The organism is Microbispora rosea (assembly GCF_900156315.1).
In the GTDB taxonomy this organism is placed as follows: Bacteria; Actinomycetota; Actinomycetes; order Streptosporangiales; family Streptosporangiaceae; genus Microbispora; species Microbispora rosea.
In genome coordinates, this window is the sequence record NZ_FTNI01000022.1 from 1 (window position 1) to 56,153 (window position 56,153).

Annotated in this window: 52 protein-coding genes and 2 riboswitches (1 of these 54 running past the window's edge); of the genes, 17 read left to right on the top strand and 35 right to left on the bottom strand. The window is 71.2% G+C overall.

Features of this window, described 5'->3' with window-relative positions; genetic code table 11:
• The 4 genes from BXA11_RS27240 to BXA11_RS27255 all read right to left on the bottom strand — a co-directional run.
• Positions 1 to 452: Clp protease N-terminal domain-containing protein (locus BXA11_RS27240; protein WP_280175326.1), on the bottom strand; the 452-nt coding region annotated here is incomplete at its 3' end.
• Between the two features lie 477 nt (positions 453 to 929).
• On the bottom strand, positions 930 to 1,274 hold the full coding sequence (locus BXA11_RS27245; RefSeq protein ID WP_030507977.1) for a histone-like nucleoid-structuring protein Lsr2: 345 nt from the start codon (positions 1,272 to 1,274) through the stop codon (positions 930 to 932).
• A gap of 1,295 nt (positions 1,275 to 2,569) precedes the next feature.
• On the bottom strand, positions 2,570 to 3,970 hold the full coding sequence (locus BXA11_RS27250; RefSeq protein ID WP_143734542.1) for an RDD family protein: 1,401 nt from the start codon (positions 3,968 to 3,970) through the stop codon (positions 2,570 to 2,572).
• A gap of 146 nt (positions 3,971 to 4,116) precedes the next feature.
• Complete coding sequence (locus tag BXA11_RS27255; protein ID WP_051761700.1) at positions 4,117 to 4,668, bottom strand: amino-acid N-acetyltransferase; 552 nt, start codon at positions 4,666 to 4,668, stop codon at positions 4,117 to 4,119.
• A gap of 392 nt (positions 4,669 to 5,060) precedes the next feature.
• Positions 5,061 to 5,213: riboswitch (cyclic di-AMP (ydaO/yuaA leader) on the top strand.
• 150 nt (positions 5,214 to 5,363) lie between these two features.
• Here BXA11_RS27255 and BXA11_RS27260 point away from each other — a divergent pair.
• The gene (locus tag BXA11_RS27260) at positions 5,364 to 6,323 is read left to right on the top strand and encodes a C40 family peptidase (protein WP_036406520.1); all 960 of its coding nucleotides are present in this window, start codon (positions 5,364 to 5,366) and stop codon (positions 6,321 to 6,323) included.
• A gap of 50 nt (positions 6,324 to 6,373) precedes the next feature.
• On the opposite strand, the gene BXA11_RS27265 is transcribed toward BXA11_RS27260, so the two are convergent.
• A complete protein-coding gene (locus BXA11_RS27265; protein ID WP_239105147.1) occupies positions 6,374 to 6,622 on the bottom strand; it encodes a helix-turn-helix domain-containing protein in 249 nt (82 codons plus the stop codon).
• A 312-nt stretch (positions 6,623 to 6,934) separates the two neighbouring features.
• Here BXA11_RS27265 and BXA11_RS27270 point away from each other — a divergent pair, with 312 nt between their 5' ends.
• Positions 6,935 to 7,858, top strand: coding sequence for an NADP-dependent oxidoreductase (locus BXA11_RS27270; RefSeq protein WP_030507972.1), 924 nt, complete (start codon positions 6,935 to 6,937; stop codon positions 7,856 to 7,858).
• 81 nt (positions 7,859 to 7,939) lie between these two features.
• Here BXA11_RS27270 and lysS read toward each other — a convergent pair whose 3' ends face one another.
• From lysS to BXA11_RS27290, 4 genes are all read right to left on the bottom strand, one after another.
• Positions 7,940 to 9,625, bottom strand: coding sequence for a lysine--tRNA ligase (lysS, locus tag BXA11_RS27275; protein WP_076439095.1), 1,686 nt, complete (start codon positions 9,623 to 9,625; stop codon positions 7,940 to 7,942).
• Positions 9,626 to 9,684: 59 nt separating this feature from the next.
• A complete protein-coding gene (locus BXA11_RS27280) occupies positions 9,685 to 10,467 on the bottom strand; it encodes a type III pantothenate kinase (protein WP_030507970.1) in 783 nt (260 codons plus the stop codon).
• Between the two features lie 7 nt (positions 10,468 to 10,474).
• Positions 10,475 to 12,976 (bottom strand): L-aspartate oxidase, encoded by a 2,502-nt coding sequence (locus BXA11_RS27285; RefSeq protein ID WP_076439097.1) that lies wholly within the window; start codon positions 12,974 to 12,976, stop codon positions 10,475 to 10,477.
• Positions 12,977 to 13,043: 67 nt separating this feature from the next.
• Complete coding sequence (locus tag BXA11_RS27290) at positions 13,044 to 13,712, bottom strand: TetR/AcrR family transcriptional regulator (RefSeq protein WP_076439099.1); 669 nt, start codon at positions 13,710 to 13,712, stop codon at positions 13,044 to 13,046.
• A 62-nt stretch (positions 13,713 to 13,774) separates the two neighbouring features.
• Here BXA11_RS27290 and BXA11_RS27295 point away from each other — a divergent pair, with 62 nt between their 5' ends.
• Complete coding sequence (locus BXA11_RS27295; RefSeq protein ID WP_076439101.1) at positions 13,775 to 14,428, top strand: class I SAM-dependent methyltransferase; 654 nt, start codon at positions 13,775 to 13,777, stop codon at positions 14,426 to 14,428.
• 13 nt (positions 14,429 to 14,441) lie between these two features.
• On the opposite strand, the gene panC is transcribed toward BXA11_RS27295, so the two are convergent.
• Positions 14,442 to 15,296, bottom strand: a complete 855-nt coding sequence (panC, locus tag BXA11_RS27300) for a pantoate--beta-alanine ligase (RefSeq protein ID WP_030507966.1) — start codon at positions 15,294 to 15,296, stop codon at positions 14,442 to 14,444.
• Positions 15,287 to 16,177 carry a Rossmann-like and DUF2520 domain-containing protein gene (locus tag BXA11_RS27305; protein WP_076439103.1) on the bottom strand — a complete coding sequence of 297 codons (891 nt, stop codon included), beginning with the start codon at positions 16,175 to 16,177 and terminating at the stop codon, positions 15,287 to 15,289. The genes panC and BXA11_RS27305 overlap by 10 nt, the downstream gene beginning before the upstream one ends.
• Before the next feature lie 161 nt (positions 16,178 to 16,338).
• Between BXA11_RS27305 and BXA11_RS27310 the strand changes: the two genes are divergently transcribed.
• Entirely contained in the window at positions 16,339 to 17,307 is a 969-nt protein-coding gene (locus tag BXA11_RS27310) for an SAM-dependent methyltransferase (RefSeq protein WP_076439105.1), read from the top strand.
• Here the strand turns inward: BXA11_RS27310 and BXA11_RS27315 are convergent.
• The gene (locus BXA11_RS27315) at positions 17,297 to 18,496 is read right to left on the bottom strand and encodes a cytochrome P450 (protein ID WP_204053860.1); all 1,200 of its coding nucleotides are present in this window, start codon (positions 18,494 to 18,496) and stop codon (positions 17,297 to 17,299) included. The two genes, BXA11_RS27310 and BXA11_RS27315, sit on opposite strands and share 11 nt — an antisense overlap.
• 76 nt (positions 18,497 to 18,572) lie before the next feature.
• Here BXA11_RS27315 and BXA11_RS27320 point away from each other — a divergent pair, with 76 nt between their 5' ends.
• The 3 genes from BXA11_RS27320 (at position 18,573) to BXA11_RS27330 (ending at position 22,219) form a co-directional block, all read left to right on the top strand.
• A complete protein-coding gene (locus BXA11_RS27320) occupies positions 18,573 to 19,250 on the top strand; it encodes a pentapeptide repeat-containing protein (RefSeq protein WP_076439109.1) in 678 nt (225 codons plus the stop codon).
• A gap of 60 nt (positions 19,251 to 19,310) precedes the next feature.
• Positions 19,311 to 19,426: riboswitch (SAM riboswitch) on the top strand.
• 86 nt (positions 19,427 to 19,512) lie between these two features.
• Positions 19,513 to 20,772: an aminotransferase class V-fold PLP-dependent enzyme gene (locus tag BXA11_RS27325; RefSeq protein WP_076439304.1), complete on the top strand. Its 1,260-nt coding sequence runs from the start codon at positions 19,513 to 19,515 to the stop codon at positions 20,770 to 20,772.
• A gap of 241 nt (positions 20,773 to 21,013) precedes the next feature.
• Entirely contained in the window at positions 21,014 to 22,219 is a 1,206-nt protein-coding gene (locus tag BXA11_RS27330) for an NADH-quinone oxidoreductase subunit D (RefSeq protein WP_076439111.1), read from the top strand.
• 4 nt (positions 22,220 to 22,223) lie between these two features.
• On the opposite strand, the gene BXA11_RS27335 is transcribed toward BXA11_RS27330, so the two are convergent.
• The 11 genes from BXA11_RS27335 to dacB all read right to left on the bottom strand — a co-directional run bounded on the left by BXA11_RS27335 (position 22,224) and on the right by dacB (position 32,098).
• Positions 22,224 to 22,673 (bottom strand): DUF3180 domain-containing protein, encoded by a 450-nt coding sequence (locus BXA11_RS27335; protein ID WP_030507959.1) that lies wholly within the window; start codon positions 22,671 to 22,673, stop codon positions 22,224 to 22,226.
• Positions 22,674 to 22,691: 18 nt separating this feature from the next.
• Positions 22,692 to 23,192 carry a 2-amino-4-hydroxy-6-hydroxymethyldihydropteridine diphosphokinase gene (gene folK / locus BXA11_RS27340; RefSeq protein ID WP_030507958.1) on the bottom strand — a complete coding sequence of 167 codons (501 nt, stop codon included), beginning with the start codon at positions 23,190 to 23,192 and terminating at the stop codon, positions 22,692 to 22,694.
• Positions 23,189 to 23,572, bottom strand: coding sequence for a dihydroneopterin aldolase (gene folB, locus BXA11_RS27345; RefSeq protein WP_030507957.1), 384 nt, complete (start codon positions 23,570 to 23,572; stop codon positions 23,189 to 23,191). Before folB ends, folK begins: the two co-directional genes overlap by 4 nt.
• Positions 23,569 to 23,994 (bottom strand): nuclear transport factor 2 family protein, encoded by a 426-nt coding sequence (locus BXA11_RS27350; RefSeq protein WP_030507956.1) that lies wholly within the window; start codon positions 23,992 to 23,994, stop codon positions 23,569 to 23,571. Before BXA11_RS27350 ends, folB begins: the two co-directional genes overlap by 4 nt.
• Positions 23,995 to 24,016: 22 nt before the next feature.
• On the bottom strand, positions 24,017 to 24,889 hold the full coding sequence (gene folP, locus BXA11_RS27355) for a dihydropteroate synthase (RefSeq protein ID WP_076439113.1): 873 nt from the start codon (positions 24,887 to 24,889) through the stop codon (positions 24,017 to 24,019).
• Between the two features lie 74 nt (positions 24,890 to 24,963).
• Entirely contained in the window at positions 24,964 to 25,560 is a 597-nt protein-coding gene (gene folE, locus BXA11_RS27360) for a GTP cyclohydrolase I FolE (RefSeq protein WP_030507954.1), read from the bottom strand.
• Positions 25,561 to 25,562: 2 nt separating this feature from the next.
• Complete coding sequence (gene ftsH / locus BXA11_RS27365) at positions 25,563 to 27,569, bottom strand: ATP-dependent zinc metalloprotease FtsH (RefSeq protein WP_076439115.1); 2,007 nt, start codon at positions 27,567 to 27,569, stop codon at positions 25,563 to 25,565.
• Positions 27,570 to 27,836: 267 nt separating this feature from the next.
• Positions 27,837 to 28,394 (bottom strand): hypoxanthine phosphoribosyltransferase, encoded by a 558-nt coding sequence (gene hpt, locus BXA11_RS27370; protein ID WP_051761693.1) that lies wholly within the window; start codon positions 28,392 to 28,394, stop codon positions 27,837 to 27,839.
• 12 nt (positions 28,395 to 28,406) lie between these two features.
• Positions 28,407 to 29,417, bottom strand: a complete 1,011-nt coding sequence (tilS, locus tag BXA11_RS27375) for a tRNA lysidine(34) synthetase TilS (RefSeq protein ID WP_076439117.1) — start codon at positions 29,415 to 29,417, stop codon at positions 28,407 to 28,409.
• A 188-nt stretch (positions 29,418 to 29,605) separates the two neighbouring features.
• The gene (locus BXA11_RS27380) at positions 29,606 to 30,655 is read right to left on the bottom strand and encodes a zinc-dependent metalloprotease (protein WP_030507950.1); all 1,050 of its coding nucleotides are present in this window, start codon (positions 30,653 to 30,655) and stop codon (positions 29,606 to 29,608) included.
• A 57-nt stretch (positions 30,656 to 30,712) separates the two neighbouring features.
• Complete coding sequence (gene dacB / locus BXA11_RS27385) at positions 30,713 to 32,098, bottom strand: D-alanyl-D-alanine carboxypeptidase/D-alanyl-D-alanine endopeptidase (protein WP_204053861.1); 1,386 nt, start codon at positions 32,096 to 32,098, stop codon at positions 30,713 to 30,715.
• A gap of 86 nt (positions 32,099 to 32,184) precedes the next feature.
• Here dacB and BXA11_RS27390 point away from each other — a divergent pair, with 86 nt between their 5' ends.
• On the top strand, positions 32,185 to 32,688 hold the full coding sequence (locus tag BXA11_RS27390) for an inorganic diphosphatase (RefSeq protein ID WP_030507948.1): 504 nt from the start codon (positions 32,185 to 32,187) through the stop codon (positions 32,686 to 32,688).
• Between the two features lie 83 nt (positions 32,689 to 32,771).
• Here the strand turns inward: BXA11_RS27390 and BXA11_RS27395 are convergent, their stop codons facing one another.
• From BXA11_RS27395 to BXA11_RS27410, 4 genes are all read right to left on the bottom strand, one after another.
• Positions 32,772 to 33,938 carry a C40 family peptidase gene (locus tag BXA11_RS27395; RefSeq protein WP_083744622.1) on the bottom strand — a complete coding sequence of 389 codons (1,167 nt, stop codon included), beginning with the start codon at positions 33,936 to 33,938 and terminating at the stop codon, positions 32,772 to 32,774.
• Between the two features lie 103 nt (positions 33,939 to 34,041).
• A complete protein-coding gene (locus tag BXA11_RS27400; protein WP_076439119.1) occupies positions 34,042 to 36,078 on the bottom strand; it encodes an RNA polymerase sigma factor in 2,037 nt (678 codons plus the stop codon).
• 177 nt (positions 36,079 to 36,255) lie between these two features.
• On the bottom strand, positions 36,256 to 37,362 hold the full coding sequence (locus BXA11_RS27405) for a saccharopine dehydrogenase NADP-binding domain-containing protein (protein ID WP_076439121.1): 1,107 nt from the start codon (positions 37,360 to 37,362) through the stop codon (positions 36,256 to 36,258).
• Between the two features lie 47 nt (positions 37,363 to 37,409).
• Entirely contained in the window at positions 37,410 to 38,183 is a 774-nt protein-coding gene (locus BXA11_RS27410) for an FxLYD domain-containing protein (protein WP_076439127.1), read from the bottom strand.
• Between the two features lie 244 nt (positions 38,184 to 38,427).
• On the opposite strand from BXA11_RS27410, the gene BXA11_RS27415 reads away from it, so the two are divergent.
• The 3 genes from BXA11_RS27415 (at position 38,428) to BXA11_RS27425 (ending at position 41,301) form a co-directional block, all read left to right on the top strand.
• Positions 38,428 to 39,297: a helix-turn-helix transcriptional regulator gene (locus BXA11_RS27415; RefSeq protein WP_076439130.1), complete on the top strand. Its 870-nt coding sequence runs from the start codon at positions 38,428 to 38,430 to the stop codon at positions 39,295 to 39,297.
• A gap of 80 nt (positions 39,298 to 39,377) precedes the next feature.
• Entirely contained in the window at positions 39,378 to 40,388 is a 1,011-nt protein-coding gene (locus tag BXA11_RS27420; protein WP_076439133.1) for an alcohol dehydrogenase catalytic domain-containing protein, read from the top strand.
• A 16-nt stretch (positions 40,389 to 40,404) separates the two neighbouring features.
• Positions 40,405 to 41,301, top strand: coding sequence for an SDR family NAD(P)-dependent oxidoreductase (locus BXA11_RS27425; protein WP_076439134.1), 897 nt, complete (start codon positions 40,405 to 40,407; stop codon positions 41,299 to 41,301).
• A 19-nt stretch (positions 41,302 to 41,320) separates the two neighbouring features.
• Here the strand turns inward: BXA11_RS27425 and BXA11_RS27430 are convergent, their stop codons facing one another.
• A complete protein-coding gene (locus tag BXA11_RS27430) occupies positions 41,321 to 42,931 on the bottom strand; it encodes an ABC-F family ATP-binding cassette domain-containing protein (protein ID WP_030507940.1) in 1,611 nt (536 codons plus the stop codon).
• A gap of 188 nt (positions 42,932 to 43,119) precedes the next feature.
• Between BXA11_RS27430 and BXA11_RS27435 the strand changes: the two genes are divergently transcribed.
• From BXA11_RS27435 to BXA11_RS27450, 4 genes are all read left to right on the top strand, one after another.
• Positions 43,120 to 43,938, top strand: coding sequence for a Fic family protein (locus BXA11_RS27435; RefSeq protein ID WP_076439136.1), 819 nt, complete (start codon positions 43,120 to 43,122; stop codon positions 43,936 to 43,938).
• Positions 43,939 to 44,175: 237 nt separating this feature from the next.
• Positions 44,176 to 45,270 carry a phenylacetate--CoA ligase family protein gene (locus tag BXA11_RS27440; RefSeq protein ID WP_076439138.1) on the top strand — a complete coding sequence of 365 codons (1,095 nt, stop codon included), beginning with the start codon at positions 44,176 to 44,178 and terminating at the stop codon, positions 45,268 to 45,270.
• Positions 45,270 to 46,640 (top strand): aldehyde dehydrogenase family protein, encoded by a 1,371-nt coding sequence (locus tag BXA11_RS27445; protein ID WP_076439140.1) that lies wholly within the window; start codon positions 45,270 to 45,272, stop codon positions 46,638 to 46,640. The genes BXA11_RS27440 and BXA11_RS27445 overlap by 1 nt, the downstream gene beginning before the upstream one ends.
• A 32-nt stretch (positions 46,641 to 46,672) precedes the next feature.
• Complete coding sequence (locus BXA11_RS27450) at positions 46,673 to 47,788, top strand: alpha/beta hydrolase family protein (RefSeq protein WP_076439142.1); 1,116 nt, start codon at positions 46,673 to 46,675, stop codon at positions 47,786 to 47,788.
• Between the two features lie 44 nt (positions 47,789 to 47,832).
• On the opposite strand, the gene BXA11_RS27455 is transcribed toward BXA11_RS27450, so the two are convergent.
• A complete protein-coding gene (locus BXA11_RS27455) occupies positions 47,833 to 48,555 on the bottom strand; it encodes a GNAT family N-acetyltransferase (protein ID WP_204053863.1) in 723 nt (240 codons plus the stop codon).
• Between the two features lie 473 nt (positions 48,556 to 49,028).
• Here BXA11_RS27455 and BXA11_RS27460 point away from each other — a divergent pair, with 473 nt between their 5' ends.
• Both BXA11_RS27460 and BXA11_RS27465 read left to right on the top strand, forming a co-directional pair.
• Complete coding sequence (locus tag BXA11_RS27460; RefSeq protein WP_204053864.1) at positions 49,029 to 49,685, top strand: class I SAM-dependent methyltransferase; 657 nt, start codon at positions 49,029 to 49,031, stop codon at positions 49,683 to 49,685.
• A gap of 255 nt (positions 49,686 to 49,940) precedes the next feature.
• Positions 49,941 to 51,047, top strand: coding sequence for a hypothetical protein (locus tag BXA11_RS27465; RefSeq protein ID WP_076439148.1), 1,107 nt, complete (start codon positions 49,941 to 49,943; stop codon positions 51,045 to 51,047).
• 86 nt (positions 51,048 to 51,133) lie between these two features.
• On the opposite strand, the gene BXA11_RS27470 is transcribed toward BXA11_RS27465, so the two are convergent.
• The 6 genes from BXA11_RS27470 to BXA11_RS27495 all read right to left on the bottom strand — a co-directional run.
• Positions 51,134 to 51,769, bottom strand: coding sequence for a permease-like cell division protein FtsX (locus tag BXA11_RS27470; protein WP_076439150.1), 636 nt, complete (start codon positions 51,767 to 51,769; stop codon positions 51,134 to 51,136).
• Positions 51,766 to 52,293: a SigE family RNA polymerase sigma factor gene (locus tag BXA11_RS27475; RefSeq protein WP_076439152.1), complete on the bottom strand. Its 528-nt coding sequence runs from the start codon at positions 52,291 to 52,293 to the stop codon at positions 51,766 to 51,768. The genes BXA11_RS27470 and BXA11_RS27475 overlap by 4 nt, the downstream gene beginning before the upstream one ends.
• 114 nt (positions 52,294 to 52,407) lie before the next feature.
• Positions 52,408 to 52,791 carry a nuclear transport factor 2 family protein gene (locus tag BXA11_RS27480; protein ID WP_076439154.1) on the bottom strand — a complete coding sequence of 128 codons (384 nt, stop codon included), beginning with the start codon at positions 52,789 to 52,791 and terminating at the stop codon, positions 52,408 to 52,410.
• Between the two features lie 75 nt (positions 52,792 to 52,866).
• Positions 52,867 to 54,414, bottom strand: a complete 1,548-nt coding sequence (locus BXA11_RS27485) for a DUF11 domain-containing protein (protein WP_204053865.1) — start codon at positions 54,412 to 54,414, stop codon at positions 52,867 to 52,869.
• Positions 54,415 to 54,581: 167 nt separating this feature from the next.
• Positions 54,582 to 54,980 (bottom strand): hypothetical protein, encoded by a 399-nt coding sequence (locus BXA11_RS27490; RefSeq protein ID WP_143734544.1) that lies wholly within the window; start codon positions 54,978 to 54,980, stop codon positions 54,582 to 54,584.
• Positions 54,961 to 56,153: the 3' portion of an ATP-binding protein gene (locus tag BXA11_RS27495; protein ID WP_204053866.1), read on the bottom strand. 1,090 nt of this gene lie beyond the right edge of the window; 1,193 of the gene's 2,283 nt are visible here — the last part of the coding sequence; its start codon lies off the right edge, out of view — the gene reads right to left on this strand; it ends in the stop codon at positions 54,961 to 54,963. The genes BXA11_RS27490 and BXA11_RS27495 overlap by 20 nt, the downstream gene beginning before the upstream one ends.

A 56,153-nucleotide genomic window follows, 5' to 3' on the forward strand; every position in this document is an offset into this window, starting at 1 on the left:
GCCGGCTCCTTGCCCTGATACCCGTGCAGCAACTGAATGACCTGCTGACGCACCCTGTTCAGATCAGCGCCCAGCTTCACCAGCACCTGCGCCGCGACACCCTCACCCTCCCGGATCAACCCCAGAAGAATGTGCTCGGTGCCGATGTAGTTGTGCCCGAGCTGCAACGCCTCGCGCAGCGACAGCTCAAGAACCTTCTTGGCCCGCGGCGTGAAGGGTATGTGTCCCGACGGCGCCGACTGCCCCTGACCGATGATCTCCTCGACCTGCTGGCGCACCCCCTCGAGACTGATCCCAAGACTCTCCAGAGCCTTGGCCGCCACACCCTCACCCTCATGGATCAAACCAAGAAGAATGTGCTCAGTGCCGATGTAGTTGTGGTTGAGCATCCGAGCCTCTTCCTGGGCAAGGACGACAACCCGCCGCGCACGGTCGGTGAACCTCTCGAACATCTCGTCGCTCCTCACAGAGCGGTCAGGCGAGCACGGGAGATCCGGCCCGTCGTTCCGCATGGTAGCCCCGACCCAGCGACCCGCTCCTTGGCAGAAGGGTTCCCCAAGCGCAGGGCGTTCATGCTCTATCCAACCCCCTGCTGGGGGTGACATGTTCCCGATACGCCGCAAGCGAACGAGGTTTTAAGGGAGCGGAAACACAATCGCGCGGTTATGCGATCGTCAGGTCCTCCGACGACTGTCATAACCGCGCGATCAAGACTCGAGTTAGGGAGTGTCCCCGCAGATCTTGCCGTAGCCGGGATCGTCCAGGCGGATGCATCGCAAGGCGGAGGAGGAGCCAATAGCGCAGCTATTGGTGCCCGCTCCCGGCCCTCCGGAGATTCGGAGCTGTGCGGAATCCCCGCGAGTGGGGCGACAACGCCGCGAGGCGCCGTCCGGACGACCCCAGTAGGCAGAAGATCTGCGTGACACGACCTAGTGCGCGTCCTCGTACGCCTGGACGATCGAGGCGGCAATGCGACCGCGCTCACTCACGGGGTGTCCGTGAGCCTTCGCCCAGGCACGGATCTCCGCGCTCTTCTCGCGCGTCATCGCTCGCTGGCCCCCGCCGCCCGCACCACGACGGCGCCCACGGGCCTGCCCGCTGTCCGCGCGCCGCGCGCCGGTGACGAAAGGCGACAGAGCCTCGCGAAGCCGCTTCGCGTTGCCGTCGCTCAGGTCAATCTCATATGACGTGCCGTCAATCGCGAAGGTGACCGTCTCATTGGCCTCGCCGCCATCGAGATCGTCGATGAGAATCACCTGCGTGTGCTTGGCCATCCGGCAATCCTTTCGCAGCCCATAGTTTGATTCGTCAGCCAAACATATACCCGGTTTCCCCTGGCTGACAATTCACGATTGCGGATTCTCAGGAACCTCTGAGTCCGGTGACTTCTCGAGTGGCTCCCGTGCCGTGCGGAGGCCGGCCGCGTCGGAACGTACCAACTTTACGATGCCGTAGACGACCGCGCCGGCGACGACCACGGAAGGTATCAAGGCGGACAATACCTCTGTCATTCTGCCTCGCTCGTGCCGGGGGTGTCATTAGGTGCACCCGAGGGAATTCGAGGACGTGGCAAGGCTGCCGGCCTCTTGCCGGGCCGGGCGCCCTGATACGACCATAGCGCCGGGAGGGACCAGACGCGCCTTCCGGGGTGCCCCTGGAGGGCCGAGGTAATCCTCGTCTCTCCAGCGGCCTTACCGGATGCACTCGAAATCGTACCCAGAATGCCGACGTCGACGGTCACCGCTCCTGGGCCGTCCCGTCGTTTCGGCCGCTTGCGCGCTTCGCCGGCGACGGCGGGCGGCGGGGACGCACACCCCCGGGTTCCGCCCGGCCCACGCCGTAGCCGCAGGTGAGCGACGTGCCGATCGGGACGAACAGGCGCGGACGAACACGCGTGAAGCGGCAAACACCCCCTGCGGAAAAGGGCCGGACCGGGGGCGTACGGCCGTTGAAGAGCTCGGCTGAAACACGGAGCCGGCGTCACGACGGCCGGATCTTCACAAGGAGCCCGGCACCCTTCTCGTACGGCGCGCCAAGCCTTGCGGGATATACGCGCAACCAGATCGTCGCAGCCTGGAAGCCTCGTAAAAAGAGAGGACCGGCCGCTTCCATCAAGATCACGAACGGGAGGTCTGAAGATCGAAAAAAGGAGCGGAGGCACAATCACGCGGACGGCCGGGCCGGTCGTGGCATCGGAGTTTCCCACGACCAAACGATCCCCGCATTCCGCAGACGCCGCCTGCGGCCGGGTGGACGGGTGGGCATCGGAGAGTGCCATAAGGGCCTGTGCGGCTCCATACGGCCCCATAAGCGCCCCTGACGGTTCCTTAAGCCGCCCGTGGGAGGATATGACCCCGGGGGTGGCTGGGGCGAGTCTTAAGGATTGGCGCCGGGGGCGGTCTCGCGGTCATTGGGCACCTCTCGGGACGGTGAACCCAAGCATCGCATGCCCGGGAGGGGCCGCAAGGATTTTCGTCACAGCCGGGCGAGCGCACGGTGCGATCGAAGCCATAGCGAGCCATAGAAAAACGGGGCCGATGGTCCGTTCCATCGACCCCGTCCGTCGTCCTTACTTGACCTTGACCACCACAGTGTTGGCGACCTTGTCATGCAGCGCCTGATGCAGCGGCTTGTCCCACAACAGCCACAGCACGTTCAGAAGAGAGGCGAGGTTCGCGATGTAGGTGATAACGGGAATCCACTGCAGGAACTCGAAAGCGTAGAGCACGCCGGCGCGCTTGAGCGCCGCGTCCTGGGGAAGCCCTCCCGCGTCGAGAGTGCCGCCGACCTGAACGACCTTGATGCCCATGAGTTTCTTGCCGAGCGTCTGCCCCTGCGCCCGCAGCATGAGGAATTCGTAGACGACCATGACGAGGCCGCCCAGGATCGCCGTGAGCAGTGACGCGAGGAAGTAACCGCTTCCGGGGTTGTAAACCCCGCTCGTAATGTCGACGCTCGGGTTGGTGACGATGATCCCCGTGATCACGAGCGTGATGATCGCAAGCGGAATGCCGACGATCACGCCGTCGATGATGCGGGCGACGAGACGCTGCCACCACTCCGCCAGCGGAGCCGGAGCGCCGGGCGGGATCGGGCCCTCGGGCGCGTACGGCTGGCCGTAGCCGGGCTGACCGTAGCCCTGCTGACCGTACTGCTGCTGACCGTAGCCCTGCGGGGGGCTCGGCTGGGCGTACTGCTGCTGCCCGTACTGATCCTGGCCGTACTGCTGCTGGCCCTGCTGAGCTCCGTAGCCCTGCTGGGGGTACTGCTGCTGCCCGTAACCGGGCTGCTGGCCGTAGCCCTGCTGCTGACCGTAGCCCTGCTGGGGGTTCTGCTGGCCGTACTGCTGCTGCTGGGCCTGCTGCCCGTAGCCCTGCTGCTGACCGTAGTCCTGGGGACCGGTCTGCTGGCCGTAGCCGCCCTGGGACGGCTGGCCGTACTGCTGCTGCCCGGCCTGCTGGGCGCCGTAGCCCTGCTGGGGGTTCTGCTGGCCGTACTGCTGCTGGGCCTGCTGAGCGCCGTACCCCTGCTGCGGGCCGGTCTGGCCATACCCCTGCTGGGCGTAACCCGGCTGCGGGCCGGTCTGGCCGTAGCCCTGCTGCCCGTAGCCCTGCTGGCCGTACTGCTGCTGGGCCTGCTGAGCTCCGTAGCCCTGCTGCTGGGCGGCCTCCTGGCCGTAGCCCTGCTGCTGCGGGGTCTGCTGCGGGCCGGTCTGCCCGTAGCCCTGCTGACCGTACTGCTGCGGCTGGCCCTGCTGGGCGCCGTAGCCCTGCTGCTGGCCGTAGCCGCCCTGGGCGGGGTCGTAGCCGGGCGGCTGCTGCGGGCCCGTGTGCTGCCCGCGATAGCTGACCACCGTGACGTCGGGGTCGTATTCCTGGGATTGTCTGTCCGTGTTGTACCCGGGGTTCGATGGCGGCGGTGGCGTTCCGTCCGACTCGTCCTGGGGGTACGGCGGCTGTCCGGTGCTCACCGTGTCACCTCGTTTCGAAGACGCATGCGCCGCACGTAGTAGCACACGCTGATATTGCCAAAAGTAGCGACAGGTGTATCAACAGTCACCTTTGCAGCAGTCGACAAGCAGCGTCAAGATCGACGATCAATGCTCATCAATGGTGATCAATGGCGGTCGAGGTGCAGCAACATCCGGGTGTTCCCCAGCGTGTTCGGCTTGACGTGCTCCAGCTCGAGAAACTCGGCGACACCCTCGTCGTACGACGCGAGCAGTTCCGCGTAGACCTCCTGGGAGACCGGAGTGCCCTGGAGAGGCCGGAAGCCGTGCCTGGCGAAGAACTCCACCGCGAACGTGAGGCAGAAGACCCTCCGCACGCCGAGGTCCCTTGCGGTCTCGATGAGCGCGGCGACGATCCGATGGCCGACGCCGCCGCCGCGTGACGCGGGGTCCACCGCGACGGTCCTGATCTCGGCCAGGTCCTCCCACAGCACGTGCAGCGCGCCGCAGCCGACGATCTGCCCGTCCGCCTCGGCCACCCAGAACTCCTGGACGTCCTCGTACAGCGTGACCGTGCTCTTCTTGAGCAGGCGGGGCCCGACACCCGAGTACGCGTCGACGAGGCGCCTGATCGCCCGGACGTCCGGCGTCCTGGCCCGGCGCACCGTCACGGCCGTGGCACCCGACTCACTGGGCGTCTGCGCGGCGACCTGCTCCATGACCGGTCAGCCTAGCCGGAGCGCGGCCGATCCCCTGCGGTAGGCCACCGGGCGTGCCCCGGGATAACGGTCATTCCCAAACGCCCCACCCGACATCAGAAATGACTCTGCGTAGCCATCCGGATGCGGACGGATGTGCGGTCGCGCTCCGAGGGGGTTGTCCAGGTTCGTCCCAGTTTTTTCAGCAGCCCGAGCAGCACACCCGAACACTCGGATCGCTCTAAACCCAGGTGAACACGGACGTATCACTACCGAACCCGTGACCCGACCGTGATCGTTTGGTTGTCAAACGTAGACGGGTTTCGGAGTTCTGGTTGAGCAAGAACTCGCCGTGCACTATCGTCCAGCGACGATGCCGGTCATCGTGAGCGCTCACGGAGACCGGGCGCCGAATCTTCGAAGCACCGAGTGCGAAGGGGAGCCGGGGACCCAACTGCAGGATCAGGATCGGTTCGGTCTCAGATCGTCAAGGGGTGAATCCGCCAGGTAGGGCTACTCCGGCCCGAACCCGTCAGCTAACCCGGTAGGCGCTCAGCACTGCCCCGCCGTACGGCTCCGTCTCGACGACGGGCCCGCCGCGGGGCACACGTGGGAGAGGAGCTCGGTTGCGCATGCGTGGAGAGCGGCCGGCGGGCAGGCACGCCCGCGGCCGACGGTCCGGACCCGGCACGGCCGGTCCGGGTCCCATCCGCCGTTTGGCGTTCGTCGGCGTCGCGATCACCGCGATCACGTTCGGCGCCCCGGTGGTCCGCGCCACCGCCGACCCGAAGCCGAGCCTCAAGGAGCTCACGGCGCAGGTCGAGAGCCTCTACACCGAGATCGAGACGCTCAGCGAGCAGTACAACGGCGAGCGGGTACGCCTGAAGGCGGCCGAGCGGTCCGCCGACCTCGCCAAGAAGAACCTCGCCAAGAGCGAGGCCGAGCTCGAGGTCCGCCGGCAGAAGGCGAGCGCCCTCGCGCAGCACTCCTACATGACCAACGGGCTCGGCAACGCGCTCGTGCTCATCGACAGCGACGCCGACCCCCGCCGCTACCTGGACCAGGCCTCCACGACGTACGCGCTGGAGCTGCAGCAGAGCCAGGAGGTCGCCGAGGTCACCAAGGCCATGGACGCCGCCGCACGGGCCAGGGAGAGCGCCTCCGCCCGGCAGGCCGAGGTCAAGAAGCTCCTCAGCGGCCTCGACTCGCGGCGCGACAAGATCACGAAGCTGATCAAGAAGACCGAGAGCAACCTCTACCGGCAGGTCTCCCAGACGATCGGCCGCGAGACGCGCGCGAGGACGGCGTTCCCCATCATCGGTGACGGCAAGGCCGCCCAGGCGGCGCGATGGGCCCTCGGGCAGCAGCTCAAGCCGTACGTGTGGGGCGCCGAGGGGCCCGGCTCCTTCGACTGCTCCGGCCTGGTCATGGCGGCCTACCAGTCCGTCGGCATCAGCCTGCCCCACTACACCGGCGACCAGTGGACGGCGGGCACCCACATCCCCCGTGACCAGCTCCGCCCCGGCGACCTGGTGTTCTTCTACTCCGACCTGCACCACGTGGGCATCTACATCGGCAACGGCTACATGATCCACGCGCCGCGCACCGGAGACGTCGTCCACATCGCGAAGATCGACGGACGGCCGTTCGCGGGAGCGGTGCGCGTCGCCGACTGAGCCCCTCCTCCACGGAGGGGCGTCGGTCCCTTCCTATGAAACGAACACGGTCAGATGAGGCGGCGGCGTGCCGCCCAGGCGACCGCCTCGATCGCCGTCGCCACGCCGATGCGGTCGCAGATGCACCGCAGCCGGCGCCGCACGGTTCGGCCGCTGACGTCGAGACTGCGGCCCACCCGGTCTGCGGTCACACCCTTGGCCAGCTCCGCGAGGAGAAGCAGATCCTCTTCGGTGAGACCGGCACGCTCAAGGTCCGAGGCGAGACTGTCACCTCGGTAGACGACCTCGGGAACACCCATCGTCCGCCCTCCCCCACGACGATGATTCGTCGGCCCACCCTTCAGGGAAGGTAAACGCCTCGCGTGAAGGTCGTCAAGGTTGGGGGATGTCTGACAGGGGCCGCCGGACGCTCCTAGGGGCCGGAGCGGCGTGCCTGGCCGCCTCGACGTCGTCCATGTGGATCTCGGCCCAGCGCCTGATCGCTTCGAGCAGCGGCTTCCGAGTGGCCACCCTCTTCCCTTCTCCTCCCCTACGCACTTCCAGGTGCCTTCTTACTGAAAGAGAGCGGATCTTCCTACGCTCCTTGCCACAGCGGAAGGAGAAAGAGGCTCATGAGAGCACTGGTAGCACAGGACGGAGCCGTACGGATCGTCGATGCGGCAGAGCCCGAGCCCGGGCCGGGGCAGGTGCGGATCAGGGTCGAGGCGGCGGCCGTGAACCCCGTCGACCTGGCCACGGCCGCGGGCGTCCTCGCCGACAACCGGCTCATGCCGCACCACGAGACGTACGCGCTCGGCTGGGACGTGGCGGGCGTGGTCGACCGGGCCGGGCCGGGCGTGACGGGCGTACGTCCGGGCGAGCGGGTCATCGGGCTGTCGGACCGGCTGACGGACCCGCTCAAGGCCCAGGCGGACCTGGTGGTGCTGGACGAGACGGCGGTGGCTCCCGCGCCCGCGGGAGTGGCCGCGCCCGAGGCGTCCACGTTGCCGCTGAACGCGCTCACCGCCCTTCAGGCGCTCGATCTCGCCGGGCTCGCCGAGGGCGAGACCCTGCTCGTCACGGGAGCGGCCGGCGGCGTCGGCGGCTATCTCGTGGAGCTGGCCGTGGCGCGGGGGCTCAGGGTCGCGGCGGTCGCCGCGCCCGGCGACGAGGCGCTGGTGCGGGGCTTCGGCGCGGAGTGGTTCGTCCCCAGGGACGCCGACCTGGCGGCGGCCGTCAGGGCCGTCGTTCCCGGCGGCGTGCACGGCCTGGTGGACGCGGCGGTCGTCGGACTGCCCGCGCTGGACGCCGTGCGCAACGGGGGCGCGTTCGTCGCCGTCACCGCCGGACAGGCCCCCGTCCCGCTGCGCGGCATCCGGGTCTCGACGGTGTTCATCCGCGCGGACGCGGCCCAGCTGCGGGAGGTCGCGAAGCTGGCCGAGGCGGGGCGGCTGAGCCTGCGGGTCGCCGGCACCTACCCACTGGACCGGGCGGCCGAGGCGTACGAACGCCTGCGGAAGGGCGGCCTGCGCGGCCGGCTGGTCCTGCTGCCCTGAATCTCCCGGTCTACCTGGGCAGGCACGCCGCGGGCCGGACGGCCATGCCGTCCGGCCCGCGCTTAGAAAATCACACAGCGATCAGGCGCGACCGAGCAGCTCGCGCACCCGGTCGCGGCCCACGGCCAGCAGCAGCGTGGGCAGCCGCGGGCCGGTGTCGCGGCCGACGAGCAGCCGGTAGAGCAGGGCGAAGAAGGCCCGCTGGGCCGCCTTCAGCTCGGGCGTGGCCGCCTTGGCGTCCATGTCGAGCCCGGCCTGCATCTTCGGCACGCCGTACACGAGCGTGGTCAGCCCGTCGAGCGACCAGTGCGCGTCGAGTCCCTCCGCCAGCAGGCGCAGCGACTCACGGTCCTGCTCGCCGAGCGTGTCGAGCAGTTCCTTGTCGGGCGTCTCGCGCACCTGCGTGCGCTCCTCCGCCGGCACGTAGGTGTTCACCCAGTGCTGGGCGCGGTCGAGCCGCGGCCGCAGCTCGTCCAGCCCGGCGATCTCCGGGTCGAACGCGCGCAGGATGCGCAGCGTCTGCTCATCGTGCCCGGTGGTGATGTCCACGACCGAGGCGAGCGTCCGGTAGGGCAGTCGCCGCGGCGTCTCCGGCAGAACCCGGGCGGCCGTGCTCGACGCCCGGCGGTAGGCGGCCTGGTCGGCCGGCAGCGCCGTGCCGTCCTGCGCCTTCTTCGTCAGCGTGTCCCACTCGTCGTACATCCGCTGGATCTCCTGGTCGAAGGAGACCTTGAACGACTGGTTGGGACGGCGGCGGGCGTACAGCCAGCGCAGCAGCGCGGGCTCCATGATCGACAGAGCGTCGGCCGGGGTCGGCACGCCGCCCTTGGAGCTGCTCATCTTGGCCATGCCGCTGATGCCGACGAAGGCGTACATCGGCCCGATCGGCTGCGAGGCGCCGAAGACCTCGCGGACGATCTGGCCGCCGACGACGAACGACGAGCCCGGCGAGCTGTGGTCCACCCCCGACGGTTCGAAGACCACGCCCTCGTAGGCCCAGCGCATCGGCCAGTCGACCTTCCACACCAGCTTGCCGCGGGTGTGCTCGGACAACAGGACCGTCTCGCCGTGGCCGCAGACGCAGGTGTACGACAGCGCCGTGGTCTCGTCGTCGTACGACGTGACCGTGGTCAGGTCGCGGTCGCAGACCGAGCAGTAGGGCTTGTAGGGGTAGTAGCCCCCCGCTCCGGAGCCGTCGTCCTCGCTCGCGGCCCCCGAGCCTTCGAGGGCGGCGGCCTCGTCGGCGTCCGCGACCTGCTTGGTCTTGGCCTTCTTGGTGCGGTACTGGTCGAGGATCGCGTCGATCCGCCGCCGCTCGCGCATGGCGAGCAGCACCTGCTCCCGGTATGCCCCGGAGGTGTACATCTCCGTCTGGCTGATGCCGTGGAACTCCACGCCCAGCTCCGCCAGCGCGGCGATCATCGGCGCCTTGAAGTGCTCGGCCCAGTTGGGGTACTCGCTGCCGGGCGGGGCCGGGACGGCGGTCAGCGGCTTGCCGATGTGCTCGTTCCAGGCGGGGTCGATACCCACCGGGACCTTGCGGAAGCGGTCGAAGTCGTCCCACGAGATGATGTGCACGCACTCGTAGCCGCGCCGCCTGATCTCGTCGGCCACCAGGTGCGGGGTCATGACCTCGCGCAGGTTTCCGAGGTGGATCGGTCCGGACGGGCTGAGGCCGGACGCGCAGACGACGGGTTTGCCCGGTGCGCGCCGTTCGGCCTCGGCGATGACCTCATCGGCGAAACGCGCCACCCAGTCGGCGTCCATCACGTCAGTCCTCTCTGAACGGGATCCTGCCTTCTATGGTCCCGTACGCGAGGGAGTCGTCAGGACGTGTTCCTGGCGTAGACCAGCCGAAGGCCGATCAGCGTGAGCCATGGCTCGTGCACGTCGATCGTACGGGCCTCGCCGATCACGAGCGGCGCACCGGTGCCCGTGGCGACCACGGTGACGTCGTCGGGGTCGGAGGCCAGCTCGGCCGTCATACGGTCCACGATGCCGTCGACCAGGCCCGCGAAGCCGTAGATGATGCCCGACTGGAGCGCCTCGACGGTGTTCTTGGCGATGACCGACCGCGGCCGCACCAGCTCCACCTTGTGGAGCTGGGCCCCGGCCGTGGCCAGCGCGTCCACCGAGATCTCCAGGCCGGGCGCGGTCACCGCCCCGACGTACTCGCCCCGGGCCGAGACCGCGTCAAACGAGGTGGCCGTGCCGAAGTCGACGATCACGCACGGCCCGCCGTAGAGGGTGGTGGCGGCGAGCGCGTTCACGATGCGGTCGCTGCCGACCTCCTTGGGGTTGTCCATCCGGACCGGGACGCCGGTGCGGACGCCCGGCTCGACGACCACCGCCGTGACGTCGCCGTAGTAGCGCCGGGACATCTCCCGCATCTCGTTGAGCACCGACGGCACCGTGGAGCAGATCGCGATGCCGCTGATGTCGGCGTCCTTGAGAAGCGGCGACTGCCCGAGGAGACCCTGGAGCACCACCGCGATCTCGTCCGCCGTACGGCGGGGGTCGGTGGCGATCCTCCAGTGCTCGATCACCTCTTCACCCTCGAACAGGCCCAGCACCGTGTGGGTGTTGCTGACGTCGATGGTGAGCAGCATTCCCTGATTATGCCTCACGAAGATCTAGAGCAAGGTCGAGTGCCGGGGCCGAGTGCGTGAGCGCGCCGACGGACAGGTAGTCGACCCCGGTCTCGGCGACCGTGCGGGCCACGTCGAGGGTCAGCCCGCCGCTCGACTCCAGCCGCGCCCGGCCGGCCACCAGCCGTACGGCCTCGGCGAGCTGGTCCACGGTGAAGTTGTCGAGCAGGATCTCCTCGGCGCCCTCGGCCAGGACCGGCTCGATCTGGTCGATGCGGTCCACCTCGACCTCGATCGGCAGGCCGGGGAAGGCCTGCCGTACGGCGCGGAACGCCTCGGCGACGCCTCCGGCGGCGACGACGTGGTTGTCCTTGATCAGGCCGGCGTCGTGCAGGCCCATCCGGTGGTTCACCCCGCCGCCGGCCCGCACGGCGTACTTCTCCAGGGCGCGCAGCCCCGGCAGGGTCTTGCGGCTGTCGCGGACGCGCGCGCCGGTGCCCTCGATGGCGTCCGCCCAGCGGCGGGTCTGGGTCGCGATGCCGGACAGGTGGGTGAGGAAGTTGAGCGCGGTGCGCTCCATCGTGAGCAGGTCCCTGGTCGCGCCCCGCACGGTCATCACCACGTCGCCGGGGCGCACGCGGTCGCCGTCGGCCGCGTGCCGCTCGACCTCGACCGGCCCGGCGGCCTGGTGGAAGACGGTCTCGGCCACGGCCAGGCCGGCGACCACGCCCTCCTTGCGGGCCACGACGTCGGCGGCGGCCCGCTGGCCGGCGGGAATGGTGGCGACCGAGGTCACGTCCTGCCCCCCGGCCAGGTCCTCCTCCAGCGCGGCCCGGACGAGACCGAGCACGGCGTCCGGGTCGAGGCCGGCCTTCTCCAGCTCGGTCCGCAGTTCCTCGTGAGGCGTGTACGTCAAGGTCAGTCCCTCCGCCGTCAGAGCGATGTCGATGTGTGCCCGCCAGTGGGCGTCGTCGCGGTCGGGGTGGTCCTCCCGCCAGTGCGAGCCGCGGGTCTCCTCACGCACGGCCGCCGCGGCGACCAGCGCGGACGCCACCGTGAGGAGGTTGGTCGCCTCCCACGACTCGGTGCAGGGCTCGACCGCCACCGGCGTCCAGCGGGCGTCGGAGAGCGCGCGGGCGACCTGCGCGAGGCTCTGGTCGCTGCGCAGCACCCCGGCGCCCCGGCTCATGTGGCCCTGGACCCTCGGCCGCGTACGCGGGTCCACCAGGCCCTCGGGCCGGTCGTCCCGCCCGGGCTCGCGCGGGCCGAGCTTCTCCACGGCCAGGTGGGCGGCGATGCGCTCGCCGTACACGAGCCCTTCGAGGAGGGAGTTGGAGGCCAGCCGGTTGGCGCCGTGCACGCCCGTGCAGGCCACCTCTCCGCAGGCGTACAGGCCGGGCACGCTGGTCCTGCCGTACAGGTCGGTGCGCACGCCGCCGCTCGCGTAGTGGGCGGCGGGGGCGACGGGGATGGGCTCGGTGACGGGGTCGATGCCGTGCTCGCGGCAGACGGCGAGGATCGTGGGGAACCTGGAGCTCCACTTCTCCTCGCCGAAGTGGGTGGCGTCGAGGTAGACGTGGTCGGCACCGGTCCGCGCCATCTGGCGCATGATCGTCTTGGCGACGACGTCGCGGGGCGCGAGGTCGGCCAGCTCGTGCACGCCCTGCATGAAGCGCTCGCCGTTCGCGTCGATCAGCACGGCGCCCTCGCCGCGCACGGCCTCGGAGACCAGCGGCTGCTGGCCGGTCGCGCCCTCGCCCAGCCACAGGACCGTGGGGTGGAACTGCACGAACTCGATGTCCCTGACCACCGCGCCGGCCCGCAGCGCCAGCGCCACGCCGTCCCCGGTGGACACGACCGGGTTGGTGGTGGCCGCGTAGATCTGGCCCATGCCGCCGCTGGCCAGCACCACGGCCCCGGCCCGTATGGCGCCGACGCCGTCGCGGGCGCCCTCGCCCATCACGTGGAGCGTGACCCCGCAGGCGCGGCCCTCGGCGTCGAGGAGCAGGTCGAGGGCGAGGGCGTGCTCGATGATCTCGATGCGGGGCTCGGCCAGCGCCGCCTCGGCCAGGGCCCGCTGCACCTCCGCGCCGGTCGCGTCGCCGCCCGCGTGGACGATGCGGTTGCGGTGGTGGCCGCCCTCCCGGGTGAGCTGGAGCTCGCCATCGGTGTCTCGGTCGAACTCGGCGCCGTGGCTCATCAGCCGCTTGAGCGCGTCGGGGCCCTCGGTGACCAGGACGCGTACGGCTTCCTCGTCGCACAGGCCGACCCCGGCGACGAGCGTGTCCCTCAGGTGCTCGTCGGGGGTGTCCTCGGGGTCGAGGACGGCGGCGATGCCGCCCTGGGCCCACCGGGTGGACCCGGCCGACAGCACGTCCTTGGTGACCACGAGCACCCGCGCCAGCGGGTCGAGTTCGACGTGGCGCAGCGCCACGGTGAGGCCGGCGATGCCCGACCCGATCACGACGGCGTCGGCCTCGACGGTCCAGCCGGGTGCGGGGGCGGTGAGTCTGCGTGCGAGCGCCACCATGAGGGGATCCCCTTTCGTCATAATGACGATAACGCCCCCCGGGCGATGGTGACGCCCCGGCCCCCTCCTACGAGGAGGACGCCGCAGAGCCCGTGCCTGCCGCAGGGTCGTTGCAGAGCTGGGCGGCCAGAGTGGCGTGGGCCCATTCCTCCCACCGGTCCTGCGACCAGCCGCGATCCTGCACGAAGAGCAGGTACAGCTGCGGGCTGAGCAGGCAGAACAGCAGGTCCGCCGCGGTCGCGACGGAGACGTCGGGGCGGGCGCCGGGTTTGCCGGCCAGCGCCTGGGCCGCGGCGTGCTGCACGACGTAACGCGGGTCGGGGCCGTCCGGCCATTGCGCGGCGATCTGCGGGTCGGCGGCCCCGGCGGACTCGATCATCGGCATGAGCGGGGCGACCCGGGCGAGGATCTCACTCGTGCCCCGGACGTGCGCGCGCAGCTGACCGGCCGCGGTCGGCTCGGCGCACGCGGCGCGGAACCACTCACGGTCCATGACGGCCACCGGCTCGGTGTCACCGGCGATGGACGTGTCGACGACGTCCTTGAACAGCGTGCGTTTGTTGCCGAAGACGAAGTAGACCGTCTGAACGGCCACACCCGCCCGGTCGGCGACCTCCTGCAGGCTCGTCGCCCCGTAGCCGTGCGCCACGAACAGCTCCCGCGCCGCCTGGATGACCTTCTCGCGAGTGCGACGGGAACGCTCGGCCCGTTTGTCCGGCCGCTTGACGGTGTCCATGGCGCGAGTATATCTCTAGAGATAGTCACTAGAGTTCAACTCTAAAAACCTGGAGCAGAGCCATGGACAAGCACGACACCGCGGGCACGGACACCCGGCTGGACGAGGAGGAGGCCGTACGCCGAGCGCTGGAGAACTACTACCGGGCCGGCAAGCCGCCGTGGGACACCGGCGTGACGCCACCCGAGCTGGTCGCCCTGATCGAGGGGCACGAGCCGGGGAACGGGGCGGGGAACGGGGCGCTGCCGCCCGGCCGGGCCCTGGAGCTCGGCTGCGGCACCGGAACCAACGCCATCTACCTGGCCCGGCACGGCTGGGAGGTCGTGGCGGTCGACCTGGTCGACCGCGCGATCGAGCAGGCCCGGGAGAGGGCCGCCACGGCGGGAGCGGCCGTGCGGCTGCTGCAGGGCGACGCCACCCGGCTCGACGAGCTGGACGCGCCCGGCCCCTACGACCTGTTCTTCGACCTGAGCTGCTACTGCGGCATCCCGCCGCACCGCCGGGACGCGTACGCCGCCGGGCTCACCCGCCGCGCCGCTCCCGGCGCACGGCTGCTGATGTTCGGGTACGGCCCCGGAACGCTCGGCGACACGTTCGCCGGCGTCACCGCCGACGAGCTGCGCGCCAGGTTCGCCGGCTGGGAGCTGGCCGACGTCACACCCGGGACGAACCCGTTCCCCACCTTCTGGTTCACGCTGCGGGCCGGGACGGCCTGAGGCGTCGCACCCCCTACAGGGTCAGGACCACGTTGTCGATGAGGCGGGTGGTGCCCACCTTGGCGGCCACGGCGAGGATCGCCTCGCCGCGGTGGCCGTCGGCGACCGGGGCGAACGTCGCGGGGTCGGCCAGGATCAGGTAGTCGAGCAGCAGCGGCGGGTCGAAGCGGGCCGCCTCCTCCAGCACGGCCCTGGCGGCGTCGAGGATCCCGGCCGGCCCCGCGGTCTCGGCCCGCGCCGCGCCGGCCCGCAGCGCCCGCGACAGCGCGAGCGCGGTGGCGCGGTCGGCCTCGGACAGATACCTGTTGCGGCTGGACAGCGCGAGACCGTCGGGCTCCCGCACGGTCGGGGCGCCGACGATCGACACCGGGACGTCGAGGTCGGCCACCATCCGCCGGATCAGCGCGAGCTGCTGGGCGTCCTTCTGCCCGAAGACCGCGACGTCCGGCCGCACCAGGTTGAACAGCTTGAGCACCACGGTCAGCACGCCGTCGAAGTGGCCGGGCCGGAAGGCGCCCTCGACCACGCCGCCCATGCCGCCGGCCGAGACCTCCACCTGGCGGTCCGGCAGGTACATGTCCTCGGCCGAGGGCGCGAAGACCACAGCCACGCCCTCCTCCTCGCACGCCCGGAGGTCGGCGTCGAACGTACGGGGATAGCGGGAGAAGTCCTCGTTGGGGGCGAACTGCAGGGGATTGACGAACACGCTCACCACCACGTGGTCGGCGTGCTCGCGCGCCAGCCGCACCAGCGACCGGTGGCCCTCGTGGAGCGCCCCCATCGTGGGGACCAGGGCGATCCTCCCGGGGCCGAGCGCGTCCCTCGCCTTGTCGAGGGCGGCGCGGTCGGCGGCGACGGTCAGGTCCATATGTTCCCTCCCAGGGCGTCCAGAAGGCGTTCGGCCGCCTCCGGCTTGAGCAGGCCCGCCGCGAGCGCCCGGTCGGCGGTGAGCCGCGCCAGGGCGACGTACGCGTCCGCGGCCTCGGGGGCGGCCAGGATGAGCGCGTCGACGTGCTTGCGCACGGTGCCCGCGTCGCCGCGGACCACGGGCCCGGTGAGCCCGCTGATGCCGAGACGCAGCACGTTGTCGAGTGCCGCGCTCAGCAGCGGGCCGAGCATCCGGCCCGGATGCTCCACGCCGATCTTCGCGAGCAGTTCCTGCGACTCGGCCACGAGCGTCACCATGTGGTTCGCGGCGCCGGCCAGGGCGGCGTGGTAGAGCGGCCGGTCCCGGTCGGCGATCCACACCGGCTCGCCGCCCATCTCGATCACCAGCGCCTCGGCCACCGGCCGCAGCAGGTCGGGCGCCGTGACGCCGAACGAGCAGCCGTTGAGCCGGGTCAGGTCGTCGCTCCTGCCGGTGAACGTCATCACGGGATGCAGCGCGAGCGGCAGCGCCCCCGCCTCGGCCGCGGGGTCGAGGACGCCCAGGCCGTACGCGCCGCTGGCGTGCACGAGCAGCTTGCCGCGCAGGTCGGCGCCGGTGGCGGCGAGGCCGGAGACGAGGCCGGGCAGGACGTCGTCCGGCACGGTCAGCAGCACGAGCTCGGACCTGGCGATCACCTCGTCCGGCCTGCTGAGCTTCAGGCCGAGGCGGTCGGCGGCGCGTCGCGCCGACGCGTCGGATACGCCGCTGGCGGCCACCACCCGATGACCCGCGAGCATGAGCGCGGCTCCGAGCACGGAGCCGACCCGTCCCGCGCCGAGCACTCCCACGGCGAGCCGCGCCGGGCGGTCACTTGTGTCCATGACGCCTCCCCTCGGTTCAGCGTAGCGGCGGCGCTCCCGCCGGCCCGGGCGTGGCCCAACGGTCGGATTTTGTCCCGTTTCTCACGGGCCTATGTTGAGCCATAAGTACGAAAGTGACTACTTTTCGTCACGGCCTCGGCGTGTCGGTAACGTACGACGCTGTGGAGGTCACCTGGCGGGAGGCCATGCGGCGGGCGCTCTACGGCGCGGAGGGTTTCTACCTGCGGGAGCGCCCCGACCGGCATTTCCGCACGTCGGTGCAGGCCTCGCCGGTCTTCGCCGAGGCCGTGCTGCGCCTGCTCCTGCGGGCCGACGCCGCCCTCGGCAGGCCCGACCGGGTCGATCTCGTGGACATGGGCAGCGGCACCGGCCTGCTGGCCGCCCGAGTGCTCGCCGCCGCGCCGCCGGACCTCGCGGAGCGGCTTCGGGTCACCGCCGTCGACCTGTCCCCCCGGCCGGCCGATCTCGACCCCCGCGTCGCCTGGGAGCCGGAGGCGCCGTACGGGATCGGGGGCCTGGTGATCGCCAACGAGTGGCTGGACAACGTGCCGCTCGACGTCGCCGAGATGACGCCGGACGGCCCTCGCCTCATGCTCGTGGACCCCTCGACCGGCGACGAGAGGCTCGGGCCCGCTCCCGGCCCGGAGGACCTCGCCTGGCTGGAGCGCTGGTGGCCGCTGCGTTCGCCGGGGGAACGCGCCGAGATCGGCCGCCCGCGCGACGAGGCGTGGGCCTCGCTGATCGCGCGGATGGCGCGCGGCACGGCGGTCGCCGTGGATTACGCCCACCTGGCCGGGCGGCGGCCCCCGCTCGGCACGATCGCCGGATATCGCGACGGCGCGGTCGTCCCGGCCACGCCGGACGGGTCGTGCGACATCACGGCCCACGTCGCGCTGGACGCCTGCGCGGCGGCCGGAGAGCGGGCGGGGGCGCGGGCGTCCACGCTCACCACGCAGCGGGAGGCGCTGCGGGAGCTGGGGGTCACCGGCGCCCGGCCGCCGCTCGCGCAGGCGTCGGCCGATCCCGCCGGATACGTGCGCGCGCTCGGCCGGGCCGCGCAGGAGGCCGAACTGATCGACCCGGCCGGTCTCGGCGGCTTCGGCTGGCTCAGTCAGACCGTCAGACGGTGACCTTGAGCGACTCCAGGCCGCGCATAATGTAGCTGGGCTTCCAGGCGGGCTCCTCGGCGAGCTCCAGCTTGGGCGCCAGCCGGAGCAGGGCGGCGAACGACTCGGCCATCTCGACCCGCGCGAGCGGCGCGCCGAGGCAGAAGTGGATGCCGGCGCCGAACGAGATGTGCGGGTTGTCCGCCCGGCCGATGTCGAGACGGTCGGGGTCGGCGAAGACCTCGGGGTCCCGGTTGGCCGAGCCGAACAGCAGCGCGATCTCCACCCCCTTGGGGATCGTGACCCCGCCGACCTCGATGTCCTCCAGCACCCACCGCTCGAACATCTGCGCCGGGGTGTCGTAGCGCAGCACCTCCTCGACCGCCGTCGGCATCAGGCCGGGGTCGGCGCGCAGCCGCTCCAGCTCACCCGGGTTGCGGAACAGCGCCCACCATCCGCTGCCGGTGGCGTTGACCGTGGCCTCGTGACCGGCGTTGAGCAGCAGCACGCAGGTGCCGATCAGCTCGTCCTCGGTCAGCCGGTCGCCGTCGTCCACCACCTGGGCCAGCGCCGAGATCATGTCGTCGCCCGGCCGGTCCCTGCGCGCCCTGGCCAGCTCGCGCAGGTAGCCGGCGAACTCCGTGGCCGCGCCTACGGCCGTGTGCTGGGCCTCCAGCGAGGGATTCAGCTCGTACATCCCGCAGATGTCGGCCGACCAGGGACGCAGCAGGTGCCGGTCGGCCTCGGGCACGCCCAGCATTTCGGCGATCACGGTGACCGGCAGCGGCTCGGCCACCTCGGCCAGCAGGTCGCCGCCGCCGCGCTCGACCAGTCCCTCGGTCAGCTCGGTCGCGATCCTCCGCACCCGGGGCCGCAGCGACTCGACCATGCGGGGCGTGAACGCCTTGGACACCAGGCGGCGCAGCCGCGTGTGGACCGGCGGCTCGACGTCGAGCATCCCGGCCCGGATCACCCGCCAGAACGGTTCCTGGAACTCCGGCTCGGGCTCGCGGCCGAACGCCTCGTGCGTCGCCACGTGCAGGTAGGACCGGCCGAGGCGCCGGTCGCGCAGCAGCGCGTTCACATCGGCGTGGCGGGCGATCAGCCACTGCCCTGTCGGCTCGAAGAAGCTGACCGGATCGTTGTCGCGCAGGTCGCGGTAGGCGTCATAGGGGTACGCGATGAACTCGGCATTCCAGGGATCAAACTTCACAATGGACAACAATACGGATAAAAGGCCTCGCCTGGGAGTACGGGCGTACGGGTGCGTCATGCCGTAGGTTGGGGCGATGCCGAAGCGCCGCGAACAGCATCGCAGGGAACCTCGCGAACTCGGCGATCTGCCTTATGCCGATCATCTGGAGCCGTTCGACGGCCGGCTCAGCCAGGGCGGCGACTACGACACGGTCCTGTTCGACGGGCAGGAGTTCGATGACGCCGACGCCGGAGGCGCCCGGTTCATGGAGTCGGCGTTCACCTCGGTGACGTTCACCGGCGGCCGCTATCGGCGCGCCCGGTTCTCCGACGTGTGGATGAACGGCGTGCGCTGGGTGGGCGGCGACCTCACCGAGTCCGTCTGGGTGGACGCGGAGATCGTCATGAGTGCCCCGGCCGGCACGGCGCTGCCCGGCGCCGAGATGCACCAGGTGTTCTTCCACCGCTGCAAGCTCGACTCGGTCAACCTCCGCGCGGCCGAGCTGCGGGAGGTCTCCTTCGTCGAGTGCACGCTGCGCGACGTGGACTTCGCGGGCGCCACGCTGACCGGCGTCGACTTCCCCGGATCCACGCTTGAACGGGTGCGGTTCGACAAGGCGCGCATGTCCCGGGTCGACCTGCGCGGCGCGGTGTCCCTGGGCATCTCCGACGGCTACGACGCGCTGCGCGGCGCGACCGTCAGCGGCGTCCAGCTGATGGAACTCGCTCCGATGTTCGCCCACGTCCTGGGGGTCACGGTCGACGACGGCTGACCTCGCCCGAGCCGCCCGCACTTGCGGCCGGAGGGCGGGGTCGGGTTATAGTGCCGTCCAGGTCATGAGTGCCAGCGTCAAGCCCCGGCTTGCTGGCCGGCAACCCTCGCGCTCGCGGCGGGGTGCCCCGGGTGAGGACCGGGTCCGGCACGAGGTGTGCCGGGCAAGCGCGGGCTCCGCCTTCCGACGCCATGGCCGGGGTCCCCGACCCAGGAGGATTGGCGTGTCCGCACTCACCTTCGTCCAGCAGGCCGTCACCCGCATCTCCGCCACCCACGTCTCCGAGCCCGATCTCGCCCCCGTGCGCCTGCCGGCCGTCGTGGGCGCCGATCTGGAGGTGCCCGTCAGGGGCGGCAGGCTCGTGCCGTACGCGAACCTCGACTACGCGGCGAGCGCGCCCTGTCTGGAGCCGGTGAACGCCGCCGTCGCGGCGGCGCTGCCGGCCTACTCCAGCGTCCACCGGGGCGCGGGCTACGCCTCGCAGCTCACGACGGCCAGGTATGAGCAGGCCAGGCACACCGTGCGGGCCTTCGTCGGCGCCCGGCCCGGCGACGCGCTGGTCTTCGTGCGCAACACGACCGACGCCATGAACCTGCTGGCCCGCAGCCTCCCCGAGGGCACCACCGTCGTCGTGTTCGAGACCGAGCACCACGCCTCGCTGCTGCCCTGGCCCGACGCCGTACGGCTCGCGCCGCCCGCCTTCCCCGGCGAGGCGCTTCGCGCGGCCGACGAGGCGCTGGCCGCGATCGACGGCCCCGCCCTGCTCGTCGTGACCGCGGCCTCCAACGTCACCGGCGAGCTGTGGCCGATCGCCGGGCTGGCGCACATCGCCCACCGGCACGGCGCGCGGATCGCCGTGGACGCCGCCCAGCTCGTCCCCCACCGCGGGCTCAACCTCGCCGCGCTCGACCTCGACTACGTGGCCTTCTCCGGGCACAAGCTCTACGCCCCGTTCGGCGCCGGGGTGCTCGTGGGCCGCCCCGACTGGCTCGCCGACGCCGATCCGTACCTGCGCGGCGGCGGAGCCGTACGGTCCGTGGGCGAGACGGTGGACTGGAGCGACGACCCCGAGACGCGGCACGAGGCCGGCACCCCCAACGTGCTCGGCGCGATCGCGCTGGCCGCCGCCTGCGACGCACTGACCGCGACGGGCTGGGCCGCGCTGGTGCGGGAGGAGGAGCGGCTGCTCGCCCGCCTGCGTGCCGGGCTCGCCGCGATCCCCGGCGTCCGCGAGCTGTCGCTGTGGGGGCAGGACCACCCGCGCGTCGGCATCGTGTCGTTCACCGTCGAGGGCCGCACCGCCCGGGAGGTCGCCGAGGCGTTGTCGGCCGAGTGGGGCATCGGCGTCAGGGACGGCAAGTTCTGCGCCCATCCGTTCGTCCGCCACCTCCTCGGCGGCGGGGAGGACGGCGGCTGCGCGGACGGCACGGTCAGCGCCGTACGCGCCTCGATCGGCATCGGCACCACCACCGAGCACGTCGACCGCCTCATCGACGCCCTACACGACCTAACCCGGGCGTGATCTCGTAGTTTGCCGCAGGAATGCCATATGACCTGCGGCGCGATCCTTCGTGATCATGCAATAAATCGCGCCCGAACCGCCCGACCAGGGCATCCAGGTAGAGGCGACAGCCACTCGATCACTGCGAGATCACCGACCCTGTCGCCGCAGCGTACGGGCCGTCGTTGCGACAAACTACAAGATCACGGCGGGGGTGAAGGGGAGGGGCGGAATGGCGGGTGGGCGTGAAACCATGGATGGTATGACGACCGAGCAGGACGGCGTGCCGACCGGGCAGGAGGGCGGGCGCACCGAACGCATCGTGGGGCTCGGCTCGGGAGCCGACGCCGTGCAGGCGAGGGAGCTGGCCACCGAGGACATGATCCTCAACATCGGCCCGCAGCATCCTTCCACCCACGGCGTGCTGCGGCTGCGGCTCGTCCTCGACGGCGAGCGCATCACGGCCGCCGAGCCGATCGTCGGCTACATGCACCGCGGGGCGGAGAAGCTGTTCGAGGTGCGCGACTACCGGCAGATCATCGTGCTCGCCAACCGGCACGACTGGCTGTCGGCGTTCGCCAACGAGCTTGGCGTCGTGCTCGCGGTCGAGCGCATGCTGGGCATGCAGCCCCCGGCCAGGGCGGTGTGGGCCAGGACGCTGCTCGCCGAGCTCAACCGCGTGCTCAGCCACCTGATGTTCCTCGGCAGCTATCCCCTGGAGCTCGGCGCGATCACGCCGGTCTTCTACGCCTTCCGCGAGCGGGAGACCCTGCAGCACGTCATGGAGGAGATCTCCGGCGGCCGCATGCACTACATGTTCAACCGGGTGGGCGGGCTGAAGGAGGAGCTGCCCCTGGGCTGGCTCGACCGCGTCACCGCCGCCGTCGCCGCCGTGCGGCGGCGGCTGCCCGACATCGAGGAACTGATCGCCGGCAACGAGATCTTCCTGGCCCGCACCCGCGGCATCGGGGTGCTCGACCGCGAGACGATCATGCAGTACGGCGTGAGCGGCCCCATCGCGCGGGCCTCGGGCGTCGACTTCGACCTGCGGCGCGACGAGCCCTACCTCGCGTACGGCGAGCTGCCGGTGAAGGTCGTGACCCGGTCGGCCGGGGACTGCCAGGCCCGGTTCCAGGTGCTGCTCGAACAGGTCAAGGTCTCCCTCGACCTCGCCGACGCCTGCGTCGAGCGCCTGCGGCACCTGCCGCCGGGACCGATCAACCAGCGGCTGCCGAAGGTGCTGAAGGCGCCCGAGGGCCACACGTACGCCTGGACCGAGAACCCGCTCGGCCTCAACGGCTACTACCTCGTGTCGCGCGGCGAGAAGACGCCCTGGCGGCTCAAGCTGCGCAGCGCCTCCTACAACAACATCCAGGTGCTGCGGGAGATGCTGCCGGGCAACCTGGTCGCCGACATGATCGCAATCCTCGGCTCGATGTTCTTCGTGGTGGGCGACATCGACAAGTAGGGAATCAGGCTTCCCCGGACGGCTCGCCGGGCACCCGGCAGCAGTGTTCGAGGAACAGTGCCGCGCAGATCAGGATCACGCAGGCCACGAACGACCCGCCTCCGACGAGCGCGTCCTGGCGGGGCTTGTCCAGGTCGAGCAGTTCGAGCACGTGCACCACGAACCCGGCGAAGATGCCGCCGAACGCCGCCCCGGCGTACGCCGTCGCCTTGGCCAGCGCCGCCAGGCGGGCGACGGCCAGCGGCTCGACGGGCTTGGTGTTCGGGCGGCGCAGAATCCTCGCCCGGGTCAGCCAGCCCGTGTACGCCTCGCCGACGGCCAGCAGCAGCGTGGTGGGAATCGCGGTCCACGGCAGGGTCGGCACCTCGGAGTAGAACTGCAGCAGCAGCCCCCAGGTGAGCAGGCCGAACACGAGCACGAGGCCGACGAGCACGCCGGGATTGCTGGGCTTCACGCGGGGACTCCTCGTCGATCAGGCCGGGGGTTCGAGCACGAGGTCGGGCCGCAGCCGCACCCCGCTCTGGTCCATGTCGGCCAGCAGGGCCGCCACCGACCCGCGTCCGGGCAGCACCGCCGCCGGATCGGCCTGTGCCCACGGGACCAGCACGAACGCCCGCTCGTGCGCCCGGGGGTGCGGGAGCGTGAGCTCGGGGTCGTCCGACATGAGGTTCCCGACCGTGATGAGGTCCACGTCGAGCGTGCGCGGGCCCCACCGCTCCCTGCGCTCGCGGCCGAACGCGTTCTCGACGCTCTGCGCGCGGTCGAGCAGCGTGCGGGGATCGAGCATGCTCTCGGCGACCACGACCGCGTTGAGGTAGGGGCCCTGCTCGGGGCCGCCGACCGGATCGGTCTCGTAGACCGGCGACACCGCCACGAACGTGAGCCCGGGGGCGTCGAACAGCGAGTCGACGGCTCCCTGGAGGTTGTCGATGCGGCGGCCGAGGTTGCTGCCGAGCGCGATCACGACCCTCATGCGCGGCCCCTTCTGATCGTCACCACCACGTCGCCGAACGGCAGCGGGATGGGCGCCGCCGGCTTGTGCACGCTGACCTCCGCCTCCTCGACCAGCTCATGGGCCAGGCAGGCCGCCGCCAGCCGTTCTGCGAGGGTTTCGATGAGGTTGACCGGCTCGCCCTCCACGATGCGGACGAGCTCCGCCGCGAGCGCCCCGTAGTCCACGGTGAGCGTCAGGTCGTCGGCCGCAGCCGCCGGAGCGGTGTCGAACGACAGGGCCACGTCGATCACGAACTCCTGGCCCAGCTCGCGCTCCGCGGGCAGGCAGCCGTGCCTGCCACGGGCCCGCAGACCCGTCAATCGCACGGTGTCACGACCGGTCGCCGCCCGCGCCGTCACTGCTCCTGGTCCTCCTCGTCGTCGTCGCTCTGCAGGACCGGTGAGCCGTGGTAGAGCCACAGCCGCCAGCCGGTCCCGGTCCGCACGTAGGTGCTGGAGGCGACGACCCGGCCCGCCGCGAAGCCCGGCTCGTCGGTGTCGGCCGCCGTGAGGATGTTCTCCGCACAGGTGACCACGGCGACGTCCCCGATCACGGTCGTCTGCACGTCGGTCAGCACGAACTGGATGTACGGCGTGTTGGCCATGATGAGCGCCCAGGAGCGCAGCACCTCCGACCGCCCGGTCAGCATCGGCCAGCCGGGGTGGACGCACGTGGCCGGACGTCCCGGGACGTCCTCGATCCAGATCTCCGACATCTTGTCGAGGTCGCCGCTCTCGATGGCGTTGTAGAACGCCTGGTTGAGCTCCTCGATGTCCTTCATCGGCGTCCCTGTCGGCATCTCGTCACCGGCCCTCGTCAACATGTCGTACGGGTGCTGCCCCCCACGCGGCGGCCACACGCACCGCGTCGGCGTTCGCCCGCACCCGGTGCACCCGCACGCACCATGCGCCGGCCCGCGCCGCGAGCGCGGTGACGGCGAGTGTGGCGTCGTCGCTGCCGTCGAACGGCCGGGGCTCGCCGTCCGGTCCCGCCAGCAGTCGGCCGAGGAAGCGTTTCCTCGACGCCCCGATCAGCAACGGGCGGCCGAGGCGGTTCAGCTCGCCGATCCCGGCCAGCAGGGCCCAGTTGTGCGCGGCGTTCTTGGAGAACCCGAGGCCCGGGTCGAGCACGACCTGCTCCTCCCGCACGCCCTCGGCCAGCACGGAGTCGACCCGCTTGCGCAGCTCCTCCGCCACCTCGGTCACGACGTCGCCGTAGATGGCCCGGCTGTCCATGTCGCGGCTGTGCCCGCGCCAGTGCATCACCACGTACGGCACGCCGGTCGCGGCCACCACCCGCGGCATCACCGGGTCGGCCAGCCCGCCGCTCACGTCGTTGACGAGCTTCGCCCCCGCCGCGACGGCCGCCTCGGCCACCTCCGCGCGCATGGTGTCGACGCTGACCGTCACGCCCTCCTCGGTGAGCGTGCGGATCACCGGCTCGACGCGGCGCAGCTCCTCGTCGAGGGACACCCGCGCCGCGCCCGGGCGGGTGGACTCGCCGCCCACGTCGACGATGTCGGCGCCCTCGGCCACGAGGTCGAGGCCGTGCCTGATCGCGACGTCGGCGTCGAACCACTGCCCGCCGTCGGAGAAGGAGTCGGGGGTGACGTTGACCACGCCCATGACCAGACAGCGCCCAGACTCGGGCATACCGGGCACACTCGCTGCGGTCATGGGGTCAAGACTAGTGCCCCGAGACCCGGTGCCCGTCAGGCAGGAGCGGCGTCCCAATCGGCCGTCGCCCGCGCTCAGCCGCGCAGGATCAGCGACATGGCCTCGGCCCTGGTCGCCTCGCTGGAACGGAAGTCACCCCGGACGGCCGATGTGATCGTCTTTGCCCCGGGCTTGCGCACGCCGCGCATGGTCATGCACATGTGCTCGGCCTCGATGACCACGATCACGCCGCGCGGCTCCAGCACCTGCATCAGGCCGTCGGCGATCTGGGAGGTCATCCGCTCCTGGACCTGCGGCCTGCGGGCATAAACGTCCACCAGCCTGGCCAGCTTGGACAGGCCGGTGATGCGCCCCTTCTCGTTCGGGGTGTAGCCGATGTGGGCCACCCCGTGGAACGGGAGCAGATGGTGCTCGCAGGTGGACATCACCTCGATGTCCTTGACGAGCACCATCTCGTCGTGGTCCGCGTCGAACATCGTGGTCAGCGCGTCCTCGGGCCGCTGGCCCAGACCGGCGAACTGCTCGGAGAACGCGCGGGCCACGCGGGCCGGGGTGTCCCGGAGCCCGTCGCGATCGGGGTCCTCCCCGATCGCGAACAGGATCTCCCGGACCGCCTTCTCGATCCGGTCGTGGTCGAAGCCGGGAGGCGGCCCCGCCATGGGTTCGGCCATGGTCAGGCCTCGTCCCGCTGCGTCGACTGGTCGTTGACCCACGGAGTGGAGCCGGCGCCGCCGGCGGGCAGCGCGGAGCCGTTGCCGTTCGCGCGCTCCTTCGGCGTGATGACCGGAGGACGGTCGGACGGCAGACGCTTGCCGTAGCCGGCGTAGGAGGGACGCTTCTCCTTGGGCACGACGGGCGAGAAGATCTCGAGGACCTGCTCCCGGGAGAGCGTCTCCTTCTCCATCAGTTCGAGCACGAGGTTGTCGAGCACGTCGCGGTACTGGACGAGGATCTCCCACGCCTGGTCGTGCGCGCTCTCGATGTAGCGGCGGACCTCCTCGTCGATCGCCGAGGCGATCTGCTCGGAGTAGTCGCGCTCGTGGCCCATCTCACGGCCGAGGAAGACCTCGCCGTTGCCGCTGCCGAACTTGCGGGCGCCGAGCCGCTCGCTCATGCCGTATTCGGTGACCATGCGGCGGGCGATCGAGGTCGCCTTCTCGATGTCGTTGGACGCGCCGGTGGTGGGCTCGTGGAAGACGAGCTCCTCCGCGGTGCGGCCGCCGAGCAGCATGGCGAGCTGGTCGAGCATCTCGGACCGGGTCGCGAGGAACTTGTCCTCCATCGGCAGCGTCATCGTGTAACCGAGGGCGCGGCCGCGGGACAGGATCGTGATCTTGTGGACCGGGTCGGAGTTGGGCAGCGCGTGGGCCACCAGGGCGTGGCCGCCCTCGTGGTAGGCGATGATCTTCTTCTCCTGGTCCGACATGACCCGGGACTTGCGCTCGGGACCGGCCATCACGCGGTCGATCGACTCTTCGAGAGTGTTCATCGTGATGAGCTTCTGGTCCTGGCGGGCGGTCAGCAGGGCCGCCTCGTTGATCACGTTCGCGAGGTCGGCGCCGGTGAAGCCGGGCGTCCTGCGGGCGATCACGTCGAGGTCGACGTCCTGCGCGAACGGCTTGCCGCGGCCGTGGACGCGCAGGATGCCCTTGCGACCCTCCAGGTCGGGCCGGTCGATGACGACCTGCCGGTCGAAGCGGCCGGGGCGCAGCAGCGCGGGGTCGAGGATGTCGGGGCGGTTGGTCGCGGCGATGAGGATCACGCCGCCCTTGACGTCGAAGCCGTCCATCTCGACGAGGAGCTGGTTCAGGGTCTGCTCGCGCTCGTCGTGGCCGCCGCCGAGGCCCGCGCCGCGGTGCCGGCCGACGGCGTCGATCTCGTCGATGAAGATGATCGCCGGGGCGTTCGCCTTGGCCTGCTCGAACAGGTCGCGGACGCGGGAGGCGCCGACGCCGACGAACATCTCGACGAAGTCGGAACCGGAGATCGAGTAGAACGGCACGCCCGCCTCACCCGCGACGGCGCGGGCGAGCAGGGTCTTGCCGGTGCCGGGCGGGCCGTACAGCAGCACACCCTTGGGGATCTTGGCGCCGATGGCCTGGAACTTCGCCGGGGCCTGGAGGAACTCCTTGATCTCCTGGAGCTCCTCGATGGCCTCGTCGGCCCCCGCGACGTCGGCGAAGGTCGTCTTCGGAGTGTCCTTGGTGATGAGCTTCGCCCGCGACTTGCCGAAGTTCATGACCCGGGAGCCGCCGCCCTGCATCTGGTTCATGATGAACAGGAAGATCAGGACGATGATGATGATCGGCAGGAAGCTGACCAGCAGGCTGACGAGGAAGTTCTCCTTCGCCACATCGACCGTCCAGCCCTGGGTGGGCTTGGCCTGCTCGAGCGCCTGCGTGAGCTGGACGCCCTGCCCCTCGACCCACAGGGCCTGGATGCGGTCGGTCGTCTTGCCTCCGACCTCGACGGGCCGGTTAAGTGTCAGCTCGACGCGCTGGTCCTTGTCGACCACGGTCGCGCTCTTGACATTGCCCTGCTGAATCTGCTGGACGACCGTCGAGGTGTCGGCGGTGGTGTAGTTGCCGCCGCCGCCGAACATCGTGGTGACGAGCAGGAGAAGCAATACGATGCCCAGGATCCACAGCAGTGGGCCACGTGTAAATCGCTTGAGATCCATCCGTTGCGGAACCCCGGCGGGCCCGTCCCTTCCTGACCAAGGCCTGCCCCGGGAAACCCCGGGGTCGCGGCATCCCTTACCGCTCCTTCTGGCTACCGCGGGACGGCCGACCGGCCTCCCACGGATATCCGAAGGTACACCCGGCAGCCGCGTCGGGTAACTGCCCGAGCGGCTCCGGCTTTGCCTTTCCAACGTACGTCAGCCAACCCCGTGTTCCCCGTCCCGGCGCCCAATAACGCCTGATTCGAGGGTCACTTCGCTAAGGGCTTACTCCCCTCCGTACACATGAGGCGCAAGAGTCCCGATGAACGGCAGGTTGCGATACCGCTCCGCGTAATCGAGCCCGTACCCGATGACGAACTCGTTGGGGATGTCAAAACCGACGTAACGGACGTCCAACTCGACCTTCACCGCGTCCGGCTTGCGCAACAGCGTGCAGATCTCCACGGACGCCGGGTTGCGCGACTTCAGGTTGTTCATCAGCCACGAGAGGGTCAAGCCGGAATCGATGATGTCCTCGACCACGAGCACGTGCTTGCCGGCGATGTCGGTGTCGAGATCCTTCAGCACCCGCACCACGCCGGACGACACGGTCCCCGCGCCGTACGAGGAAACGGCCATCCAGTCCATCTGCACGGGCACGTGCAGCGCGCGGGCGAGATCGGCCATGACCATGACCGCGCCCTTGAGCACGCCGACGATCAACACTTCCTTACCGGCGTAGTCGGCGTCGACCTGGCCCGCCAGTTCTCTGATCTTCTCCTGTAGCTCCTGCTCGGAGATGAGGACTCGGGAGAGGTCCTTGCCCATGTCGGCTGCGTCCACCTGGGGTTTTCCTTACGCGAGCGAGAGTTTGTCCACGGCGAACACAAGGGTGCCACAGCGCCTGACCACCCCCACCCCCCCGGGTAGGTCCACCCCCTTCTGCCCGTGCCAGCCGGTCACCAGCCGCTCGACCGCCTCGATGTGCACCGCCGCGAGCGCGGCGGCGTGCGCCCCGGCCTCCACGGCCGCGCGTTGGATGACCCGCCGCCGCACCGCCCCCGGCACGTCCGCCAGCACGGACACCTCCAGTTCCCCCGCCGGGCCCCGTGACCGCGCGTGGACGGCGTCCGCCCACGCGTCCAGGGCGTCGGCGTCGTCCCTGCACAGCCGGGCCGTACGGGCGAGCGCGTCGGCGATCCCCGGCCCCAGCGCCGCCTCCAGCGCCGGCAGGGCGTCGCGCCGCACCCTGACCCTGGTGTACGCCGGGTCGTCGTTGTGCGGGTCGTCCCAGGGACGCAGGCCGAGCGCGTCACACGCCTGCCTGGTGCGCGCCCGGCCGAGCCCCAGCAGGGGGCGCCGGTAGATCCCCGAGACTTCCGCCATGCCGGACAGGGACCGCGTGCCGCTGCCGCGGGCCAGGCGCAGCAGCACGGTCTCCGCCTGGTCGTCGCGCGTGTGGCCGAGCAGGACCGCGGCGGCGCCCAGCCGGCCGGCCGCGGCGGACAGCGCGGCGTAGCGGGCTTCCCGCGCCGCGGCCTCGGGGCCTCCGGCCGTGCCGACCGCGACGGTCAGCGCCTCGGCCGGGTCGAGACCGAGCGTGGGCGCGAGCCGTACGAGGTCACGGGCCCGGCCTGCCGAGCCCTCCTGCAGGCCGTGGTCGACGGTGAGCAGCCCGGCGCGCAGGCCGAGGCGCGGGGCGGCGAAGCCGGTGGCCGCCGCCAGCGCCAGCGAGTCGGCGCCGCCGCTGCAGGCCACGAGGACGAGCGCGCCGGACGTCTCCCCCGCCCTCCCAGAGGCGGCGAGGTCCGCGAGCGACAGCCGTACGGCGCGGCGGACGTCGGCGACGGCGGGATTCGGGCCCATGCCGCCATTCTGGCGGTGCCGCCCGTGGGCCGGGCAACTTCCCGGCCCGGCGACTGCATGATCACGACAGACGTCGGCCCAGGTCAGCCCGGAGGTGGCCGGTTTATCGCGTGATCACGGAGGGATGCGCCGCAGGTCAGAGGGGATCCCTGCGACAAACTACAAGATCACGGCGGTGGGGTGGGGGGTTAGGCGGAGGTCAGGACGCGGGACATCCAGGCGTGCGGGTCGGCGATCTCCCCGCGGTCGGGCAGGGTCTCCGGCGAGGTCCAGACCTTGTTGAACGACTCCATGCCGGCCTCGTCCACGACGGTGCGGACGAAGTGGGAGCCCTCGGCGTACTGCTTCATCTTCAGCTCGATGCCGAGCAGCCGGCGGACGAGCTGGTCGAAGCGCGAGCCGCCCTCGCGGCGGCGCTGGAACTTGGCGCGGATCTCGGCGACCGACGGCACGACGGACGGGCCCACCGCGTCCATGACGTAGTCGCCGTGCCCCTCCACCAGCGTCATCACGGCCGTCACGCGGTCGAGCACGGCCTTCTGCTCGGGCGTCTGGATGGCCTCGATGAGGTTGCCCTCGCCGCCCCTGAAGGCGTCGGCCACGGCGTCGGAGGCGGCGCGCAGGCGCTCCAGCAGGGTCGCCAGGTCCATCTCGGACGCGAGGAGGAACTCGGTCATCTGGCCGCGGACGTACTCCCTGAGCCAGGGGACGCCGGTGAACTGCACCCGGTGGGTCTCCTCGTGCAGGCACACCCACAGGCGGAAGTCGCGGGGGTCGACGCCCAGCTCGCGCTCGGCGTGCACGATGTTGGGCGCCACCAGCGTCAGGCGGCCGGTCGGGGCGTTGCCCGAGGGGTCGGGCGGGAGGAACAGCTCGTACTGCCCGAGCACCCGGGAGGCGAGGAAGGCCAGCACCGCGCCGACCTCGAGCCCGGTGATGCGCGAGCCGACCGCGCCGACGACCGCCGGCATGTTCGACATCTTCTGCGTCAGCGGCTCCAGCACCACGCGGAAGCCGTCCACGTTCGCGCGGATCCACCCGGGACGGTCGACCACGGTCGCCGCCTCGGGCGTCGCCGAGTCGATGCGGGTGAACTCCCGCACGTGCCCCTCGGCGTCCCGCGACAGCCGCCGCAGTTCGAGGACCGCCTGCCTGGCCTCCTCGCGGCTCACCTGAGGGCCGGGCCGCACAAGGCGCACCCCGGTCGCGACGGCCAGATCCCAGTCGATCACCTGCATACCCACCACCGTACGTTCTCCGACTTCTCGCCGCGCATGCAGGCGTGAGGGGGATCGTTAGCTCTGGGAGACGATTGTGGCCATCTTGTCGAGGGCGGTGATCGCCTCCGGCGGATTGGCCACCTGGTCGGCCATGAACGCGAAGGTCAGCAACCGGCCCTCGGATGTGTACGCGATGCCCGCCAGGGTGTTCACCCCGTTCAAAGTGCCCGTCTTGGCGCGCACCAATCCGGCGCCGGCCTTCGAATCGGACTTCTCATATCGATTGTGCAGAGTTCCCGTGAAATGCGCGATCGGCAGACCGCTGATCAGCGAGTGCAGCTCCGGATGGGCGGGGGACGCCGCCACGGACAGGATGTGGGCGAGTGCCGTCGGCGTGATTCTGTTCCTCGTGGACAGCCCGCTGCCGTCGTGGACCTCCACCCCGCCGCCCACGCCGAGACGGGTGAGCACGCGCCCGACCGCCGTGGGCACGCCCTGGAAGGTGTGCGGGAGGCCTTCCTTGATGGCGGCATGACGGGCGAGCGCCTCGGCGAGATCGTTGTCGCTGTGGGTGAGCGTCCGCTCCACGAGCGCGTAGATCGGGCCGGACTCCACCCGGGCCAGCTCCTGCGCCGTTGGCGCAGCCTTCGCGGAGTCGACCCCCTTGCCCACCTTGATGCCGTTCTTCCTGAGCAACGTGGCGAACGCGTCGGCGGTGGCCTGGGCCGGGTCCGGGTAGCGGGCGCCGTTGGCCGCCCGGCCCTCGTCCATCATGAGCGCGGACACCGGGGCGACGCTGCCCTCCGGGATGTACGTCGGTTTCCAGCCCGGCGCCGTGCGCGGTCCGCCGAACAGGGACGCGTCGTACGACAGGTCCACCGAGGTGAGCTTCGCCGCCTTGAGCGCCTTGGCCGTACTCGACGCGAGCCGGGCGAGCGACGCCGGCCGGGGGTAGGTCTCCTCCTGCTCGCGGGCGTTCGTGCCCGGGCCGGCCAGGGTGGGGTCGCCGCCGCCGACCAGGACGATCGATCCGGCGGATGCCCCCCGTACGACCCGGGTGGCCAGGCGGGCGTCCGGCCCCACGGTGGCCAGCACCGTCAGCGCGGTGACGAGCTTGGTGGTCGAGGCCGGGGTGATGGCGGTGCCCGAGCGGCCGTCGAAGATCGGCGTTCCCGTCGCGACGTCGAGCACGATCCCCGCCACGCTGCCGCCGAGGGCGGGGTCACCCATCGCAGCGGTGAGCCGCGTGGTCAAAGTACCCTTGGCGGGGAGAGCCCCTTCCCCCGCCGCGGCCAGAACAGGACCCGCGGTCACCAGGGGGATCGGGGCCGGCTTCGGGGACGCGACCGGAGCCGGGGTTCTGTCGGCGTCATGGGTGATCAGATACGTGCCCGCGAGGACGACGAAGATCTGCAGCAGGGCGAGGGTGGCCACCACCATCCACCGCTCACGTCGCACCACTACACCCTCATTTCGCGCCGACCTTGACCACGCCTACGAGACATTAACGCCAGCCCGGGAGACCGGGGACTCATGCGGAGGAACGAGTGGAGTTCGACGTTGTCGTTGAGATCCCCAAGGGACAACGGAACAAGTACGAGGTTGACCACAAGACCGGCCGCATACGTCTGGACCGCCTGCTTTTCACGTCTACCCAGTACCCCGCCGACTACGGCTTCATCGAGAACACCCTCGGTGAGGACGGAGACCCGCTCGACGCGCTGGTCCTGCTCCAGGAGCCGACCTTTCCCGGTTGCCTGATCCGCTGCCGCGCCGTCGGGATGTTCCGGATGACCGACGAGAAGGGCGGCGACGACAAGGTCCTTTGCGTTCCGGCGACCGATCCGCGGATGGAGCACATCCGCGACATCCACCACGTCGCCGAGTTCGACCGGCTGGAGATCCAGCACTTCTTCGAGGTCTACAAGGACCTGGAGCCCGGCAAGTCGGTCGAGGGCGCCAACTGGGTCGGCCGCGTCGAGGCCGAGGCCGAGATCGTCGCCAGCATCAAGCGCTTCGAGGAGACCGAGCACCACGACGAGGAGCACTGACTCAGGGAGCGTCCCGCGGATCGTGCCGTAGCGAGGCGCCGCCTGGGCGACCGCGGTAGGCGAAGGATCCAAGGGGCGCGACCCTAGCCGGGCCGGGTGGCGCCGACCAGATCGTGGCGCCAGATGGGCGAGATGCGCACCACGTCCCCCGTCTGGGGGGCGTGGACCATCATGCCGCGCCCGATGTAGATGCCCACGTGGTGGATGTCGCCGGGATTCCGGCTCAGCCGGCCGTAGAAGATAAGGTCGCCGGTGCGCAGTTCCTTGAGCGGGACGTGCTGTCCCGACGTCCACTGCGTGCCGGTCCAGTGATCGAGTGACACCCCGGCCCGCTGCCAGGCCCGCATCGTCAGCCCCGAGCAGTCGAACCCGGACGGGCCTGCGGCGGCCCACACGTACGGCTTGCCGATCTGTTTGAGCGCCCATTGGGCGGCCATCTCGCCGGGCCCCGAGCCGAACCGCCCGGTCCAGGCCGGCGGCTTCAGGCTTATGCGTGCGGGGAGCGCCGTCCGCCTGGCCGACTGGCGGGCCTCGGCCCTCGCCTGTTTCAGCTTGTCGACGCGGTCGCGCGCGGCCTCCAGGCGTTTGGAGATGTCCGCTTTCTCCTGCTCGATCTGCTTGGTCTGTTCAAGCTGTTCGTCGACGGCCCGCTGTGCCGCGTCCTTCGCCTGTCGCACCTCGTCGGCGCTGTGCGACTGCTCGGTGTAGGCACGGGCCGCCTGTTCTCGGAGGATCTCGAAGACCTGTTGCGCGTCTTTCAGCCGTTGCAGCGAAGCGGTCTGTTCGTCGCCGAGCTGCGTCAGCATGCTGGCTCTTCGCAGGAAACCGCGCACGTCGCCGATGCCGCCGATCATGGCGGCGGCGGACGGTGACAGCCGCACCGCGCCGTACCCCTCGGCCACCCTCGCGGCCACCTCTCCGCGCAGCCGGTCGACCTGGTCGGACGCCTGGCGGACCCGCCGCGCCGACTGCTCGTACGCGGCACGCGCCTGCTCAAGCTGCACGAGTTGTCCGTTGTACGTCTCCACGAGCCGCTCGGCCTCGGTGTCCAAGTCCTCCCGGCGGGCCTGCGCGCTCGCGAGGTCGGCCTCGGCCTTGCCCAGTTCCCGTGCGCGCTCCTGCACCTGCTGGCGCGCCTTGGCGACGTCCTTGGCGGACGGTTTCGGATCGGCTCCCGCCGGGGCTCCGAAGGTCAGGACGAGACTTGACCCGAGCCCGGCGACCAGCCCCGATGCTCTGAGGAGTGGCAATTCCTTCCCCTTCCCTGCTCCACTCCCCTCACTTCCCGGCGACTACTCTCCGTACACATTGAAGTTACGCCCAGTAATCAACCTATGTGGTAGGTCGTCCCGTTTAGACAGGGAAAGCCCTTCCAGGCCCTCCGGAGCCTCCGGCCGGGGCGCCGGAGGTGTCACGACGCTCCGGTCCGCGGTCGGAGCCGCCGTCCCGGGTTCCGCCGGGCACGCCCGGCGGGGAGCCGTCCCGGCCGGGACGACCGGGACCCGGACCGTCGCGGTGCGAGCCGTCCGGGGCGGGGCCGCCGGGCCGGACCTGCCGCGGCGGGCCACCGTTTCCGCCGCTCCGTGCCTTTCCACCGCCTCCGGCGCTCTGTGGCCTCCCGCTGCCTCCGGCGCTCTGTGGCCTCCCGCTGCCTCCGGCGCTCTGTGGCCTCCAGCCTGTGGGTGGCCTCCCGCCTGAGGATTCCCGAGCCTTCCAGGCGCCCTGCGCCTCGTACCGGCCGCCGCTTCCACCGCGCCACGGCGGGACGGACGATGGCCCGCCGTGGTCACCGGAGGGCTTGCGGGAAGGCGCGGCAGCCGGGGGCCACTCCCTGTGGGGACGGGGATGGTGCTGGTGGTCATGCCAGGGCGGACGGTGTCCCGGCCAGTGCGCGGGAGGCGGTCCGCCCCGGGGCGGCCAGCCAGGGCCCGGGCCGCCGGAACCGTGTCCACCGGAACCCGGCCAACCGGAACCGGGCCCACCGGAGCCCGGCCCGCCGGAGCCGGAGCCGCCGGGGGTGGGCTGCTCCCCCGGCCCAGTGCCGGGGGTGCCGGGGGTGCCGGGAGTGCCGGGAGTGCCGGGAGTGATGGTGGGCTCGGGCGTCGGGCCGGACGGTGAGACGCCCGGGCCCTGCGAAGAGCCTGTGGGGTGCGCGGACGGGTTCCCGTGCGGCGCGGGCCGGTGCGGCCGGACGGCGGAGGGCGGCACCGGAGCGGGCAGCGGCACCGGGCGCGGCAGGGCGACCGGCCGCGCGGGAGCCACGGGCACGATCGGCTCGGCCAGGTCCGGGGAGACCGGAGGCGCGGGCGAGCGCCCGTCGTCCCCGTCGTCCTCGTCGTCCTCGTCCGGCGTCCCCTCGGGGGAGGCGGCGCCGCCGGACGGGCCGGCCGGGGCCTCCGCCGTGGGGAGCCGGAGCGAGCCGATCGTGTCGGCGGCCTGCTCACGCAGGTCGCCGGCGAACTGGGCGAACACGAGCGCGATCGTCGCCACCGCCGCGAGGGCGGCCACGGCGCCCGCCACCGCCTGCGCCAGCCTGCCCTCGCGGCGGCCGGCTCTCGGGAAGCCCGCGGCGCTGAGCCCGCCGACGCGCTTGGCGACGTACCGCCGATAGGGGACGAGTTCGGGGTCGATGAAGCTGCTGAGCACCCGCACCCGCAGGGTCTCGGGCAGGGCGATCTGCGGGAGCAGGCCGAACACCTTGGCCGGGGAGACCTGCCGGACGCGCTGCTGCGCGCAGGTCTCGCACCGCGCGAGATGCCGGATGAGCTGGGTCCGCGTCTGCGGGGTGAGCTCTCCCGTGAACCCGGCGAGGATGTCGGACGCCCGCGTGCAGCCGTGCGTGGCACGCCTGGCCAGGATCTCGACGGTCACCGTCTCACGCAGGCGTTCCGTGGCCGCGTCGAGGAGCGCCTCGGCATACCGCTCGCCGGTGCCGAGCACGGCGGCCAGATCACGGCCGGTCATCCCGTGCCGGGCCACGAGTTCGAGCACCTCCCGGTCCTCGACCGACAGCGCGCCCACGGCGCTGCTCGCGACGAGACGCAGGTCGGCCTCGGCGCCTTCGGCCGTGACGCCGGGGAAGGGCACGGTCGCGACGGGGAGCGGCCCGGTGTCCTCCGGCACGCCCCCCTCGCCCGGCGTCCGGCGGCGCATGCACTCGCCGCGGGCCAGGGCGTACAGCCAGGGACGGAACCTGTCCGTGTCGGCCAGCGAGCCGACAAGGGCCTCCGCGGCGATCAGCGTGTCGCGCAGGGCGACCTGGGCGGCGTCGGGCCCGGCCAGCAACGTGCGGCAGTACCGGTAGAGATTGCCCGCATATGTGTCATAAAGGGCGGCCAGCGCTCCCGGATCCCGGGCCTGCAACGCCTCGACCAGGACGCCATCATTCATATAACTGAGAGTAAATGCTCAGTAACTCCCCGCTCCACCCGTTCTTGCGAAGTCACACACCTACATCGTCAGCTTTTACACTCTGCCATCCGGTTCATTTGCCGGACTTCGCCGTTTTATTGCATGACTAATCGCGAAAAAACCGGCCCGTGGCACAAGACGCCGTACGGGCGCCTCTCACTCGCGCACGGCCATTCCCGCCTCGGCGCAGCCGCGCGTGAGCGCGTCGAGGCCGAAGGCGTCCACGGGCCCCAGGGCGCCGGTGCCGTGCACACCCTTAGCCAGCGCCGTCGTCGCCGCCCAGGCCAGCACGCCGGCCGTGAACTCGTACGGATCGCCTCCGACCAGGTGGACGGCGGCCAGGCGGCGGCCTCCCGCGTCGTACGCCTCGGCGACGACGCTCGACGACACGCCCGCTCCGGCGGGAGCCGGGGCGGCGCTCCCGCCCGTGCGGAGCACCCGATCGGCCAGCGCCTCGGTCGCCCGGCGGATCCCGGGCAGCGCGGCGATGACGGGCGTGGCCTTGGCCAGCACACCCGCGACCCTGGTCAGCCCGCCCAGCCAGCCGAGGTAGACGTTCACCTCGCGCAGGCCGGGATGCGCGGGCGGCAGCGTGAAGTGCTCGGAGGCCCCGATGGCCAGGCCGTGCCGCACGCGGCCGTCCACGAGGAACCTGCGGGTGCGGCCGTGCTCGGGGACGATCCGGCCCTCACGGAAGCCGTACATCGGTTCGAGGACCATTCCCAGCGCCGAGGCGCGGGTCCCGGCGCTCGCGCGCCGCGCCGCGCCGCTGCCCTCCACGAAGTAGCCGACGTCCACGCGTACGGCTCCCGCCCCGGCCTTGCGCAGGGCCAGGGCCGCGGCGAGGTTGCCGGGCACGTAGTCGTATCCGAAGGCGGTGACCAGGGCCGCGCCCCTGGCCGCCGCGGCGGGGCCGTACCGCTGGAAGATCCGCTTGACGAACGTCGGCTCTCCGGTGGTGTCGAAGTAGATCGCGCCCGTCTCGGTCGCGGCGGCGACCGCGGCCTCCCCCCGCCGGACGAACGGGCCGACGGTCGAGATCAGCACGTCTCCCGGCGCGACGATCTTTCGTACGGACTCGGGGCGGCCGACGTCGGCGACCGCGATGGACAGGTCTCCACCCAGCGCGTCGGCGAGAGCGGCGAGCCGCGTCTGGTCCCGCCCGGCCAGCAGCGGCCGGGCCCCGCGCGCGGCGAGCGCCTCGGCGGTGAGCCTGCCGGTGAAGCCGGTGGCTCCGAACAGCACGATCCTGGGGGTGGCCATCCCGCTACGGTAACCCGCCTGTCCGCTCAAGATCGGCAGTGGGCCGCTCACTGGCGCCGGTCGTTGGGCGGCGGATACCCGCGGTCCTTCGCGAACGGCTCCGTCGTCGGCGCGACCGTGTGCAGCGGAACGGCTCCCGCCTGGGCCAGGTCCTCGTATGTCTTGGCGGTCGAGCCCCAGGTCGTGGCCTGCACGTCGGTCGCGCCCGCCGATCCGCGCACCCCCTCGACGGTGATGACGAACCTGCGCTTGCCCCCCGGCCGCACGTCGTCCACGTACGACGTGGCCCCGCCGACGAGCTTGCCCGCCGTGTCACGCAGCAGGGCCGTGACGGCGAGGGCGGAGGCGGGCTTGCGGAACGGGTTGAGCACGTAGCCGGTGACGAGATACGACCCGTTCGTCAGCTTGTCCGTGCGGACGTCCGAGATCGGAAACTTGAGGAACGCCGACGGGATGCGCGGGATGGACCGCCACGAGGCGGGACGATAGTCGATCTTCACGCGGACCGGCTGGGCGGGGCTCGCGGCCTGGCCGCTGAAGGCCAGCGGGCGGCCGGGCGGCACCGCGTCCAGCGGCTGCTCCAGGTGGACGACCTCCTTGCCGGCGGCGTCCACGGCCGTGATCACGGCGATGGCGTTCTCCCCGAAGTGCCAGCGGTTCGGGTTGCTCAGCACCCCCGCCCAGGTCACCGCGTACCCGGCCCCCGAGCGCACGATCGAGGACACCTGCTCCTTGAGGGCCAGCGGCTGCGGGCCCTCCTGCTTGTCTTCCCTCGCGCACGACGCCATCGCCAGAGCGGCGAGGGCGAGTGCGACGGTCATGTGGCAACGTCGCGTCACTTAGCCGTCATAACCGCTGAATGGGACGCCGCCTCCGGGACACGCACGCCCCCGCCGGTATCTTTACCGGCCGTCTATCGCGGGCGGACCACGCGTGTCTCGTCCCGGACCGGCCACGCCGCGCTCTCCCCGCTCCTCTTCCCCCCGCAAGCCCATCGAAGTGCGGTGGGGAAGTATGGAAGCGGGGACATGCGGAAAGCGGCCGAGGAGGAACGGGGAGGACACGGTGGATCTCGGGGAACTGGGGTCGTTCCTGAGGTCGCGCAGGGACCGGCTGCGCCCGGAGGCCGTCGGCCTGCCGGGCGGCGGCCGGCGAAGGGTGCCCGGCCTGCGCAGGGACGAGGTGGCGGAGCTGGCGAGCCTGTCCGCCGACTACTACACGGAGCTGGAGCAGGGGCGCGGCCAGACCCCGTCGGAGCCGGTCGTGCACGCCCTGGCCCGCGCGCTGCGTCTGGGCCCGGACGAGACCGCCCACCTGTTCCACCTGGCGGGCCATCCGGCGCCGTTCGGGGCGGAGTCCGTACAGATGCAGTCGGCGCTGCAGCAGCTCATGACGCGGCTCGAGAACACACCCGCGATGGTGATCACCGACATCCACGAGGTGGTGGTGCAGAACCACAGCGCGCAGGTCCTCGTCGGCCCGCAGGCGGGGCTGACCGGAATTCGGGCCAGCTTCCTCTACCACTGGTTCACCGTCCCGGCCACCCGCGACCTCTATCCCCCGGAGGACCACGACTACCACTCCCGGCTGCTCGTCTCCGATCTGCGCGCCGCGGTCGCGCGTCGTGGCCCGACGGACGCCGTCAGCCGCGAGCTGATCGGCCACCTGCTGGACGCCAGCGACGAGTTCGCCGGGCTGTGGCGGGCGCACGAGGTCAAGGTCCGCCACGAGGAGTACAAGCGGGTCGTGAACCCGGTGCTCGGCACCCTCAAGGTCACCTGCAACAGCATCGTCACCGCCGACGCCGCCCAGCGGCTGCTCTGGTTCGTCCCCGACGACGCCGGCGTCGTGCCGAGACTGCGCACGCTCGACCCCGCCGACGTCTGGCGCGACACGCCCGGGCCGGCGTTCGGGCTGGCCGGAACCTGGGGTTGAGCACCCCTGGCTGCACCGGAGCATGCCCAGCACGCTGGTGAAGGCGGCGCGGGGGCGTCAGCCGTGCAGACGGAGGAAACATGCGTGCAGCACTCGCCAGCGGGGTCGGCGCCCCGCTGTCCCTGATCGAACGTGAGATCCCGGAGCCGGGCCCGGGCGAGGTCCTGGTGAAGATCACCGCCTGCGGCGTGTGCTTCACGGACTTCAACCTGCTCCGCGGGCACTTCCCGTTCGCCCGCTTCCCGATCGTGCCCGGCCATGAGATCACCGGCATGGTCGCGGCGCTCGGCAGCGGCGTCACCGGCCTGTCCGTGGGTGACGCGGTCGGGGCCCAGTTCTTGTACGACTCCTGTGGCCATTGCGACTACTGCGTGTCCGGCGACCAGATCCTCTGCCCGGCCAAGCGCATCACCGGCGTCACGGCCGACGGCGGCTATGCCGAGTTCGGCCTGTTCAAGGGCGGATATGTGACCCCGCTCCCGGCCGGGCTCGACCCGGTGGCCGCGGCGCCGCTGATGTGCGCGGGCCTCACCGCGTTCAACGGCCTGCGCCGGGCCGGGGCCACCGCGAGCTCCCGGGTGGCGATCATCGGCGCCGGCGGCATCGGCGCCCTCGCCGTCCAGTACGCCGTCGCCATGGGCGCCCGGGTCGCCGTGATCGGCCGGTCGGCCGCGGGCGAGGGGACCGCCAAGGAACTCGGCGCGGAGATGTACGTGGCCAGCCGGGACACCGACCCGGCCGCCGCCCTCAAGGCGTGGGGCGGCGGCGCGGACGTCATCCTGAACGCCGCACCTTCAAACGAGGCCGCCTCCGCCGTCCTCACCGGGCTCGCCCCCGACGGCACGATGGTGCTCTGCGGCTACGACAACACCCCGCTCACCCTCAGCGCCCAGCCGATGGTCCTCAACCGGCTGCACGTCATGGCCTCTCCGTCCGGATCGCCCCACGACCTGCGCGACACGCTGGCCTTCTCCGCCCAGCACCGCATCCTGCCCAAGGTCACGCCGATCGGCCTCGACGAGGCACCGGCGGTTCTCGACGCCATGGGCGGCGGGTCCGGCGGCGGCCGCCGCGTCATCACGTTCGCGTGACTCGTAAGGAATATCGATGAGCAAGACCATCCTGATCACCGGGGCGAGCTCCGGATTCGGCGCGCTGTCCGCGCGCGCCCTGGCCCGGGCCGGGCACACCGTGTACGCGGCCATGCGCGCCACCACCGGCCGCAACGCCCCGCACGTCGCCGAGGCGGCCGGCTACGCCAGGGAACTCGGCGTGGACCTGCGCACGGTCGAGCTGGACGTGCTCTCGCAGGAGTCGGTGGACGTCGCGGTCGCGACCATCCTGGCCGACACGGGCGGCATCGACGTGGTCGTGCACAACGCCGGCCACATGGTGCTCGGCCCCGCCGAGGCGTTCACCCCCGAGGAGCTCGCCGCCGTCTACGACACGAACGTGCTGGGCAGCCAGCGGCTCAACCGGGCGGTCCTGCCGCACATGCGCGAGCGGCGGCAGGGCCTGCTGCTGTGGATCGGCTCCAGCTCCACCAGGGGCGGCACCCCGCCGTACCTCGCGCCCTACTTCGCCGCCAAGGCGGCGGCCGACGCCCTCGCGGTGTCGTACGCGGCCGAGCTGGCCCGCTTCGACATCGAGACCACCATCGTCATTCCCGGCGCGTTCACCTCGGGCACCAACCACTTCGCCAACGCCGGACACCCGGCCGAGCAGACGGTGCTCGCGGCCTACGAGGAGCGGTACGGCGCGCTGATGGAGCAGGTGGGCGAACGGCTGGCCGCGCTGCAGCCGCCCGGCGCCGACGTGTCCCTGGTCGCCGACGCCGTCGTCCAAGTCGTGGACACCCCGCACGGCACGCGGCCCTTCCGGGTGCACGTGGATCCGCTCGACGACGGGTCGGCCGAGGTGAGCGAGGTCGCCGACCGCATCCGCGCCCGCTTCCTCACCCGCATCGGACTGGCGGACCTGCTCGGTCCGCACTCCACCGCCTGACCCTGTCGAGAAGACGCGGCTACCGCGGGCGGACCACGCGTGTCTCGTCCCAGACCGGCTCCGGCGACTCGTACACCCGCCCGTCGGAGCCGAAGACCAGGTAGCGGTCGAAGTCGGCCGCGAACCAGCGGTCGTGCGTCACCGCCAGCACGGTGCCCGCGAAGGCGTCCAGGCCCTGTTGCAGGGCCTCGGCGCTGGCCAGGTCGAGGTTGTCGGTCGGCTCGTCGAGCAGCAGCAGCGTGGCGCCCGACAGTTCGAGCAGCAGGATCTGCAGGCGGGCCTGCTGGCCGCCCGACAGCGTCTCGAACCGCTGCTCGGCGACCCGGCCGGCGAGCTCGTAGCGGGCCAGGGCCTTCATCGCCTCGTTCTTCAGCCGGGCGTGCTCGGTCATGACGATCTCACAGGGCGTACGGCCGAGCAGTTCGGGCCGGGCGTGGGTCTGCGCGAAATGCCCGGGGACCACCCGCGCGCCGAGCCGCATCGCGCCCGAGTGACGCACGTCCTCCCCGGCCAGCAGCCGCAGGAAGTGCGACTTGCCGGACCCGTTCGAGCCGAGCACGGCGACCCGCTCGCCGTACCAGACCTCCAGGTCGAAGGGCTTCATGAGACCGGTCAGCTCCAGGCCCTCGCACATCACCGCGCGCTTGCCGGTGCGTCCGCCGCGCAGCCGCATGCTGATGACCTGGTCCTTCGCCGAGAGCTCCGGCGGCCCGGCCTCCTCGAACCGGCGCAGCCGGGTCTGCGCGGCGTGATAGGCGGAGCTCATGCCGTCGTTGTAGGTGGCCTTCTGCTTGAGCATGACCACCAGGCGCCTGAGCTTGGCGTGCTCCTCGTCCCAGCGCCTGCGCAGCTCGTCGAGCCGCTCGTTGCGCTCCCGCCGCGCCTCGGCGTACGTCGCGAAGCCGCCGCCGTGGATCCAGACGTTGCCCGACTCGACCGTGACGATCCGGTCGGCGGCGTTGGCGAGCAGCTGCCGGTCGTGGGAGACCAGCAGCACGGTCTTCGGCGTCTCGCGCAGCGCCGTCTCCAGCCACACCTTGCCCGGCACGTCGAGGTAGTTGTCCGGCTCGTCGAGCAGCAGCACCTGGTCGGGCCCGCGCAGCAGGGCCTCCAGCACCAGCCTCTTCTGCTCGCCGCCCGACAGAGTGGCGACCTCGCGATACTTCACCCGGTCGTACGGCGTGCCGAGTGCGGCCATCGCGCAGGCGTCCCAGAGCACCTCGATGTCGTAGCCCCCGGCGTCGGTGTAGTCGGTGATCGCCTGGGCGTACCGCATCTGGGTCTTCTCGTCGTCCCGCTCCATCATCACCAGCTCGGCGGCGTCGAGCCGTTCCGCCGCCGTCCTGACCCGTTCCGGGGCGACGCTGAGCAGCAGGTCCTGGACCGTACGGCCGTCCCTGATGTTGCCCACGAACTGCCGCATCACGCCGAGCCCGCCCGAATGGGCCACCGAGCCCTCGACCGGCTGGAGATCGCCCGCGATCATCCGCAGCAGGGTCGTCTTGCCCGCGCCGTTCGGGCCGACCAGGGCCGCCTTGACGCCCTCCCCCACCCGGAACGAGATGTCGTTCAGCAGCATCCTGCCGTCCGGCAGCACATGCGTCAGATGCCCGACCTCGACATGCCCCACCGCGGATCTCCTGCTCGGATGTGTTCGTGCGCTTCCCGCGCAGGCTACTCACCACATCTACACGCGGCATCTCTTTTTCGTCGGCCACGCCGTCGAGACGCTCTTCGGGCGGAGCCACCGAGGAACCGGCCGGTCTCGAAGCGTTCCCGTCTCCGGAGCATAGGAACGGTTCGGGACCAAGTGTTCCTATGGAGCGAAGGGAGCGACTGGCCAAGGCGGATCTGGCATCACGTGCCGGCATAGAGACGCATGACGACACGGCCTACGCCGTCCTTGGAAACGTCAGGGCGATGGAATCAGCTCTCGATCTCGCGGACGCGCCGAGGATCGACGTCGAGGACATTCTGACGCTCCACCGGAAGTTGTTCGGCGGAACTCGGGACGAACGCTTCGGCGGACAGATCAGGGCCGAGCAGAACTGGGTCGGTGGGACCGGGATGTCACCATGCACAGCCGATTTCGTTCCTCCCCCACCCGACCGGGTCCATGATCTCCTCGAGGACCTGTGCGCGTACATCTCAGGAGACGAACATCCCGCTCTGGTGCAAGCCGCCATCGCTCACGCTCAGTTCGAGACGATCCATCCGTTCGTCGACGGCAACGGCCGCACGGGGCGAGCACTCATCCATCTGATCCTCAAGAGGCGGGGGCTGGCGCCCCGTGTCGTCCCGCCGATCAGTCTGGTTCTGGCGTCGCACGCCGATGCCTACGTCTCCGCGCTCACCGCGTACCGCTACGAAGGAGCCGCCGACTCACGCCGAGCCCAGGAGGGAATCGGGCCGATTCGGCGCGGACTCATCAGCGCTCTCACCGGATTCGAGCGTGCCCTCGCCAGGCACCACCCGCGCGTCCGGTCCCCTACCGCCCATGAGGCGTTTGTGCCGCGACGCCTGCCGCCGTGGGCGGCCGACGAGGTGCGGAGGGTGTGTCCCCGCTGCCGGGCCGAGACGGGGAAGGGTCAGGGCCGGCTCTGGCAGCGCACCTCCCCTCGTCCATGCGGCCCCTGAGATCCGACCGCTGAGGACCCTGCCGAGAGCCGCCCCCGGAATCAGGCCCTGGGATCCGGCCCCGGATCCGCTCTGAGATGCGGCTCTGAGATGCGGCTCTGAGATGCGGCTCTGAGATGCGGCTCTGAGATCTGGTGCCCGATCTTTTTCCACAGTTCCGGAATCCCTTGACCTGGTGGCGAATCGCCCGGAAATAGCCTGGCATTTCAGGGGATTTCCGAGTCAAAGGGGCCGGATATGTCAACAGATCCGATCCTCGACTGCCCGCTCGACCAGGTCCCGGAGGGTCCGGAGTTCATCGAGGCCGCCATGCGGTGGCACTTCAGCCCGGAGACCGGCTCGCCGTTCTGGCTGGAGCGGGCGAAGACACTCGGCTTCGACCCGCGTGAGGACGTGCGCACCTTCGAGGACCTGCGCCGCTTCCCCAACGTGGCCAACGAGCTGCGCGACGTCCGGGTGGAGGACCTCATCCCCCGGGGGTACGGCCCGGACGCGGACGTGATCGGCGTGTACGAGAGCGGCGGCACGACAGGGCCGCCCAAGCGCGTCGTGCTGCTGCGCGACTGGCTGGAACGGCTGATGCACCGGACCCAGCAGGGTCTGCAGGAGAGGGGCTATCCCGAGAGCGGCCACTGGCTGGCGCTCGGGCCGACCGGGCCGCACGTCTTCGGCGAGCTGGTCCGCTGGCAGGCCGCGCGGCGGGGCGGCATCCGGTTCACGGTCGACATGGATCCCCGGTGGGTGAAGAGGTGCATCGCCGAGGGCCGTGGAGACGAGGCCGAGCGCTACGCCGAGCACCTGATCGACCAGAGCACCTACATCCTGGAGACCCAGGACGTGCGGGTATTGGTGACCACACCGCCGCTGCTGACACGGCTGGCCCGCAGGAGCGCGCTCGTCGAGCTGATCAACGCGAAGGTCGCCGCGATCAGCTGGGGCGGCGCGCACATGGACCCCGACACCCGCTACCTGCTCCGCACCGAGGTCTTCCCGAACGTCAAGCTGTACGGCACGTACGGCAGCACGATGATCCTCGGCGGGCTGGCCGAGCGGGTCGTGCCGCCGGAGGAGGACCTCGTCATCTTCGACGCGTTCTCGCCCTACATCATGTTCTCGGTGGTGGACCAGGAGACCGGCGAGGCCGTCCGGTACGGCGACCGCGGCCAGGTCGTGATGCACCACGTCAGCAAGAGCTTCCTGCTGCCCAACAACCTCGAACGCGACCTGGCCACCAGTGTGGCGCCGCCGCCGGGGCAGCTGGGCGACTCCGTCGCCGACGTCGGCCCGCTCCCCACCTTCGAGAACGAGACGGTCATCGAGGGGGTGTACTGATGGACGAGCTGATCCGGCTCGACGCACTGGGCGCGGGCGGGCCCTACCACAGCCGCAGCCGGTTGACGATCACGGAGCTGACCGGGACGCCGGTCGCCGAGCTGAGCCTGGTGCCGCGGCTGTTCGTCCAGCGGACGATGGCGGCCCTGCGCGAGGCACGGACCCTGCCGGCCCACGAGCGGGCGACGGCACTCGCCCGCTCGGGGCGGCTCTTCGCGACCGGCGTGGTGGACGGCATCCCGGCGGAGGAATACCAGCACATCGTCAGCCGCGTCTCGGGGATGCCGATCACCGTGGTCCGGTCGGCTACCGCGGGCATCGGGCGGCGGGCAGGAGAGGCGTACCGCACCACCCGGTACGCCCGGCCGCAGGGCGCGGTGGACGACTGGCGCGACCCGCTCACGCGCAACGGCCAGGCGGTCTGGACGCGGCGCGGCGACGTCTTCGCCGTACACGCCGCGGGCAACCACCCGGGCGTGCACACCCTGTGGCTGGAGGCCCTGGCGCTCGGCTACCGGGTCGCGGTGCGCCCCTCGCGGCGCGAGCCGTTTACCCCGCACCGCCTGATCACGGCGCTGCGGGAGTCGGGGTTCGGCGACGACCAGGTGGTGCTCCTGCCGACCGACTACGCGGTGGCCGACGACGTCATCCGCGACGCCGACCTCGCCATGGTGTACGGCGGCGAGGAGGTCGTGAACAAGTACGGCAACGACGTCAGGGTGCTGCCGCAGGGCCCGGGACGGTCCAAGATCCTTCTCACCGGGCACGACTGGGAGTCCCACCTGGGGACGCTCGTGGACTCGGTCAGCGCCTTCGGAGGGACGGCCTGCGTGAACACGACCGCCGTCTTCGTGGAGGGCGATCCGGCGCCGGTGGCCGAGGCCGTCGCGGAACGGCTCTCGGCGATCCCGAGCCTGCCGCCGGAGGACGACGGCGCGGTGCTGCCCGTCCAGCCGGTCGCGGACGCGCACGCGATCGAGAAGTACCTGCTCGACCACGTGAACGGCGCCACGCCCGTGCTCGGCGGCGACGGCGTGGTGGACGACCTGGGCGACGGCAGCGCGGTCCTGCGACCCGCCGTCTTCCGGGTGGACCGGCCTGACGCGCCCCAGACGGGCATCGAGCTGTCGTTTCCCTGCGTGTGGTTCGCGCCCTGGAGCCGGGCGGACGGCGTCGAACCGCTGCGGAACACGCTCGTGCTGACAGCGATCACGGATGACGACGGGCTGGTCGACCACCTGGTGGAGGATCCGTCGATCAGGAACGTCTACCTGGGCGACACCCCCACGTATCTGATGCCGCCGTGGGTTCCGCACGACTCCTACCTCGGCGAGTTCCTCATGCGCACAAAAGGTGTCATACGCACTTAACCAACCGATAAAGGCCCAGTAGATTCTGGGCCATGCGCAAGACGAGACGGTGGCGGCGCCGCCTGCTGCAGGCGCTCGCCGTCGTCGTGGTGCTCGCGGTGGCCGCCGTCGGCGGCGCGGGCTGGTACTACTCCGGCCTGGTCATCGACCCCGTCCACACCTCCGGCTATCCCCTGGAGGTGACGGCCGTCAGCGGCGACCAGGTCACGATCAAGGGCGGCGCCGACACGGCCGCCCCCGGCACGTACGGCCTGACCTGGGCGGACGGCAACGCGCTGCTGGGCCAGGTGATCGCGAGCGGAGCCGGCACGGTGACCAGGAAGGTCACCGAGGTCGTCCACGGCGAGCTGCGTCCCGGCGTGCACGCCTACCTCGACCGATGGATGTGGGGCCACGCGACCCCGGCCGCCGCCGGCGTGCCGTACACGGACGTGAAGGTCCCCTCACCGCTCGGCGACTTCCCCGGCTGGCGGACCGAGGGCACCTCGGCGACCTGGGTGATCGCCGTACACGGCCGCAACGGCGGCCCTGGGGAGGCCCTGCGCGTGCTGCCGGTTTTCCACAGCCTGGGGATGCCGGTGCTGGGCATCACCTACCGCAACGACGAGGGCGCCCCCGCGAGCTCGGACGGCAAGCTCCACCTCGGCGCCACCGAATGGCAGGACGTCGCGGCGGCCATCACGTACGCCAGGCAGCAGGGCGCGACCGGCATCGTCCTGTACGGCTGGTCGATGGGCGGGGGCATCGTGCCGATGACCGTGCGCAACCTGCCCGGCGAACCCATCAAGGCCATGATCCTCGACAGCCCGGTCATCGACTGGCGGGCGCCGATCGCCCTCGGAGCCGAGCAGATGGGCGTGCCCGGCTTCCTCGTGTCGGTGGGCGAATGGGTCATCGCGCGGCGCACCGGCGTGTCCTTCGACGACGTCGACCACCTGCGGCACGCCCGGGAGTTCACGATCCCCACGCTGGTCTTCGTGGACGACGACGACGCGACCGTGCCGGTCGGTCCGGCGCTGCGGTTCGCCGAGGCCCGCCCCGACATCGTCAGGCTCGTACGGACGAGCGGAGGCGGGCACACGGGCTCCTGGAACGCGGACCCCGGGCGCTACGAGCGGGAGTTGAAGGAGTTCGTCTCGTCCCTGTGACGGGAGCCGGCCCGGGAAGCGCCGGAAGGTCCCGTGACGGTCTGTCAGCCCGGGACGACCACGGTCATCGAGCTGGCGACCAGGGTGAAGCCGAGCCGTTCGTACACGCGTCTGGCCGGGTTGCCCTCGGACACGGCAAGGCCCAGCCGCTCCCATCCATCCGCCGCCGCCCTCTCCCGTGCGGCGGCCAGCATGCGGGCCCCGAGGCCGGAGGGCGTGCGGGCGGGGTGCCGGAAGACCTCGACCACCCAGGGACGGCCGTTGAAGAGCGTGACCAGCACGCCGCCGGCCACCACATCGTCCCGGTCCACGGCGAGCACGCTGCAGGAGAGAAGCTCGCCCGTCACCTTCCCCTCCAGCAACGGGGTGAGGACGTCGCGCAACGCGGCGGCGTCGTCCACGGGCCGGTGGTCGGGATGACCCGGCGGATAGGCCGCCCGCCACGCGTCGAACAGCTCTTCCGCAGGGCGGTCGCAGGGCGTGAACCGGAGGCCGCCGGGGGCGCCGGCCTCGGCGGGCGGCGCCGTACGCAGCTCACAGGTCATCTCGTGGGCGTGCCGCATCACGCGGGCGCCGCGCGCGACGAGCGCCTCGCCCAGGTCCACCGGCCCCGCCACCGCCCAGCCCGGCAGCTTCGTCATGATCGCGTCGACCGCCCCCGGGCCCACGACCTCGACCAGGTCGGCGCACGGCAGCCCGTACCGCTGGTTGTCCACATAACTGACGGCGGGAGCGCCGTCCGCCCCGGTCAGCATCACTCGTTCCACAGGAGGGAGGCTCCCCGAGCACGACGAGAGCGGGCAACACCTTTTCCCCCGGCGCACCTCCCCTGCCGGACGCCGAGCCCGGAAAGACCCTCTTCCTCCGTGGTTGAGCACGGGCTCCGGCGACCGGCTCGGAAAAAGATGGCGTGGCCCGGGAACAACGAGTGCGGAGACATGGTTGGATGAAGCGTGGCCGGTGTGCAGGTGTCCCCGGGCCTCACCTAATTTGCCTTCGCGGACTACCGTTCGGCTGGAGCCGCGTTGTGCCTTTCGCCGAGAGGCGACCCGGCACCGGCACCACACGTGCGGGACCCCGGCAGGAGATCCTCCTGCCGGGGTCCTGGCGTCTACGGGGGCCTCCACGCGCCCCTCGGGGGTGAACCGTTCACCGCCGCAGGCCGCCTGACCCCCGCGAATATCACCCGCCTTACCCCTTTGCATCCACTTTTGTCGGCTGCGGGTGACAAGATGCGTCCGTGCCTGATTTGGATCCGCAGTCGATCGCTGCCTACTGGGATGCGGAGGCAGACACCTTCGACGACGAGGCCGACCACGGGCTTCGCGACCTCCGGGTCCGGGCGGCCTGGGCGGGGCGGCTGCGGTCCTGGATGCCGCGTCCTCCCGCCGACGTCCTCGACCTGGGCTGCGGCACCGGCTCGCTGACGCTGCTGCTGGCCGAGCAGGGACATCGGCCGGTGGGCGTGGACCTGTCCCCCAGGATGGCCGAGGCGGCCCGGGGCAAGCTCGCCGCCGCGGGCTTCGCCGCGCCCGTCCTCACCGGCGATGCGAGCGACCCGCCGGCCGCCGCCGGAACCTCCTTCGACGTCGTCCTGGCCCGGCATCTGCTGTGGACCCTGCCCGCCCCGGAGCGCGCGTTGCGCACCTGGATGGGTCTGCTGCGCCCGCAAGGCCGGCTGATCCTCATCGAGGGCAACTGGCAGGCCTCCGGGGACGGCCCGCCGTACGTGCCGGGCGCCGGCGCCCTGCCCTGGCTGGGCGGGGTGAGCGCCGGACCTCTCGTCGAGGTGCTGCGGCCGTACGCCGCGAGTGTGGCGGTGGAGCCGCTAACCGACCCGGTGCTGTGGGGCAAGCCCATCCACGACGAACGATACGCCGTAATCGCCAACCGCTGAGCTGCGTATTCTGCGGAAAACACGCAATGCCGATTCCGTAAACGTCTCGGCAATTAGTCGAAGCGCATTGCCGGCGGAATGCGGGGGCAAAACGGAGCCCGGTCATCCGCGTCGTCATCGACAGCCACGCCCAACTGCGCACATGGAATGCCACAGTGAACGGCCCGGGAGGGGTCAACTTGCCTGGACGGGCTCCCGAGGCGTGTGACAACGATTGAGATACGACCCGATCGCTGATCGGAGAGGAGTATCTCTATGCACGGCACTCGATTCTCATTACTGCTGGGTCCGGCAGTCCTGTCCGCAGTCACGCTCTGGCCGGCCATCGCATCGGCCGCCACCGCCGCCCACCCCACCGGCCTCGCCGCCGCGCTCAGCGCGCCGCGGGCCGAGGAGCCGGGCACCAGCCTCGGCGAACAGTCGGAGGAGGCGGCTCAGGAGAGCGGACGCGCGTACGAGGAGGAGAGCGGGTACGGGCGGGAGAGCGCCCAGGAGGAGAAGGGCTCGTCGAGCGAGGAGTCGAGCGGCAGCCAGTCGGAGAGCAACCTCGGCTACCAACGCTCGCGGGCATCGCTGCGCGAGTCGTCACTGCGCTCGTCGTCACTGCGCGAGTCGTCGCTGCGCTCGTCGCTGCTGCGGAGCAGCAATCCGAGGCTCAGCGAGCAGTCGTCGTACAGCCGTCCGATCAGCTCCACGCGGACGATCACCTACCAGCGCCCGGTCACGCAGACGCGCATGGTGACGGAGAGCCGTCCGGTCACGTTCACCCGGCAGGTCACCTTCCAGCGCCCGGTCACCGAGACGCGGACGGTCACCCGGATGCGTCCGGTCACCGAAACGCGCCAGGTGTCCTACCAGCGTCCCGTGAGCTACACGCGCATGGTCACCGAGAGCCGTCCGGTCACCCGCCAGGAGACCTTCCAGCGGCCCATCACCCAGACGCGGTACGTCACCGAGTCACGTCCCGTGACGCGGTACGTCACCTACCAGCGTCCCGTGGTGAGCTACGTCACCGAGAGCCGTCCGGTCACCCGCCAGGAGACCTTCCAGCGGCCCGTCACCGAGACGCGGTACGTCACCGAGTCACGTCCGGTGACCCGTCAGGAGACCTTCAAGCGTCCGGTCACCGAGACGCGCTTCGTCACGGAAAGCCGTCCGGTCAGCTACACCCGGATGGTGCCGGAGACTCACGAGGTGAAGTCCACGCGCTTCGTCACCGAGAGCCGTCCGGTCAGTTACACCCGCATGATGACCTACCAGCGCCCGATTACCGAGACACGGTACGTCACCGAGTCGCGGCAGGTCACCAGCTACAGCCGGCCCATGATGCACTCCTCCAGCAGCGAGGACTGCGACCCGTGAGCCGGGAAGCGAGGTCCTGACAGCCAGTAGGGCCACGAAGGGGCACGGGCGTTCCCGCCCGTGCCTCTGTCGTCGTCCGTACCTGCTCAACGTCCCCTGTCCGGGAAGTTGCATTGTTTCTGGACTTCCGCCGCCCGGGTCAGGTTGTCCCTCAGGCACCCTTCGTCGACAACGTTGGACACCCCGGGCAGGTCGCTCGCCGCCCTGGCCGCGGCCTGGGGGTCGGCGCCGGGGACGAGCTTCAGGCGGAAGGACTCCGGCATGTCCTCGGCCGTGGTCGCCTTCAGCAGCCTGGAGTTCGTCTCGCTTCTGCGGAAGTTCTCGAACGCCGTCCGCCGGTCCTCGAACGTCACGGTCTTCACGTCGCGGCGGGCCCGGAGCACCCGGCTGATGTTCTCCTTCTCCCAGGCGGTGGCCGCGCCGCCTCTGCAGCCCTCGAAGGGGGAGGGATCCGTACAGAGGAAGACCGAGACGTCGGCCCAGCCGGACGAGACCGCCGCGACGCCGGCCTCCCGCGCGTCCGGAGAGGGGTCCGGAGACGGCTCTGCCAGCCGTGCCACGCCCACGATCGTGGTCGCCACCGCGAGGGCCGCCGCGGCGATCGCGAGGCCGCGCGGCCGCGATCCGCGCGGGGCGGGCAGCGCGTGGTCGAGGTCGTCGTCCGGCACCGTACGCGCGCGGGCCGCCATGGCGTCACGCAGCCGATCCTCGATGGTGCTCAATCGTCTTCTCCCAGTTCGCGAAGGAGTCTGGCCAGGGCCCGTGCGGTCGTGGATCTGACGGTGCTCTGCCCCACCCCCATGACCAGGGCGATCTCGGAGTCCGCCAGGTCGAGGTAGTAGCGCAGCACCAGCGCCTCCCGCTGGCGCCGGGGCAGCCGGGCCAGCGCCAGCAGCACCTGCCTGCGGGATTCGCCGATGAGGACGGCGGTCTCCGCCGAGTCGGCGAGGTCGGTGACCCGCTGCGTGCGCCGCAGCATGACCGCGCGGCGGCGCAGCACCGACCGCGACCCGTTGAGCACACAGGTCCGCAGATAGGCGAGCGTCAGATCCGGGGGCCGCCGCCGGCCGTGCAGCCGGGCGAAGACGTCCTGCACCACGTCCTCGGCCGTCTCCAGGTCGCCGACGAGCAGCACCGCGAGCCGCACCAGGCCGACCCGGTGCTCGCGATACAGAGCCGCCAGGTCGGCCTGGGGAGGAGGCCCTGGCGGCGCGAGCGCCGTCGGCCATTGGGATTCACGATCCATGCAGTGTGAACGCGCACCCCCGCCGATCCGCTGCTCGCGGGTTTCCGGCCCGGCACGCGTGAAGGCCCCTCCGGATGATGGTCCGGAGGGGCCTCACGACGTCGAGACCTCGCGTCACGCCTCGCTGGCGTGGGCCGCCAGGACGCGCCAGCCGTACTCGTCGGTGTGCACCCATGTGCGCGTGTAGCGCAGCCGGCCGGCGAACGGCTCGCCGGCGAAGGCGCCTTCAAGGGTGCCGAGGAAGCACGTGACTCCGGTCGTCCCCGAGACGACGACGGTGAGGTCCTCCTCGGCCACCTTCGTCATCACCTGCGTACGCGAACGGTGGTTGTGGAGATCGAGCGGCTTGGCCTCCGTGTGCAGCCGGCCGTCCGGCGGTCCCGTGAAGACCAGCCGCTCGTCGAGTAGCCGGTCGAGCTCCTCCACGTCACCCAGGAGCTGCGCCTTCTGCAGTCGCCGCTCGGCCTCGTACAGGTCGTCCAGAAGAGTGCCTGCCATGTCGGTCCTCTCCGTCGTGGCGCGTCTTCGGCGACAACGGTAGTCCCGGCGGCCAGTAGCGGTTTCAGCGGCTCACTACCCGGCGTTCCGCGTGCTCCCGGGCGCGCAGAACGGGCAGAACGGCTCGCGCTGGACGCACACCTTGACCGCGTCGCTGTCGTTGGCCCGGTCGAGGTCGAGCTCCTTGCCGCTGACGGTGGCGGTGTTGACCGTCTCTCCGACCGCGGTGGCCTTGGCCCGGACGACCAGCGTGGCCGTCGCGCCACTGGCCAGCGTTCCCACGTTCCACGTTCCCCCGGCGTACGTGCCGGTCGAGCGCGTGGACGACACGAAGGCGAGGTTGGCCGGCAGGACGTCCTTGACGGCGACGCCGGTGGCGTCGTCGGGCCCGGCGTTGGCGACCGTGACACGGTAGATGACCGTCTCGCCCACGGTGACCTCGGTCTTGTCCGCGGACTTGACCACGCTCAGGTCGACCGCCGGGTTGACCCCGGTGACGGCCTCACCGCTGGTGGAGGCCAGCGGCTCGGGCTCGGAGCCGAGCCGGTTCTCGTAGGCGACCGCGCCGCTGTTGACGACCTGCTTGCCCGCGGCCTGCCTGCCGACCTTGACCCGGAACTCCACGGTGGCGCCGTCCGGCAGGGCGGTGTCGTTGGCCAGCCTGCCTCCCGCCGTGCCCGTGGCGCCCTCTCCCAGCCTGAAGGAGATCACACCGGTGGCGGCGTCGAACTCGGCCTGGTCGTCGCCGGCCTGGTCGGTCATGGCGCCGCTGCCCGGGCCGCCCACGACGCGCAGCGAGCCCGGCACGTAGGCGGTCCCGGCCGGGACCTTGTCGGTGAGCCGGACGTTCTGCGCCACGTCGCCGCCCTTGTTGACGGCGGTCAGCCGGTAGGTGATCTCGGCGCCGACGTTCACCGGCCCCTGCGGGCTCGCCGACTTGGTGACGACCACGCACGCGGGGGTGCCGAAGAAGACGTCGTCGAGGAAGTTGCCGACCGACGCGTTGCCGCCGGCAGCGGAAATGGAGCGGAAGGCGAACCTGGTGGTCGTCTGCCCGGCGGGCACGGTGTAGGTGCCGTGGTAGGTGCCCCACTTCCCGTTGCCGTCGGACATGGTCCCCTGCTGGACGGGACCCGAGGGAGCGCCGATGTCCAGCGCCATCTGGTCGGTGCCGAGCCGCCCGCGGTGGGACAGCCGCCAGTAGAGCTTCTGCCCGGGGGTGGTCGGACGGTCCTGGTAGAGGGTCGAGACCTGGTTGGCGTTCAGCTCCGCGAACTGCGCGCCCTCGACCGCCGGAACGTTCATCCGGGGGCTCCAGAGCTCGATCATGTGGTCGGTGGCGGTCGTCCGCCAGCCCGGCACCGCGTTCGGGTTCTTCTGCGAGGCGTCGGGGAACGGAGCCCACGTCCCGGCGACGCCGGGCTTCTCGAAACCGCCGTTGACCAGCGCCACCTGCTCAGGACACGACGCGGGGTCCGGCGCCGCCGCCCGCGGCGTCACCGTGGCCACGGCCTCGGTGCGGGCGGGCGCGGCGTCGGCGGGGACCGCTCCGGACAGCGCCAGGGGGACCGCCGCCGCCACCAGGGCGGCGACGGGGTAACACATCCTGTGGATGTGCCTCATCATGAACGTCCTCTCGTCGTGGCGATTCACCAGGCCGTGCGACCGGCGCTGGCACCGCACGGAAGATTCGTCCGACGCGGACGAGAGGAGCGGCACGACACGTGTGGCCGTGCCAACAGTTGGCCGGATCTTGTTCTCTCACGACCCTGCGCAGGCAAGATCCGGATCTATGTCGAGGGCTCCCACGGCCAGAACTGGACCAAGAACCGCTCCCGCGGATCCGCTTCGTCATCGGCCCGCGTGTACACCCGTACGTTCCACAGCCGTTCCGGCTCGCCAAGGAGCAGGAACCCGTCCTGCACGTCCGTGTACAGCCCGGTCGCGCAGACCTCTCCGGTCTCCGAGCGGAACACGCCGATGACCACATCCGCCCACGCGTCGCGCTGGTCCCCCGGCTCGTCGTCCCACGCTTCGAGCGTGAGGCTCACGAGATCGTCCTCCGCCGAGAGCCCGAGGCCGCGGCGGTCGGACGGCTCGAAAGGGTCCCAGGACGACGACATGTCGACGATGAAGAAGGTCCCGTCGTGGACGTCCACCTCGCAGTCACTACGGGAGATCAGGGGCATGCGGGCCGCCTCTGGTGTGACGGGTGACGTACGAGCGATCCCGCGCCGCGCGGGCGAGCTCCTCGTCGTGCGGCCGGTCCAGCTCACGCGCGAGCTCGATCGTCCGGTCGAGCAGTGCCAGCGCCTCGTCGCAGCGGCCCGCCGCACGGCACGTCTCGGCGTAGGTGTGCAGGAAGTCGATCTCCAGCTGCACCTCGGCCAGCGGCTCCAGCAGCTCGAAGGCCCGCCGGTGGTGTTCGAGCGCCTTCTCGGGTGAACCCGCGATCCGCAGCGCGACACCGAGATAGTTATGGCACCACGCCTGGTTGTGCTGGAGACTGTGCTGCTCGGACAGCTTCAACGCGTCATGCAGGATGCGCAGCGACTCCGCCGGGTCGTCCGGCGCCAGCGCGAGACCGAGGGTGACGAGCCCGGTGACCTGTGCGGGCCCGTCCGCCAGCGCGATGGCCGCCTGGGCGAGTTCGACGGCTTCGCCGCGCCGCCCGAGGTGAAGCGTCACCCATCCGTCGAAGGCCAGCGCCTGCGACTGCCCCATGCGGCGCCCGAGCTTCTCGAACAGCTCGCGTGCCCGCCGGAAGTGCGCCTGCGCCGCTTCGAGGTCGCCGAGATCGCGGCGTACGAAGCCGATGCGCAGCGCGAGGGCGGCCGCGGTGTCATCGTCCGGTCCCGAACGCTCGGCCGCCTCGTAGGCGGAGAGCGCCTCGCCGAGGCGTCCGGCGGCGGCACGGGCGAAGCCGAGGTCCGCGAGCAGCGCGGCCCGCTGCTGATCGCGGCCGAGACGTCCCGCGGCGTCCGCGGCGGCTTCGAGCAGGCGGGCCTGGTCGTCGGTTCCGCGGTGCCGGAAGAACCAGACCCGCATGGCCTGCGGCAGCTCGGCCACCACCTCGTCCACGCCGAGCCGTACGGCGGCGTCGAAGCAGGCCACCAGGTTGACGTACTCGAGGTCGAACCAGGCCATGGCCTGCGCCGGATCTCCCTGCGAGGGTTCCCTGCGGTGTGGCGAAGGCAGGGTCCGATCGTGGGCGACGGCCTGCGTCAGGTAGTGCGTCAAAACCCGGCGCAGGGCGGCTTCGGCCCGTGGCTCCTCGTCGGCGGCGAGGTCCGCCGCGTACTGCCGGATCAGATCGTGCATCCGGTATCGCCCGGGCGAGAGCTCCTGGACCAGGTGGGCGT

What these genes read in the sequence shown, in the direction of transcription:
- BXA11_RS27480 (WP_076439154.1), bottom strand. Translation starts at nt 52,791, where the DNA reads ATGGCAGGCACTCTTCTGGACGACCTGTACGAGGCCGAGCGGCGACTG.
- BXA11_RS27485 (WP_204053865.1), bottom strand. Translation starts at nt 54,414, where the DNA reads ATGAGGCACATCCACAGGATGTGTTACCCCGTCGCCGCCCTGGTGGCG.
- BXA11_RS27410 (WP_076439127.1), bottom strand. Translation starts at nt 38,183, where the DNA reads ATGACCGTCGCACTCGCCCTCGCCGCTCTGGCGATGGCGTCGTGCGCG.
- BXA11_RS27450 (WP_076439142.1), top strand. Translation starts at nt 46,673, where the DNA reads ATGCGCAAGACGAGACGGTGGCGGCGCCGCCTGCTGCAGGCGCTCGCC.
- BXA11_RS27420 (WP_076439133.1), top strand. Translation starts at nt 39,378, where the DNA reads ATGCGTGCAGCACTCGCCAGCGGGGTCGGCGCCCCGCTGTCCCTGATC.
- BXA11_RS27305 (WP_076439103.1), bottom strand. Translation starts at nt 16,177, where the DNA reads ATGGACACAAGTGACCGCCCGGCGCGGCTCGCCGTGGGAGTGCTCGGC.
- BXA11_RS27270 (WP_030507972.1), top strand. Translation starts at nt 6,935, where the DNA reads ATGAGAGCACTGGTAGCACAGGACGGAGCCGTACGGATCGTCGATGCG.
- BXA11_RS27290 (WP_076439099.1), bottom strand. Translation starts at nt 13,712, where the DNA reads ATGGACACCGTCAAGCGGCCGGACAAACGGGCCGAGCGTTCCCGTCGC.
- BXA11_RS27280 (WP_030507970.1), bottom strand. Translation starts at nt 10,467, where the DNA reads ATGCTGCTCACCATCGACGTCAGCAACACCCACACGGTGCTGGGCCTG.
- BXA11_RS27435 (WP_076439136.1), top strand. Translation starts at nt 43,120, where the DNA reads ATGGAGCGAAGGGAGCGACTGGCCAAGGCGGATCTGGCATCACGTGCC.
- panC (WP_030507966.1), bottom strand. Translation starts at nt 15,296, where the DNA reads ATGGACCTGACCGTCGCCGCCGACCGCGCCGCCCTCGACAAGGCGAGG.
- BXA11_RS27330 (WP_076439111.1), top strand. Translation starts at nt 21,014, where the DNA reads ATGACGACCGAGCAGGACGGCGTGCCGACCGGGCAGGAGGGCGGGCGC.
- BXA11_RS27245 (WP_030507977.1), bottom strand. Translation starts at nt 1,274, where the DNA reads ATGGCCAAGCACACGCAGGTGATTCTCATCGACGATCTCGATGGCGGC.
- lysS (WP_076439095.1), bottom strand. Translation starts at nt 9,625, where the DNA reads ATGGACGCCGACTGGGTGGCGCGTTTCGCCGATGAGGTCATCGCCGAG.
- BXA11_RS27350 (WP_030507956.1), bottom strand. Translation starts at nt 23,994, where the DNA reads ATGAAGGACATCGAGGAGCTCAACCAGGCGTTCTACAACGCCATCGAG.
- BXA11_RS27320 (WP_076439109.1), top strand. Translation starts at nt 18,573, where the DNA reads ATGCCGAAGCGCCGCGAACAGCATCGCAGGGAACCTCGCGAACTCGGC.
- tilS (WP_076439117.1), bottom strand. Translation starts at nt 29,417, where the DNA reads ATGGGCCCGAATCCCGCCGTCGCCGACGTCCGCCGCGCCGTACGGCTG.
- ftsH (WP_076439115.1), bottom strand. Translation starts at nt 27,569, where the DNA reads ATGGATCTCAAGCGATTTACACGTGGCCCACTGCTGTGGATCCTGGGC.
- BXA11_RS27400 (WP_076439119.1), bottom strand. Translation starts at nt 36,078, where the DNA reads ATGAATGATGGCGTCCTGGTCGAGGCGTTGCAGGCCCGGGATCCGGGA.
- BXA11_RS27380 (WP_030507950.1), bottom strand. Translation starts at nt 30,655, where the DNA reads ATGCAGGTGATCGACTGGGATCTGGCCGTCGCGACCGGGGTGCGCCTT.
- BXA11_RS27265 (WP_239105147.1), bottom strand. Translation starts at nt 6,622, where the DNA reads ATGGGTGTTCCCGAGGTCGTCTACCGAGGTGACAGTCTCGCCTCGGAC.
- BXA11_RS27490 (WP_143734544.1), bottom strand. Translation starts at nt 54,980, where the DNA reads ATGCCCCTGATCTCCCGTAGTGACTGCGAGGTGGACGTCCACGACGGG.
- BXA11_RS27440 (WP_076439138.1), top strand. Translation starts at nt 44,176, where the DNA reads ATGTCAACAGATCCGATCCTCGACTGCCCGCTCGACCAGGTCCCGGAG.
- folK (WP_030507958.1), bottom strand. Translation starts at nt 23,192, where the DNA reads ATGAGGGTCGTGATCGCGCTCGGCAGCAACCTCGGCCGCCGCATCGAC.
- BXA11_RS27445 (WP_076439140.1), top strand. Translation starts at nt 45,270, where the DNA reads ATGGACGAGCTGATCCGGCTCGACGCACTGGGCGCGGGCGGGCCCTAC.
- BXA11_RS27295 (WP_076439101.1), top strand. Translation starts at nt 13,775, where the DNA reads ATGGACAAGCACGACACCGCGGGCACGGACACCCGGCTGGACGAGGAG.
- BXA11_RS27475 (WP_076439152.1), bottom strand. Translation starts at nt 52,293, where the DNA reads ATGGATCGTGAATCCCAATGGCCGACGGCGCTCGCGCCGCCAGGGCCT.
- BXA11_RS27425 (WP_076439134.1), top strand. Translation starts at nt 40,405, where the DNA reads ATGAGCAAGACCATCCTGATCACCGGGGCGAGCTCCGGATTCGGCGCG.
- folE (WP_030507954.1), bottom strand. Translation starts at nt 25,560, where the DNA reads ATGGCCGAACCCATGGCGGGGCCGCCTCCCGGCTTCGACCACGACCGG.
- folP (WP_076439113.1), bottom strand. Translation starts at nt 24,889, where the DNA reads ATGACCGCAGCGAGTGTGCCCGGTATGCCCGAGTCTGGGCGCTGTCTG.
- BXA11_RS27255 (WP_051761700.1), bottom strand. Translation starts at nt 4,668, where the DNA reads ATGGAGCAGGTCGCCGCGCAGACGCCCAGTGAGTCGGGTGCCACGGCC.
- BXA11_RS27465 (WP_076439148.1), top strand. Translation starts at nt 49,941, where the DNA reads ATGCACGGCACTCGATTCTCATTACTGCTGGGTCCGGCAGTCCTGTCC.
- BXA11_RS27285 (WP_076439097.1), bottom strand. Translation starts at nt 12,976, where the DNA reads ATGGTGGCGCTCGCACGCAGACTCACCGCCCCCGCACCCGGCTGGACC.
- BXA11_RS27405 (WP_076439121.1), bottom strand. Translation starts at nt 37,362, where the DNA reads ATGGCCACCCCCAGGATCGTGCTGTTCGGAGCCACCGGCTTCACCGGC.